Raw genomic sequence first — 54,491 nt, forward strand, 5'->3', positions numbered from 1 at the left:
CACGGTCGTCCTGATCGCGGTGCTGCTGTTCGTCGTGTACCGCTCGGTGATCACGTCGGCGATCCCGCTGCTGACCGTCGGCCTGGGACTCGGGGTCGCGCGGGGCGTCGTGGCGTCCCTGGGGGAGCGGGACCTGATCGAGGTGTCGATCTTCTCGGTATCGCTGCTGGCGGCGATGGTGCTCGGGGCGGCAACGGATTACGGCATCTTCCTGTTGGGCCGCTATCACGAGCAGCGCCGCGCGGGCGTCGATCACGAGGACGCGCTGGTGATCGCGAACCGCAGTGTCGCGCCGGTGATCGCCGCGTCGGGCCTGACCATCGCGGCTGCGCTGTCGTGCCTGCTGTTCGCTCAGGTCGGCATGCTACGTAGTGCCGGATTGCCCTGCGCTATCGGCATTCTCACCGGGATGTTCGCATCGCTGACGTTGTTGCCGGCGTTCATCGGGCTGGCCGGCCGACATGGTCTGGCACAGCCCCGCCGTCGCGCCGCGGTGAAGGTGCCCGGCCGGAGCTGGCGCCGGGTCGGGACCGTCGTCGCCCGGTGGCCTGGGCCGGTACTGGTGGCGTCGTCGCTGGTTCTGGTGGTCTGTGCCATCCCGGTGGCCGGCATCCGTCTGGGTTTCGACGAGCTTGCCGCGCAACCGGATTCCACGCATGCCAACCGGGGCTACCAGGCCATGGACCGGCACTTCCCGCCCAACAGGCTGTTGCCCGAAATCGTCTCCATCGAGACCGACCACGACCTGCGCAACCCGGCAGGCGTCATCGCGGTCGAACGGGTGACGCGGAAGATCATGGAGATTCCCGGGATTCGCATGGTGCAGTCGGCATCGCGGCCGGCGGGTTCGCTGCCCGAGCAGGCGGCACTGACCGATCAGGCCGGCACCATCGCCGACCAGCTCGACGACGGGGTGGCCCAGCTGAGCAAGCGGCTCGGCGCGGTCAACCAGCTGTCCGCGACGCTGGACCAGTTCTCCTCGGCGATAACGCAATTGCAGAACGGGCTGGGCGGCAGCGTGCGTGGCCTCGGGCAGTTGGGCTCGGGGATCGACGCCATGCACGGCGGCATGCAGCAGTTGCGGGACAACGTCACATCGGTGTCGCAGTACATGGATCCGTTGCGCGGCTTCACCAATGCCAACCCGAATTGCGCGAATGACGGCATCTGCTCGCTGGTGCTCAAGGTCGTCGAGCCCATGGATTCCGTGGTGGCGGCCACGAGCACGCTGACCGACAGCACCCGGCAGTTCGGCGCCGGGACCACGGACATGGCCCGGTCGCTGACCGGCGCGCAGGCCTCGGTGCGCTCGATGCGCGCCGCTGTCGACCAACTCGGAGCAGTCACAACACAATTGACCAAGACCGTCGGCGAGACCCGCGGCATGTTCTCCGGGCTGACGGACTATCTGCGCGGAGTGCGGGCGGACTTCCAGGACAGTGGGGCCGGCGGCTTCTACCTGCCGCAGCGCGCGTGGCAGGACCCGCGCTTCCAGCGCGCGGCCGGGCTGTACTTCGCGCCCGACGGCCGGTCGACGCGGCTGCTCGTCTACGGCGACGGCAAGGTGTTCGGCACGGACGGGGCGCTGCGCTCGCCCGAGATCCTGGCCGCGGTCCAGGAGTCCACGAAAGAGGGCACGCTGGTCCGAAACAGCGTGTATGTCACTGGTTTCGGCACCGGCACCGCGGAGCTCCGTGGCTATGTGTCGGACGACTTCCTGTTGCTCGCGGGCGTCGCGCTGGCGCTCGTGTTCCTGATCATCCTCATCATGTTGCGCAGCCCGGTGGCGGCCGCGGTGGTGATCGGCACCGTCGTGGTGTCCTATGTTTCTGCCGTCGGCGTCAGTACGTTCATCTGGCAGGACCTCGTGGGCAAAGACCTGCACTGGGCGGTGCCGTCGATCGCGCTGATCGCGTTGGTGGCCGTCGGCGCCGACTACAACCTGCTGCTGACGATGCGGCTGCGCGAAGAGGTGACCCGGTCCGACTCGGGGTTGAAGACCGGCATGATCCGGACGTTCGGCGGTACCGGCGGCGTGGTGACCACCGCCGGAATCGTCTTCGGCATCACCATGTTCGCGATGCTGTCCAGCGACGTGCTGAGCATCGAGCAGGTCGGCACCACCATCGGCGTCGGCCTGCTCATCGACACCTTGATCGTGCGGACCTTCGTCGTACCGGGCATCGCGGGGTTGCTCGGCCGGTGGTTCTGGTGGTCACCGGTGCCGCTGGTGCGCGGCGTGGTGTCGCGGACGTTCACGCGTCGGCCGTCGCGGCCGCGGCGGGACCTGCCGTTGATTGCCGGCACGGCGCCGGGCCGAGAAGTGTTGCAGGGCGCCGCGGGCTGAGCTCAGCTGCTCACCTTCGCGGTCAACGTGATCAGTTGGTCCAACAGCCCGGCCAGTTCTCCGGCACGCCGTTCCAGCGGGGTGAAGCCGTCGGCGCCGAACTCGGTGAACAGCGACAACGACACCTGAGCGCGGACGTCGAGCATCTGGAAGTTGGCGACGATCTGCCGCCACTGTTCCACGGCACGCACCCCGCCGTCGGCACCGTAGGACACGAAACCCACTGTCTTGCCGAACCATTCAGAACCGAGGCTGTCCACCGCGTTCTTGAGTGCGCCAGGGACACCGTGGTTGTACTCGGGGGTGACGAAGATGAACCCGTCGCAGGCGTCGATCGCCGCGCTCCACCGCTGCACGTTCTCCGATTCGTACTGCTTCTTGGCCGCGGCGGGGACCGTCGCGGAGGTCAGCAGCGGCACGTCGAAGGTTTTCAGGTCGATGAGCTCGAACTGGGCGTCGGCGCGCCCGGCCGCCTGTTCGGCCACCCAGGTGCCGACAGCGGCACCGCTACGGCCCTCCCGAATCGATCCCACGATGATGCCGATTCTCATGAAGTGCTCCTCTTCTGCGTCGTGACCCGATGGCGGCTCCTGACAGCCTGCCCAAATCGGGGTACCCGCGCGGAAGAATGACAAGCACTCACATGATCAATGCCCGGCGTCGAACTCGACCGGCAGTATCTGCGGCCCGCTGACCGCCATCAACGGCTTCCACGGCGCCGGACCCGTACGGCGAATGTTCGGCATCCGCTGCGTCAGCACCGTGAGCGCACGGACCAGTTCCAGGCGCGCGAGATGTGAGCCCAGGCAGTAGTGCACACCGCCGCCGAACGTGAGCATCGGCGGTGCCTCATGCCGCGTGATGTCGAACTGATCGGGGTTGTCGTACACCTGCGGATCGCGGTTCGCCGCAGCGGTATTGGCGACCACGAGCGAGTCCCGCGGAAAGAAGAACCCCGACAGCTCCACATCTTCGGTGACATACCGTGGCACGTTCAGGACGATGGGCGCGAACCGCATCACCTCGTCGACCGCCTGGGGCACCAACTCGGGATGTGTTGCCAGGAGCGCCCATTGGTCCGGGTGATCGCAGAAGGTGTCGACGGCGGCGGCGAGTTGGTTGCGCGTGGTGTCGGTCCCGGCCGCGAGGATCCCCATGGACAGCATGAGCAATTCGGAATGGCTGAGCCGGTCGCCGTCGTCCTCCGCCCGGATGAGACCCGACAGCAGGTCGTCCGTCAGCGCGGTGCGGCGCTCGGTGATCATCGCATCGATGTAGTCGTCGAATTTCTGCCAGGCCGTGAGGATTTCGGATTCGTGGGCAGCCACATCCCACCAGAACATCTTGAAGATGTCGTCGGTCCAATCCGAGATCATCCGCCAGTCGGTTCGGGGCGCGCCGAACAGCGCGCAGATCACCGGGATGGGATAGGGCTGGGCGATGTCGGCGACGATATCGCAATGCCCCGCGGCCGCAACGGGATCGACCAACTCGGCCAGGATCGAGTCGATCAGCGCATCGAGCCGGCCGACGGCCTTGCCGGTGAACGCCTTGCACACCAGCTTCCGCAGCCGGGTGTGCTCATCGCCGTCGAGGCTGAGCAGCGCACTGCCGATGCGATCCCATAACGGACCTCCGGTGACTCCGCGCGGTATCAGACCACGCACGCCGGGCTGATGGAAGCGCGAGTCGCGCAGGACGGTACGGACCAACTCGTAGCTGAGCACCTCGGGTGCGTGCGGCCCGATGGCCACGGGCGAGTACCGGCGGACCTCCTTGATCATCCGGTGCGCGGTAGCCGGGTCGTCGACGGCTTCGTAGTCGATGACGGGCAGGTTCGCGTCTGTGACGTTGACGGCGTGGCCGGCGGCGATGGTCATCGATGTCTCCCTCGGTTCCGATAGAAGTCACTATCGGGCCCGAGGCGGACGCAACACATCAGCCGAACGGCGTAATTGACTACCTAGTCGAGCTGAACCGTCAGCTCGGCGCCGGTCGCCGCGATGACATCGTCGACGCTCACGCCGGGGGCGGTCTCGCGCAGGATCAGCGTGCCGTCGCCGGGCACGTCGATGACGGCCAGGTTGGTGATGATCCGGTCGACCACACCCTGACCGGTCAGCGGCAGCGTGCAGACCGGGACGATCTTGGGGTTACCGGCCTTGTCGGTGTGCTCCATGAGCACGATGACCCGCGACGCGCCGTGCACCAGGTCCATGGCCCCGCCCATGCCCTTGACCATCTTGCCGGGCACCATCCAGTTGGCCAGGTCGCCGGTGCGCGACACCTCCATACCGCCGAGTACCGCGGTATCGATGTGGCCGCCGCGGATCATCCCGAACGACAGCGACGAATCGAAGTACGCCGCACCGGGATTCACAGTCACGGTTTCCTTGCCGGCGTTGATCAAGTCGGGGTCGACGTTGTCGTCGGTGGGGTAGGGGCCCGTCCCCAGGATGCCGTTCTCCGAGTGCAGGGTGACGTGGACGTCGCCCGTCAGAAAGCCCGGGATCAGGGTGGGCAGGCCGATGCCGAGGTTGACGTACTCGCCGTCGATCATGTCGGCCGCGGCGCGGGCAGCCATCTGGTCACGGTTCCAGCCGGTCACTTGGAATCCTCTCGCACGGTGCGCTTCTCGATCTGCTTGTCCTGCGGCCCGGTGTGCACGATGCGCTGCACGAAAACGCCCGCGAGGTGAACGTCGTCGGGGTCGATCTCACCCGGCTGCACCAGTTCCTCGACCTGGACGATGGTGATCCGTCCGGCCATCGCGGCCAGCGGGTTGAAGTTGCGCGCGGTCTTGTTGAAGACCAGGTTGCCCGCGGTGTCGGCGCGCAGCGCGTGCACGAGTGCGAAGTCGGCGTTGATCGACTCCTCGAGCACGTAGCGCTTGCCGTCGAACTCGCGAATCTCCTTGGGCGGCGAGGCAACAGCGACGGAACCGTCGGCGGCGTAGCGCCACGGCAGGCCGCCGTCGGAGACCGGGGTACCGACGCCGGCCGGGGTGTAGAACGCCGGGATGCCGGCGCCGCCGGCGCGCATCCGCTCGGCCAGGGTGCCCTGCGGGGTGAGTTCCACCTCGAGCTCGCCGGACAGGTACTGACGGGCGAACTCCTTGTTCTCCCCGACATACGAGGCGGTGACCCGGCGCACCTTGCCGAGGCCGAGCAGCACACCGAGTCCGACGCCGTCGACGCCGCAGTTGTTCGAGAACACCTCGAGGTCGGTGGCACTCGACGCGGCGATGGCATCGATGAGTTGGTCGGGGATGCCGCACAAACCGAATCCGCCGACGGCCAGCGTGGCGCCGTCACCGATGTCGGCGACCGCTTCGGCGGCCGAGGCGTACACCTTCGAGGTCATGGCACTCCGTTCATCCAGTAAACGCGGGAACCACTTTTCCCGGCATGCCGCTGACATGGCAAGTCTCTGTTGGAAGCCGGTCAAAAGTGTTCGCAGAATGAGCATTGCCGCTATGTGCGTTCATTCAGTGAACGCATACGATGTGGTGATGACTGGCCCGAATGTCGTCGCGCGCGTGGGGGCGATGCTGCGGGCCGTCGCCACGACCGAACCCGACGGGGCGTCCACCACCGAGCTCGGAAAGTTGGCCGGCCTGGCTCGGCCGACGGCGCACCGACTGCTCACCGCGTTGGCCGACGAACATCTGGTCAGCCGGGATCAGAAAACCGGCCGCTGGTCACTCGGACCCGAGCTGTATCTGCTCGGTGTCGGTGCGGCTCAGCACCACGACGTGACCGATCAGGCGCGCGCGGTCGTGACGCGGCTGGCCCGCGAGACCGGCGAGAGTGCGTTCTTCTCGGCCCGCCGCGGTGATCAGACCGTGTGCGTGCTCAGCGAGGAGGGCAGCTTCCCGTTGCGCTCGCACGTCCTGCAGGTCGGCATCCGGTTCCCGCTAGGGGTGGCCAGCGCCGGGCTGGCCATCCTCAGCCATCTACCGGCCGCCGAGGTCGACGACTACTTCTCCCGCGAGCAGCCCGAAACCAAATGGGGGCCAACGCATTCCGAGGCCGCCATTCGTAAACGCATCGAGCAGACCCGGCGCGCCGGCTACGCCGTCAATCCCGCGCTGCTGGTCGAAGGCAGCTGGGGCATGGCGGCAGCGGTGTTCGACCGGCGCGGTCTGCCGGGCTGGGCGTTGAGTCTCACCGGCGTCGAGACCCGGTTCCGCGCGGGCCGTCGACGCGAACTGGGGCGCCTGCTTCTCGAGCAGGCCCACGAGTTGTCGGGCCGGCTGCAGGGGTGACCCCCGCGTCGCGGCGCGGCCGGCGGTAGGCGATGGTGGAGTGGTGACTGAACGCGCGCGCATCGACTTTCCGTCCCGCATCGGCGTCTGGTGGGCCAGCGACAGCTGGGCCATGCCGGCCGCGCAAGCGGTGGCCCGCGACATCGAAGCCATGGGCTACGGCTCGCTGTTCCTGCCCGAGACCGTCGGCAAGGAGTGTCTCACCGAGTCGGCAGCATTCCTCGCGGCGACCGACCGGCTGGTGGTCGGCACGGGCATCGCCAACATCCACGTGCGCCTGCCGTCGGCCGCCGAGGCCGGTGCCCGCACGCTGACCGCGCTGTACCCGGGCCGGTTCGTGCTTGGCCTCGGCGTCAGTCACGGGCCGCTGGTCGAGCGCGGGATGGGCGGCACCTACGAAAAGCCGCTCGCCACCATGCGCAGCTATCTGGAGCGCATGGCCGCCGTGCCGGACGCCATCGAACCCGGCGTGGGCCGACCCCCGCGACTGCTCGCGGCGTTGGGCCCCAAGATGATCGAGCTGTCGGGAAGCGGCGCCGACGGTGCGCATCCGTACCTGGTCCTGCCGTCCGCCACCGCGACGACCCGCGAAATCCTCGGGCCGGACAAGTGGATCGTCTCCGAACAGGCCGTGGCGATCGGTGGCGATGACGCCGACCAGCTGCGCCGCGCCCACGATCACCTCAACGTCTACAGCGGCCTGCCCAACTACCGGAACTCGTGGCTGCGCCAGGGCTTCGACGACAGCGATCTGGTCCGCGGTGGATCCGAGCGACTGGCCCGCGCCCTGGTCGGCATGGGCAGCGTCGACGACGCCGCGGCCAAGGTGAAGGCACACCTCGACGCCGGCGCCGACCACGTCGTGGTGCAGGTGCTCGCGGAGCATCCGACCGCCGACCCGCGGCCGAGCCTTCGTGAACTGGCGGGTGCGCTGGGCCTGTAGGCCGGCCGGCAGCGCGGCGCGGCGAGGCGTCGTGGATGAACGGCGCCGTTGTGCGCCGGGTCAGCTTGTGGGACTGTCTGTTTCACCGTCGTCACTATCTCCGCTCTCGGCCGGGTAGCGGGTGGGGTGGTGATACTGATTCGTCCTAGGTTGGCCGACATCCAGTAGTGGTGGTGGGGTCCAGTGGGTTCTGCCGTCGGGGCCCATGGTGGTGTGCCAGCCGCCGGTGTCGGCCAGGCGGTTATCGCGGCCGCAGGCCAGGGTCATGGTGTCGATGTTGGTCAGGCCGTCATCGCGCCAGTTGGTGAGGTGATGGGCCTGCGAGCGCGAGGCGGGTGCGGTGCAGTTCGGGCGGGTGCACCCCAAATCCCGCCCGAACAGCGCGAGGCGCTGCGCGGTGCTGGCCGTTCTGGCCGCCCGACCCAGATACAAGGGTTGGCCGGTGTGCTCATCGAACACCGCGAGGTAGTTGTCCGACCCTTGGGCGGCCATCCGGATCAGGTCTTTGATAGGGAGTTTGGTCCCGGTGTGGGTGAGCGCCGTCCCGGCACGTTTTTCCAACTCGGCCACCGTGCAGGTGGCGACCACCGCGACGGGGAAGCCGTTGTGCACCCCGGAGGAGGAGGCCAGCATCATCCGGCCCACGAATTTGAAGGCGTCGTACTGGCGCTGCGCGAGGGTGCGGGTGTCGTTGTCGATCTGTTCCTGCGTCGGGATCCCGGCGTAGCAGGGGTGTGGGTCGGCGGGGTTGCACATGCCGGGGGCGGCGTATTTGTCGAACAGCACTTGCCAGTAGGCCCGGCCTTCGGGGTCGAGTTGGGCGGTGACGTCAGTGCGGCCGTCGGGCCGCTGCTTGCCCATGACGAACGAGCGTTTCGGGTCGGGCTCGCCGTCGTCGGGTTCGGGGCCGTCCTGATCCAACCGGTACAACAAATCCGCCGCGGCTTTGCGTAGGTCCTCGGGGGTCTTGACCCTCGCGTCGGCCACCAGATCCGTCTCGCACTGCGCCAGCGTGATGGGGTCGGCCGCCCATAACGGCAGCTTCTGGAAGAACCAGGTGATCACCGCGATGTGCTCGGCGTTGATCGCCCCCTCGGCCAGCGCGGCGGCGACCAGTTCCCACACCGGGCCCAACGCCTCCCCGGTGATGGCCGCGCGGGGGCCCAGGTTGTCGCAGTCGCGCACCCGCCGACGGGCTTCTTCGCGGCTGATGCGGTGCCGCACATGCAACACCTCAGGCCAGTCTTTTGCGCCGATGTCTTTGGCGGTGGCTTGGGTTTGGGCTGCGGCCAGGATCTGGTGATCGACCGCTTCGGCGGCGCACCTCAGGGTTTCGCGGCGCGACTGCACCTCCAACAATGTCCGCACATCCAGACCGCTGTAGTCCAGGGCCGCGAGCCGAGCCTGCGCGGCTTCGTAGGCGGCGTACGCCGCCTCGACAGCGGCCGGATCGGTCAATCCCATACATCGAACATTAGTTCGAAGCACCGACAAGAAGCCGCGGGAAATGTGACGCTAGTTGCCCACTGTTACCAGCGCAAACAAAGTGACCAAAGTTTTTCGAACCCGTTTGCCGAGGCGGCTCAGCCTTGCGAGGCGGCGGCCTTGCGGCGCTGGTACCAGTGCCAGATCATCGGCGTCACCGACGCGACGACGATGACGATGAAGATCGGCTCGATGAGCTTCTGAATGATGGCGAACTGGCCCAGCCAGTAGCCGAGCAGTGTCAGCCCGACGCCCCACACCACAGCACCGAGAACGGTGTAAATGGTGAACACGGCGAAGTTCATCTTTGCCGCTCCGGCCGTCAGCGGTGCCAGCGTGCGCACGATCGGCACGAACCGGGCGATGACGATCGCGAAGGGGCCGCGCCGCTCGAAGAAAGCGTGCGCCTCGTCGAGATACTTCTGCTTGAGGAACCGCGCATCCGGCTTGAACATCTCGACGCCGATGAACCGGCCGACGAAATAGCCGACGAGGCCACCGAGGACTGCCGCGATCGGGATGAACACGAGCAGCTGCCAGAGCTGGAAGTTGGCCTCCTGCATCTTGTCATCGGCGGTGCCGGCGGCCAGTTTGGCGGCGAACAGGCCGGCGACGAAGAGCAGTGAGTCGCCGGGCAGCACCGGGAACAGCACGCCGGACTCGATGAAGATGACCACCAGCAACCCGACCAGCGCCCATGTCCCGAAGTAGCCGATCAGCGTCATCGGGTCCAGGAAACCCGGCATGGCGGAGATGGTGGTCGTCATGGGGCCCAAAGATACCGGTGTCTGCAGGTGGTTCCGTCAACCGCACATCCCTCGTAGGGTCGGCGCATGGCCACTCACAGGGCAGTTCACGTTGCGCAGGCCGACGGTCCGCTCGCACTTGCTGACGTCGACACCGTCTCGCCGCCGCGCGACCACGTCCGCATCGCGGTCGCCGCGTGCGGGGTGTGCGGCACCGACCGGGAGTTCCACGCGGGCCACTTTCCTGGGCTGTCGTGGCCGATCACCCTCGGCCACGAGATCGCGGGCACCGTCGCCGAACTGGGCGACGGCGTCGAGGATTTCGCCGTCGGTGATCGCGTCGCGGTGGGCTGGTTCGGTGGCAACTGCAACCGCTGCGTGCCGTGCCGCCAGGGTCATTTCATGCAGTGCGTGCGCATGGAGGTGCCGAGCTGGCACTATCCCGGTGGCTACGCCGAGTCGGTCACAGTGCCCGCGACCGCACTGGCCCGCATCCCGGACGGATTCTCGTTCGCCGAGGCGGCCCCGATGGGCTGTGCGGGCGTGACGACGTTCAACGGGTTGCGCAAGACGCGCGCCAAAGCCGGTGACCTGGTCGCGGTGATCGGCATCGGTGGCCTGGGCCACCTGGGCGTGCAGTTCTCCCGGGCCATGGGCTTCGAGACCGTCGCGATCGCCCGCGGTCCCGAGCGCGAGGCCGCGGCCAAGGAACTCGGCGCCCAGCACTACATCGATTCGACCGCCGCGGACGTCGCCGCCGAACTGCAGCGTCTCGGTGGGGCAGTTGTGGTGCTCGCGACTGCCGCGAGCGCGACGGCGATGGCCGCGACCGTTGCTGGTCTCGCACCTGAGGGGCAACTCGTGACGGTCGGCGTCACCCCCGAGCCACTGCCGATCAGCCCGCTCGATCTCATCAACGGCGGCTTCTCGGTGATCGGGCATCCGTCGGGCACCGCGCGCGATATCGAGGAGACCTTGCACTTCGCCGCGCTGACGGGCGTGCGGGCCGTCGTCGAGGAACGGCCGCTCGCGCAGGCCGCCGAGGCTTTCGAGCGGATGAACAGCGGGCACGCGCGTTACCGGATGGTCTTGACCGTCTGACCGGGTGTCCCCGGGTGCCGCACTTCAGCTTCACGTGGCTGACATACTGGCCCAGACTGCAGGTTCGCCGAGAGGAAAAACATGCCCATCGCCACGCCCGAGGTCTACGCGGAGATGCTGGCCCGCGCCAAGGAGCACTCCTTCGCGTTCCCGGCCATCAACTGCACGTCGTCGGAAACCATCAACGCGGCGATCAAAGGTTTCGCCGACGCGGGTAGCGACGGCATCATCCAATTCTCCACGGGCGGTGCCGAATTCGGCTCCGGTCTCGGTATCAAGGACATGGTGACCGGCTCGGTCGCGCTGGCCGAGTTCGCCCACGTCGTCGCCGCCAAGTACGACATCACCGTCGCGCTGCACACCGACCACTGCCCCAAGGACAAGCTCGACGGCTTCGTCCGGCCGCTGCTGGCCATCTCGGCCGAGCGCGTCGCCCGCGGCGAGAACCCGCTCTTCCAGTCGCACATGTGGGACGGCTCCGCGGTGCCGATCGACGAGAACCTGCAGATCGCGCAGGAACTGCTGAAGCTGACGGCGGCCGCGAACATCATCCTCGAGGTCGAGATCGGCGTCGTCGGCGGTGAAGAGGACGGCGTCGAGGCCGAGATCAACGAGAAGCTGTACACCAGCTCCGAAGACTTCGAGAAGACCATCGACGCGCTGGGCTCCGGTGAGAACGGCAAGTACCTGCTGGCCGCCACCTTCGGCAACGTGCACGGGGTCTACAAGCCTGGCAACGTCAAGCTCAAGCCCGAGGTGCTGGCCGAGGGGCAGAAGGTGGCCGCCGCCAAGCTCGGTCTGCCGGCCGGCTCCAAGCCGTTCGACTTCGTGTTCCACGGCGGTTCGGGCTCGCTGAAGTCGGAGATCGAGGACTCGCTGCGCTACGGCGTCGTCAAGATGAACGTCGACACCGACACCCAGTACGCGTTCACCCGCCCGGTCGCGGCGCACATGTTCACCAACTACGACGGCGTCCTGAAGATCGACGGCGAGGTCGGTAACAAGAAGGTCTACGACCCGCGCAGCTACCTGAAGAAGGCCGAGGCGTCCATGACGCAGCGAGTCATCGAAGCGTGCAACGACCTGCACAGCACGGGCCGCAGCGTCTCGGCGGGGCTGGGCAAGTAGCCAGCACCGCTCACTGGCCGGTCATGCCGCAGGATTCGCGAAATCCTGCGTCGTGACCGGCCATTCGGCGTTCATGGCCGAATGGCCGCGGGTGAGCAGCACCGTGCCCAGCACCGCGACGGCGGCGATGGCCGCGATCACCAGCACCAGTGCGATGACCCAGCCCCAGCTGCGCCGGTCCTTCTGCGTCTTGCCGGTGCCGGGGATCACCTGCGGCGCGGCCGGGGGCATCATCTCGGTTTCCGGGTCCGGCAGCGGGGCGATGATCTGCGTCTTGCCGTCGAAGCCCGACGGCGCGGTGAAGCGCCGCACCGGGATGGTCGGGTCGGTCGCCGGGTCCGCGGGCTCGAAGATCTCGGTTGCCGCCGCCGCATCGTCGCCTGTCGAGGCAGCGCGCTGATCGGCATCGCGACGGTCGTCCGGTCCCGTCGGGTTCGACATGGCGGCTGGGTTCGACATGGGGGTGACTGTCCTCCCGAGATCAGATCGCGCACTTGGGCCTACGCGTCCTGGAGCAGGCCGCGACGTCCTACCAGGAGCTTAATCTCCCGCCTGCGGGATCTGAGCGAGCGGCCGCACGGCACAATGGCGGCCATGACGCGAATGGGTGATCTGCTGGGTCCGGATCCGGTGTTGCTGCCTGCCAACTTCGAGGCCGAGGACGCTCTCGCCGCCGGTAAATCTGCGACCGACGTTGCTGCGGCGCACCCGACGGCCTCTGTCGCGTGGGCCGCCCTGGCCGAGGCCGCGCTGGCCGACGGTCAGACGATCACCGCCTACGCCTACGCCCGGACCGGTTACCACCGCGGGCTGGATCAGTTGCGCCGCAACGGCTGGAAGGGCTTCGGCCCGGTGCCGTTCGCACACGAACCGAACCAGGGCTTCCTGCGGTGCGTGGCGGTGCTGGCGAAGGCGGCGGAATCGATCGGCGAGCAGGACGAGTACCTGCGCTGCCTGGACCTGCTGGACGACTGCGATCCGGCGGCCCGTGGCGAGCTGGGTCTCTAACTAGTCCGCTTCGCAGTGGCAGCCGTCGGCCTCCGGCGGCTCCACCTGGACGGTGGCGTGGTCGAGTCCGCGAGCGGACAGCACGGCGCGCGCCGATTCCAGCACGCGGGCGGAGTCCGCGCTGGACGTCAGATGCGCGGTGGCCATGTCCTTGCCGGGCACCAGGGTCCACACGTGCAGGTCGTGCACATCGGTGACGCCGTCGACGGCGGCCAGCGCTTCGCGCAGCTCGTCGACGTCGATGTGGCTGGGGGAGGACTCGGACAGGATGCGCAGCGCGGCGCGGGCCAGCGCGATGGCGCGTGGCAGCACCCAAAGCGCGACCAGCACGGCGACGACGACGTCGGCGTAGGGCCAGCCGGTCGTGACGTTCACGATGCCCGCGATCAGTACGCCGACGCTGCCGACGGTGTCGGCGACGACCTCCATGTAGGCGCCCTTGACGGCGAGGCTGCTGTCGGCGTCGGAGCGCAGTAGCAGGACCACGACGAGGTTCGCGAGCAGTCCCGCGAGGGCGACGACGATCATCGGCACACCGGGAATCTCCGGCGCGTTGCCGATGCGCTCGACGGCCTCGTAGAGGATGAACGCCGCGACGCCCATCAGTAGGACGGCATTGGCGACCGCGGTGAAGACCTCGGCGCGGTGCCAGCCGTAGGTGCGGGCGGCGGACGTCGACCCGCGGCGGGCCAGCAGGACGGCGCCGAGGCCCATGAACATCGCGACCAGGTCGGTCAGCATGTGGCCGGCGTCGGCCAACAGCGCGATCGAGTTGATCAACAGCGCCGTGGTCAGCTCGATGACGAAAAAGACGCTGAGCACGGCCGCGGCGATGATCATGCGGCTGGCGCGCGCGTTCGGGCCATGGCTGTGATCGTGTCCGGCACCCATGCCAGCAATATATGCAGAACTACGCATATGTCGCAAGGCGCCCCGGGATTTGTGCACGATCATCCGTGGTGACCGCGGAAAATCGTGCACAAATCCCTACCAGGCGGACCAGAAGCGGGTCAGGGCGCTGCCGATCATCGCGAGCCGCGGCGGCACGCCGGTCAGGCTGACGGCGGAGTAGACGACGTTGAAGAACATCCGGTTCAGTTCGGGGACGATCAGCAGCAGCATCAGGATCAGGAAGCCCCACTGCCGGGCGGGCAGCAGGGCGCGCTGCGTGTCGGCGCTCAGGTGCGGTTCCAGTGCGCCGTAGCCGTCCAGGCCGGGGATGGGCAGCATGTTCAGAAACAGTGCCGTCACCTGCAGGAATCCGAGAAAGGCCAGCCCCGCCCAGAACACCGGATGCTCGTTGTCGAACAGCACCGCGGTCGCGACCAGCAGGATGACGGCGAGCACCAGGTTGGCGAACGGTCCGGCCAGGCTGACCAGGGTGCGCTGCCGCGGCGTCATGTACTCGGTGCGCACGTACACCGCGCCGCCGGGCAGGCCGATGCCGCCGAGGGCGATGAACAGTGCCGGCAGGCCCAGCGACAGCAGCGGGCTGGCGTACTTCGCGGGGTTCAGCGTCAGATAGCCACGCAGCTCGACGTCGCGGTCACCGAAGCGCCAGGCGGTGTAGGCGTGGCCGAATTCGTGCAGACACAGCGAGACGGTCCAGCCGGCGATGACGAACACGAAGACGCCGGCATAGGCCAGCGGCCGCACCTCGGCGCCGCAGAACCAGGCCACGGCGCCGCCGGCGGCGGTCAGGGCCACGATCGCCCAGAAGACGGGGCTGGGACGGACTGCGCGCCGGACAGGCATGGTCATGACTGCAAACTAGCCGACCCGCAGCCATCCCTGGATATGGCGGTAGAACGCCGACCGGCGCGCCGGACGGGCGGCCGCCACGCCGTCGCGCTCAACCAAAACTCCGGTGCTCCCGAGCTGCGCCGCGCGGCCGGCAACCCAGCCCCGCCCCGGCCCCGAACGTCCGGCCCCGAGGGCCCGCGCCCGCAGTCCCGGCATGCCGGGCAGTGGCTCGATCACGACGCCCTTCGACTCGCCGTCGAACAGCACCGTGTCGTCGACGACGGCCTCTCCGGTGATGGCGTCGGCGGCCGACGGCAGCCAGCGCGCGGACCGCACGATCACCGCGCCGGTCTCGTCCCGGATCAGTGGAACACGTTGGGCGACACCGCCTCTGGCGCGACGTGCGGCACCCCAGCCACCTCGGGACAGAGGTGGGACGAAGCCGACCTCGACGTCGAGCCGGTCGTCGCGCAGCAGCCGGGCCAGGGTGGCCGACAGGTCGGCATGATCGCCGACGACGATCACCCGGACGGCGTCGTCGGGGATCGTCGGAGCGCTCGCCGACGGCACTGTGACGGCCGTCAGATCCGCCAGCGCACGGGGGATCCTGCGGTCGCCGAAGACCAGCGCCACGACATCGCCGGAGGCCTCTCTGGCGGTCAAGGCCTCTCCTCTCGTCCTGCTGGGATAAGGTTGCTCACCGGCTGCCACTGTATTCAGGCAGGTGATGCGGGAGGCAAAACGATGCCGGCAATCGTGCTCATCGGGGCCCAATGGGGTGACGAGGGCAAAGGTAAGGCCACCGATCTACTCGGTGGACGTGTGCAATGGGTGGTTCGCTACCAAGGCGGCAACAACGCCGGGCACACGGTGGTACTGCCCACGGGGGAGAACTTCGCTCTTCACCTCATCCCGTCGGGCATCCTGACACCCGGGGTCACCAACGTCATCGGCAACGGTGTCGTGGTGGATCCGGGCGTGCTGCTCAGCGAGCTGTCGGGGCTCGAGGACCGCGGTGTGGACACCTCGAAGCTCATGATCTCGGCTGACGCGCACTTGCTGATGCCGTACCACGTGGCGATCGACAAGGTCACCGAGCGGTACGCGGGCAGCAAGAAGATCGGCACCACCGGTCGCGGCATCGGTCCCTGTTACCAGGACAAGATCGCGCGCATCGGCATCCGGGTGGCCGACGTCCTCGATGAGGAGCAGCTCGTCAACAAGGTCGAGGCCGCTCTCGAGTTCAAGAACCAGGTGCTGGTCAAGATCTACAACCGCAAGGCGCTCGACCCGGCTGAGGTCGTCGAGAGCCTGCTGGAGCAGGCCGAGGGCTTCAAGCACCGCATCGCGGACGCCCGGTTGCTGCTCAACGAGGCGCTGGAGCGCGGCGAGACGGTTCTGCTGGAGGGCTCGCAGGGCACCCTGCTGGACGTCGACCACGGCACCTACCCGTTCGTGACGTCGTCCAACCCGACTGCGGGTGGCGCGGCGGTCGGCTCGGGCATCGGCCCGACCCGGATCACCACGGTGCTGGGCATCCTGAAGGCGTACACCACGCGTGTGGGCTCGGGCCCGTTCCCGACGGAGCTGTTCGACGAGTACGGCGCCTACCTGTCCAAGACGGGCGGCGAGGTCGGCGTGACCACCGGCCGGGCCCGGCGCTGCGGCTGGTTCGACGCCGTGATCGCCCGGTACGCGACCCGGGTCAACGGCATCACCGACTACTTCCTGACCAAGCTGGACGTGCTGTCCAGCCTGGAGACGGTGCCGATCTGCGTCGGCTACACCGTCGACGGCAAGCGCACCGACGAGATGCCGATGACGCAGGCCGACATCGCCCGCGCCGAGCCGATCTACGAGGAACTGCCGGGCTGGTGGGAGGATATCTCCGGGGCCCGCGAGTTCTCGGATCTGCCCGCCAAGGCCCAGGACTACGTGCTGCGGCTGGAGGAACTCGCCGGAGCACATGTGTCGTGCATCGGCGTCGGTCCCGGCCGGGACCAGACGATCGTGCGCCGGGACATCCTCGGGTGACCGAAGGATTCATCGACCAGCACGGCGGGTTCCCACGATTCGAGGTTGCCGACCCCGGCCCGGGGTTCGGTCGCTTCCTCGAGGGCATGCGGCGGCTGCAGGATTTGGCGGTCTCGGCCAATCCGGACAGCGACACCTGGGACGACGCCGCCGACCACGTCGAGGAACTGGTCAAGCTGCTGGCGCCGTTCCAGGCAGCTGAAGGCGTCGGCCCGGCCATCCGGGTGCCGTCGCTGCCGGGTGCCGGCAGTCTGCTGATGCCGCCGTGGACGGTCACGAAGTTCTCGCCCGAGGGCGTCGAAATGCAGGTCGAGTTCAGTCGCTACCACGTGGGCGGCAACTACGCCGTGCACGGCGGGGTGCTGCCGCTGCTGTTCGACCAGGCTTTCGGCATGCTGATCCACGCGGTCAGTCGGCCGATGAGCCGCACGGCGTACCTGCATGTCGACTACCGCAAGGTCACCCCGATCGACACGGTGCTGACCGCCAAGGCACGCGTCACCGAGGTCGACGGCCGCAAGACGTTCGTCGCTGCCGAACTGTTCGACCCTGAGGGCAATCTGCTGGCCGAGGCCAATGGCCTGATGGTCAGCCTGCTGCCCGGCCAGCCTTAGCGGTCGGCGCGTAGCCCGGGCCACCAGATGCGGGGGCCGATCAGGGTGAACAGCGCCGGGATGATGACGGTGCGCACCACGAAGGTGTCCAGCAGGATGCCCAGGCCGACGATGATGCCCAGCTGGGTCAGCACGATCAGCGGCAGCACGCCCAGCACGCAGAACACCGCGGCCAGCACGATGCCTGCGCTGGTGATCACCGCGCCCGTCGCCGAGACCGCCCGCACGATGCCCTGCCGGTTGCCGAATTCCGGGGTCTCTTCCTTGGCCCGGGTCACCAGGAAAATGGTGTAGTCGACGCCGAGTGCGACCAGGAACAGGAACGCGAACAGCGGGGTTCCGTTGTCCAGTGCGGGGAATCCGAACAGGTGCACGCTGGCCCAGCCGCCGACTCCGAGCGCGGCCAGCGCGCTGAGCACCGTCACCGCCACCAGGATCAGCGGTGCCAGGGCCGAGCGCAGCAAGACGTAGAGGACGGCGAGCACCACCAACAGGATCGCCGGGATGACGATCCGCCGGTCGTGCTGCGCTGCCGCCGCGGCGTCACGGGCCTGCGCGTCGGGGCCGCCGACCACGGCGTAGGCGTCGATTTGGTGCACCGAATTACGAAGGGCGTCAACGGTTTTGAACGCCTCTGGGGACGCGGGCGCGGCAGCCAGCACCACCGACCACTGATTCAGGCCCGACGCCGAGTGCCCCGCTGGTCTCGCCGACACCACGCCGGGCGTGCGGGTGATGGCCTCGGCGACCTCGGGGGCAGCCGCGATGACGGTGGTCGGGTTGGTCAGGCCGCTGGGGAAATGCGCGGCGAGGGTGTCGTAGCCGGCGACGGACTCGGCCTCGACCCGGAACTGCTGGGTCTGTGACAGGCCGACGGGCAGATTCACCAGCCCGGCGCACAGCACTACCAAGCCGGCCAGCGCCACTGTGGCGACGCGGCCGGGCCGGTGGGAAACCCCCGCGGCGATGCGGTGCCAGACTCCGCTTTCGGTGAGCGGCATGGCGTGTGAACCGGTTTCGGGGATGAAGGGCCAGAACAGCCGGCGGCCGAACAATCCAAGCAGCGGCGGCAGTACCAGCAAGACGAACACGGCGGCGACCACCAGGCCGGCCGCGGCCTGCACGCCGAGGCTGCGATTGGTCGGCGCCGAGGCGAGCAACAGCGTCAGCAGCGCCAGCACCACGGTGGCGTTGCTGGCCAGGATCGCCGGGGCCGCGGCGCGCCATGCCACCCGTAGGGCATCCCGATGGTCACGGCGCAGCGACAGCTCCTCGCGGTAGCGCGAAATCAGTAGCAGCGCATAGTTGGTGCCCGCTCCGAACACCAGCACGCTGGTGATGCCCGCAGTCGACCCGTCGGGATTCAGTCCCGTCGCGGCGGCCACCGCGGTACCGACGACGGCGCCCACCTGATCGGCGAAGCCGATCACCAACAGCGGGATCAGCCAGAGCACGGGGGAGCGGTACGTGACGATCAGCAGCAGCGCCACCACTGCGGCGGTCACCGCCAACAGCGTGAAGTTCGCTCCGGCAAAGGAATTGGCGATGTCGGCGCCGAACGCCGGCCCGCCGGTGACCTGTGCCCGCAGTCCGTCGGGCAGCGACCGCGACACCTGAGACCGCAGGTCGTGGACCGCGTCGCGGAGGTCGAAGCCGGACAGGTCCGTCGCCAGTGGCGCGACTCGCAACGCCGCCTTGCCGTCGGTCGATACCTGCGCGCCCGGACCTGCCGCGGCGACATCGGCCGGGGTCAAGGGTGCGTCATCGGTGCGGGTCACCACGATGATCGCCGGCGCGGTCTCGCCGCCCGGGAATTGGGCGCGCAACGCGTCGGCGCGGGCGGACTCGGCACTGGCCGGCACGGCCACGGGCGACTTCGACGATGACTCCCCGCTGCCGAGCAGGGCCATCGCCAGACCGGAGAGCACCAGGACGATCAGGGCTGATGCCCATGCGATACGTGTGGACACCCGGAAAATATTTCAGATACTTAACTATTAATCAAATGAACTTCATGGACGCTATGCTCTCCGCGTGCCAACGCCGCCGGACCGCTCCGACCTGGAAGCGCAGATCTCGGCCGACGTGCGGGCGCTGACGGCCGAATCCGACCAGATCGGCCGGGCCTTCGCTGTCCAGAACGAACTGGGCGCCAATGACTTTCGGGCATTGCTGCACATCATGGTCGCCGAATCCGCGGGCACGCCGTTGACGGCGGGCGAGCTGCGCAAGCTGATGGGCACCTCAGGTGCGGCCATCACCTACCTGGTGGAGCGGATGATCGGCTCGGGACACCTGCGCCGCGACGCCGATCCCGCCGACCGGCGCAAGGTCATCCTGCGGAACGCCGACAAGGGCCTCGCCACCGGCCGGGAGTTCTTCAGCCCGCTGGCTCAGCTCAACACCCAGGCCCTGGCCGACCTGCCCGATGCAGACCTGGCGGCGGCACACCGGGTCTTCGGGGCGCTCACCGGAGCGATGCGGGCATTCCGTGCCGACACCGCCCCCGGTGAGCCGTGATCACACCGCGGACGAGGCCTTGAGAGCGTCCACGTCGGCTCTGAGCGCGGCCAGCGCGTCCACCACGGTGAGGTTCTGGCCGGCCGCGTTATGACCGAGCTGCGGCCAGCCTTTCAGGTTCGGGCCGCGGAGCTGGGTCTGGATGTCCTGCACGATGGCCAGGATCTGGTTGAGGGTTGCGGTGGTGGGGTCGGGCTGGGTCACGGTTCCTCCTTGCAGGAGTGAGATGAGTTGATCGAGGGTGCCCTGGAATGCGTTGCAGTCCACCGACAGATTCCCGATCCGGGCGGCGTCGGTGAACTGCAGGATCTGTGGGGTGGTGCCGCCGTACGGGAACCAGTAACGCTGATTGTCGTTGCCGGGATAGAGGTTTGACGCATAGCCGGTGCCGCTGACGTAGTTCGACGCGATCAGTCCGGGCACCCTGGAAAGATCGGGGGAGCCGATCTGTTGCCAGTACCAGTGCGGGATGTACGACAGCGAGATGGTCACCCCGACGTCGTTGAAGGCGTTGACCACCGCCCAGAAGTTGTTGATGTCGCCGGAATTCGCCTCGAAGTCGAGCATCGCGTACTCGCCGCCGTGATTGCTGAGCCACGTCTGGGCCTGCGCGGCCGGGCTGTTGGTGGTGACGTAGTGATAGCCGATGTGCGGAAAGTGGTTGTCCCGGCACCACTGTGCGATCACCGGCCAGTACGGGTCCCGGTAGTAACTGCCTTCGGACACCTTCTGCTCGATCCAGGAAAAGCCCTGGCCGGGCAGCGCAGAGACGAAGGCGATGGCGTCGCCGGCCGAACGAAAGTTGTTGTTCGACGTGTCCGGTCCGTACAGGGTCATGACGTCGGCCCCTGATCCACCGGTGTCCAGCTCGTCGTGCTCGCCAAAGCTTTTGTGTCGGCGGTGGATCCGTCGCTCAGCTGCACCGTCCATTGCAGCAAGCCGTCGGGATCATGCGTTGACGTGGCGATCGCGCCCGCTTGTTCGTATACCTCGCCCAGGGCTTCGGGTTTGCCCGCGGTGTTGATGGCGAATCCTCGCATTCTGCCGTGGAAGCATTGTCCCGCTTCGATTCTCGTTAACGCTCAGGGTCGAAGGGCACTTTCCACGATAGCGCGATCTCCGCTGCCGGGTTCGGTCAGGCGTTCTCCAACTCGGCGATCACGATCTTCTTCTGCCGCATCATCGTCTGGATCTGTGCGGGCCGGCCCAACAGTTGATCCATGTTCGACGGGATGATCTGCCAGCTGATCCCGAAGCGGTCCTTGCACCACCCGCATTGCTCGGACTCGGGTACGTGCGAGAGCCTCGACGGGCCATGTCGTGGCATCGGCGGTCGTGGTCCTATCGGTACTTCGGTGGCTTCTTCTGTTGAATAACGGGCTTGTCAACGATGCGGAGGGTCGGTCGTCTCGATGATGGGCCGGATCCCGCTCTTCTCGCGATCCGGAATCGATTCCGGGAAGTATTGTGGTGCAACGATTTTGCGGTCAGATTGCCCGGGTTGGTAGTAGTCGTGACTGTGCTGTCTGTTGGTGGCCGGCTTGGATGCTGCTCGGTCCGCTCGACAGTGAAGTGGTTGGCTGGATCGGCGGTGGTGTCCAGGTCGACGCCGCGGCGCCAGAGTTTGGTCGTGTAGATGGTGTGCCTGCCGAGTAGGCGGGCGGTGCCGGCTGCCATGGCGACGGCGGTCATGAGCGGCAGGATGATGGCGTATTGGCCGGTGAGTTCGAACAACGTGACCACTGCGGTGATGGGTGCGCCGGTGGCGCCGCCGAGGAGGGCGCCCATGCCGATCAGGCCGCAGGCGCCGGCTGCGATGGCCAGGCTGGGATAGAGATGGTGTGCTGCTACCCCGAAGGCGCTGCCGGCCATGGCCCCGATGAACAGGGTGGGCGCAAATACCCCGCCCGAGCCGCCGATGCCGATGGTGAGGCTGGTGGCGAAGATCTTGCCGACCATGAGCAGCAGGAGCATCGCTGCCGCGTAGCGGCCGTCGATGGCGTTCTGCAGGACGGGATAGCCGACGCCATACATCTGCGGCAGTGCGATCAGTAAGGCGCCCAGGGCAATTCCCCCGAGGGCCGGCCGGGCCCACTGTGGCCCCCGCCAGAGCCAATCGCAGGCGTCCTCGACCCAGTACAAGACTCGCGAGAACACCGTTCCCACGACGCCCGCGCCCACCCCGAGTGCGGCATATAGCGCGTATTCGACTGGGCGATGCACGGTGAATCCGGGAAGAGACAGGAACGGGTGATCGCCCATCAGGGCGCGCCCTACGACGGCGGCGGCCACGCTGGACAACACCACGACGCCGGCTGATTCGGCAGCGAATTCGCGCAGGATCAATTCGAGGGCGAAGAACACCCCGGCCAGTGGAGCGTTGAAGGTAGCCGAGATACCGCCGGCCGCTCCGCATGCGACCAGTAGACAAATCCGGTCGGTGTCCAAACGCAGCCATTGCCCCAGCGCGGAGCCGGTGGCCGAGCCGATCTGTACGATCGGCCCTTCACGTCCGACTGATCCGCCGCCCCCGATACACAACGCCGAAGCCACGGCTTTGACGATGGTGACTTGCGGTTTGATCCTTCCCTTGTTGCGGGCCACGGCGAACATCACTTCGGGCACACCATGGCCGCGCGCTTCCGGTGCGAAATGGTGTACGAGCGGGCCGTAGACCGCACCGGCGATCACGGGGGCGGCCAGCAGAAACCACCAGCCCAGCGCCGGCCAGTGCGCGCTGGGGACCCGGCCCAACGCCGAGTAGTCGGCATAGCCGGTGAACATCCGAGTGAAAAACTCGACGAGCCAACGAAACGCGACCGCGCCCAGCCCCGTGAGTGCGCCGACCATCACCGCCAATGGCACTAGCATCACCCTGCTGTGCAAAGCCCCGTGCACACGCCCAGGTCTGGGAGCGGTAGCGGCACGCCACCAATCGATGCTGCGTTTGATCACTATTGCAGTATGCAACAATAGCGCTACGTACGATAATCGGCTACCCGATTCGGCTGCGACGACGTCCCTGGGTGCAGTTGTTCAAGTGGCAATCGGACCGGGTCCGGCACTGGGCGGCCGACACCAGCTGGGTCGGCGTGCGACACGCTCTGAGGTGTGGGGTCTGGTCGGCTATCTGTCGAGGTGCAGACTAAAGTTGCATGGGAGGAGGGTCCGGTGAACGCACAGACCAAGACAACAACCGCCCAATCGGTCGATGCCATTACCGATGCCTTGATCACCGCGTCCCGGCTGTTGGTCAGCATCTCGGCACGCTCTATTGCCGAGGTGGACGACACGATCACTATTCCCCAGTTCCGGGTGCTGGTGATCTTGTCCTCGCGCGGCACGACGAACTTGGCGACCCTGGCGAGTCTGCTCGACGTGCAGCCCTCAACGATCGGCCGGATGGCGGAACGATTGGTTGCGGCGGGTCTGATCGACCGTCGCCCGCATCCCAACTCGCGCCGTGAACTGGTGGTCGAGCTGACCCCGCGCGGCCGCAAAGTTGTGCGCACGGTTACCGCTCGCCGACGGGCCGAAATCGTACGGGTCGTGGAGGCGATGCCGGCGCGGCAGCGTGAGGGCATGGTAGGTGCGCTCACGGCGTTCACCGAGGCCGGTGGCGAGCCTCCGGCCGAGATCGATTTCTAGCCTGAGGGTTTTGTGCGGCGATTCTGCGCGGCAGTCTGCGTATTGTGCGTTGTCGGGTGGCCTGGGTGGTCGATTCCGCGGCGCTAATGCGGTCGTTGCGGTGTCGTCCTCTCCGAAGCCGCGGGCGGACCGACCGTGCCCTCGGGGCGGGCGCGGTTGTGGGGTGGGCCCGCCCGCGGCGGTCTGCGGAACATCGGTTGCTGCTGCTTTGGCAGCAACGTCGCCTCGGAGCGCCTCTGCGGCATATCGCGATCGGTCACCCATGGCCGGATCGCCCGCCTCGACACTGGCATCACACTAGCATAGTGCCACAGTAGCAATAAGCACGTCTTCGGGGGCGGCCATCCGGCGGCGCCGCCCCGCCGTGTGTTTGAGGTTGCCCCCCTGGGGAATTCGCCTATGCATCAGGCGCCTGGGCTCTCGACCGCGGTCCTTGGTTTTGGCCGAGTGTCGTCGGCCGAGAGTGACACTCGACTGCCGTGGCGCTCGTGACCCGGTGCTAGTCATGGACGTTGCCGTCAATCGCGATAAGAGATTCTCTTCGAAGGTCAGAAGTGGGAGCTGGACGAAAACTATTGCAGCCGTCCAGAACTCGATTTGTATAACGATTCAATAACGGGGGCGCGCGCCTTGGGCGCGATGGAACGGTAGTGAAAACCGCTGATCAGACGGCCGTTTGTCGGAGTGCTGAGCGGTTCACCGCAACAATGAGCGGCCTTGATCCGCTGGTGGCTGTGTGTCTACTGTCAGCAAACCCGATGACTTGAACTGACGATGATCGATGACCGTTCGGTGGTGACTTTTATCCGTGATGCCCGATGTCAACTGCGCGCCCCGACGTGCCGAAACTGCCTTGCTGCGGACCCCTCGTGGCATGGATGCAATCGTGATCCGCAACATCGCTGCCGCCACCGGTGTGCTCGATGTGAACTCCACATACGCTTATCTACTGCTGGCCACCGATTTCGCGGCGAGTTCGATCGTCGCGGAAAAGGCGGGTGAAATCTGTGGATTCATCGTCGGCTACCATCCGCCGCAGCGGCCAGACGTGTTGTTCGTCTGGCAGGTCGCGGTGTCGCCGCACGCGCAAGGCCAGGGACTGGCGGGCGCCATGCTCGACGGGCTGGTACATCGCATTCGAACCGAACGCGGGGGCCATCCGGTCACCGTGGAAGCGACCGTGGCACCCGGTAATGCGGCCTCTCGCAGGTTCTTCGGAGCATTCGCCCGCCGTCATGGCGTGCCATTGACCGAACGTCAACATTTTGCCGCCGAGCTGCTCGATGCCGACGGTGGGCACGAAGACGAGCCGATGCTGCGGATCGGCCCACTCGTTGCGCCGCTGTCGAACTGATGACACCCGGCCCCCGGGACAGGCCCTGCGCTAAATGCGCTGTCCCACTGAAGTTTCTGTTATCGACTGAAAGGATCCTATCGTGCTTCTCGCCGACGCGGCACACCTGACCGAGAGTGGCCTCCCGGGCATCTTCGATGCAGTTGAGTCGGAGGTCCGCAGCTATTGCCGTGGCTGGCCCACCGTCATGGACACCGCCAGTGGTTCTTGGATTACGGACCATGAGGGGCGGCGCTATATCGATTTCTTCGCAGGCGCAGGGGCTTTGAACTACGGTCACAACAATCCAGCGCTCAAGCAGGCGCTGCTCGAATACCTCGGATCAGACGGGATCGTGCATTCGCTGGACATGGCGACATCAGCCAAACAGCGCTTTCTGGAGACGTTCCAACAGCTCATCTTGCGGCCGCGAGATTTGGATTTCAAGGTGCAGTTCCCCGGGCCGACGGGCACCAACGCGGTCGAGTCGGCGCTCAAACTCGCGCGCAAAGTCACCGGACGCGAATCGATCATCAGCTTTACCAACGCATTTCACGGCATGACGCTGGGTTCGCTGTCGGTTACCGGAAACTCCATGAAGCGTGCCGGCGCCGGCGTGCCGTTGGTCCACGCAACCCCGATGCCCTATGACAACTATTTCGGTGGTGTCACCGAGGACTTCCACTGGTTCGAACGAGTCCTCGACGATTCCGGTAGCGGCCTGAACCGGCCAGCCGCGGTGATCGTGGAAACCGTTCAAGGCGAAGGCGGTTTGAACATCGCCCGCGAAGAGTGGCTACGTGCGCTGGCGGAATTGTGCCGCACCCGCGATATCTTGCTGATCATCGACGACGTGCAGATGGGCTGCGGTCGCACCGGTCCCTTCTTCAGCTTCGAAGCCGCCGGGATTGTGCCGGACATCGTGACGCTATCGAAATCGATCAGCGGCTACGGGCTACCGATGGCATTGACTCTGTTTCGTCGCGAGCTCGACGTCTGGGCGCCGGGCGAGCACAACGGTACCTTCCGCGGCCACAATCCAGCGTTCGTCACGGCCACTGTGGCGCTCGAAACATACTGGAAAGAACCGCAGTTCAGTATCGATACCGCAGTGAAAGGTGAGCTGATCAGGTCGCGGCTCGAGGACATCGCAGCCCGCTACGAGGGCATCGCGGCCCGTGGCCGCGGCATGGCGCAGGGGCTGAGATTCGCGGACGCCCCACGCGCCGGCGAAGTATGCCGGAATGCGTTCGAACGGGGAGCACTGATGGAAACCAGCGGTCCGTCCGACGAAGTGGTCAAACTACTTCCGCCGCTCACCACGTCAGCCGACGATCTGCTGACCGGTCTGGACATCCTGGCCGAGTCCGTCGCGGCGACCCACGCGTGATCCGACTACCGCAGACTTAGACGAAACGAGTTCTTCACCCATGATTGTTCGCACCACGGCAGAGATCACCGGAACTGACCGCGACGTGTCAGCCGGAACGTGGCGGTCCAAACGCATCATCCTGGCCGACGACGGGGTCGGATTCTCCTTCCACGAGACCACGATCGAAGGCGGCTCGGTCAGCGAGTTCCACTACCAGCACCACGTCGAGGCAGTGTGGATCACCGAAGGCCACGGCACGTTGACCAACCTCGACACCGGGGAGCGCCATGCCCTGGGACCGGGCACCATGTATCTACTCAACGGCCATGAACGACACCAGATCCGCTGCGCCGAGCAACTGCGCATGCTCTGCGTCTTCAACCCTCCGGTCACGGGGCGAGAGGTACACGACGCCAACGGTGCTTACCCACCCCCGCAGTCGGTCGCATGAGCGCGCCCGGCGCCGCGACCGCGATCGTCGAAGATCGCTACCCGACCCGCCTCGGCCATGCCGTCGAGCCCATTCCCCGCAGCGAACCAGTGGTGTGGGGCGGGAATGCCGACGGCCCGTTGCCGCCGCGCGAACTGGCGCGCTTCGCTGAGCTCGGTTATCTCGTCCGCCCGGGCACTCTCGCTGATGACCTGATTGGACCGCTGCGCGGCGAAACAGACCGAATCGCAGTAGGTCTCGAGCCGGACGACCCACGGATCATTCGGGAACCACGCGGGTCCATCCGCTCGATCTTCGAACCGCATCTGCTCAGCGCGCTGGTCGCGCAAGTGGTCGATCTGGACACGGTGATGCCTATCGCGCGCCAACTGCTCGGTAGCGACGTCTACATCCACCAGGCCCGGATCAATCTGATGCCCGGCTTCACGGGCACCGGCTTTTACTGGCATTCGGACTTCGAGACCTGGCACGCCGAGGACGGCATGGCGGACATCCGCGCGGTGTCCTGCTCGATCGCCTTGACGCGCAACTATCCGTACAACGGATCACTGATGGTGATTCCCGGGTCGCACCACACGTTCTACCCCTGCGTCGGGGCAACCCCGGATAACCACCATGGCACCTCGCTGGTGGCGCAGCAGGTCGGCACGCCCGATGAGACCACCTTGTGCAAGGCGGTCGATCACCACGGTATCGACCAGTTCACCGGCTCGCCCGGGACGGCACTGTGGTTCGACGCGAACCTGCTGCATGGTTCGGGATCGAACATCACACCGCTGCCGCGGTCGAATGTGTTTCTTGTATTCAATTCGGTTGACAACCGACTCGGTGAACCGTTCGCCGCACCGCGGCCGCGGCCCCGATACCTCGCAGCCAGATAACTGCAGCAAGGACGCAACGTAGGCCTGATGCCCGTTACACCATAGTCCCCAGCCGGAAGTCAGGCTCAGGGCGATGGCGTAACTCGACACTCCGAAACGTCGTGGGCTACGCGGCACCGTCGCGCGTCGGGCGTAGATGCAACGTTCCGTCGGTGCCGCGGACCAGGTCTCCTGGTGCGCCACAGGCCAATCTCTCGGCACGGCAACGACATTGGGGCGTTGTCCGCGGGGCGGGAGACAGCCTCATGGAAGGGGCATGTTCTGCGAGCCGGGTGCCTGGGTCTGGTGGTGCCACCGGTCCAGCAGAACGGGGATTTCGGCCAGGAGAAATGTATAGAAGTCGTGCATCTGGGTCAGTCGCTGCCGTGCTGGGCTGGTGCTGTCGGTGACGGCGATGCCGGCGTTGGCCGCTGCCAGCATGGCCGCGATCGTTTCATTTTGCGAGGTGAACAGGATCGCCCAGGCATTGTCACGCAGCCGATAGTGGTCGCGGCGGCTGCCCGGTGCGGCGACCCGTTCGGCCAGCCCGACGGAGGTGAGCATTTTCAGGGCACCAGAGATGGCCCCAGCACTGGCATTGAGGGTTGTGGCCAGTTCGCCCATCGTGACGTTGGGCTGTTCGGTGAACAACAACGTGGCCAGCACCCGCGCGGTCATCCGCTGCAATCCATGGCTGGTCAACACCACAGCGAGCTGCTCGGCCGCATCTTGCAGACCTGAGGACATATCCACGACGAATCCTCCTCACCTCAAACATCCTTCACTATTTTCTGAAAGGTTAGTACAGTCGATTCCGGTGTTCCGGGAAGTCTGGTCGGAGATGTTGCAGCCCTGTGTCTGAGGTGGCTGCACCGATCCGAAAGGCACCCGATGTACAGAACACCACGCGAAAATGCAGCACCGCCGGCGAACACCGACATCATCAGTGTCGAGGGGCTGACGTTCACCTACCCGAATGCGGCCCAGCCCGCGGTGCGCGGCATGGACTTCGCTGTCGCACGCGGCGAGATATTCGGTTTCCTCGGCCCCAGCGGTGCGGGGAAATCGACGACCCAGAAGCTGCTCATCGGACTGCTGCGGGGCCATGACGGTCAAGCTGCCGTGTGGGGGCGTGAACCGCAGGCGTGGGGCCCGGACTATTACCAGCGCGTCGGGGTGTCCTTCGAACTGCCCAACCACTACCAGAAGCTCAGTGGCGCCGAGAATCTGCGCTTTTTCGCCTCGCTGTATGACGGGCCAACCGCGGACCCGATGCAGTTGTTGGATTCGGTCGGTCTGGCCGACGTCGCGAATACGCGAGTCGCCAAGTATTCCAAGGGAATGCAGATGCGGCTGACCTTCGCGCGGTCGCTCATCAACTATCCCGAGTTGTTATTTCTCGACGAGCCGACCTCGGGTCTGGACCCCGTCAACGCTCGCAAGGTCAAAGACATCATCTTGCGCCTCAAAGCCGAGGGCCGCACCATCTTCTTGACCACACACGACATGTCGACCGCCGACGAATTGTGTGATCGCGTGGCGTTTGTCGTCGACGGCGCCATCGTTGCCCTCGACACCCCGGCCGAGTTGAAGATCGCTCGTAGTCAACGGCGGGTTCGGGTCCAATACCGCACCGACACCGCGACTTTGGGCACTGCTGAGTTTGCGATGGACGGTCTGGCCGACGATCCGGCGTTTGACGCGGTGCTACGCAACCATCACGTCGAGACCATCCATAGTCGTGAAGCCAGCCTCGATGACGTGTTCGTCGAGGTGACCGGAAGGCAGCTGACATGACCCGACTGGCCACCGCCACGCGTTTGGAATTCACCTTGCAGGTTCGGCAGAAGTTCCTGCACGCCGGCATCTTCTCTGGGCTCATCTGGTTGGCTGTGCTGTTGCCGATGCCGCGCGACCTGCGTCCGGTCTCCGAGCCCTATGTGCTGGTCGGCGATATCGCGATCATCGGGTTCTTCTTCATCGGCGCCGCAGTGTTCTTCGAGAAACAAGAACGCACCCTCGGTGCCGTCATCTCCACGCCCTTGCGGTTCTGGGAGTACCTGGCCGCCAAGCTTCTTGTGTTGGTGTCGATCTCATTGTTCGTCGCGATCATCGTGTCCACGGTCGCCGACGGTTTCACCTACCACCCGCTGCCCTTGGTCGTCGGAGTCGTTGTGGGTACCCTGTTGATGTTGGTCGTCGGTTTCATCACGTCGTTGCCGTTCGCCTCGGTGACCGACTGGTTTCTGGCCGCGACCATCCCGTTGGCGATCATGCTCGTGCCTCCGTTGATCTTCTATTCCGGGCTGTGGCCCAACCCCGTGCTGTATGTCATCCCCATCCAGGGTCCGCTACTGCTGCTCGGCGCGGCCTTCGGTCAAGTGGCCTTGAGCACCGGCCAGGTGCTCTACTGCGTGGTTTATCCGCTGCTGTGTCTGGTGGGCTTGTGCCGGGCCGCCAAAGTGTTGTTCGACCGCTACGTCATCGAACGCTCAGGCGCGTGATGACCAACGTGCTGGGATTGCGCTCGACCAAAGCGCTGGCGGCGTTCGGCCGCAACGATATTCGCGGGACCTACCGTGATCCGCTGCTGGTCATGCTCGTCGTGGCACCGGTGATCTGGACCACCGGCGTTGCGGTACTCACTCCGATGGTCACCCACCTGCTGGCCCAACGCTACCAATTCGACCTGGTGCCGTACTACCCGTTGGTGCTCACCGCATTCCTGTTGCTGACCAGCATTATCATCGTCGGCGGGTTGGCGGCTTTCCTCGTGCTCGATGAGCTCGACGCCGGCACCCTGACCGCCTTGCGGGTCACCCCGGTGCCCATGTCGACGTTCTTCGGGTACCGCGCCGCCACTGTCATGGTCGTGACCACCGTCTACGTGACCGCCACCATGTCCTTCAGTGGAATCCTGGAACCGGGGCTGATGCCGGCGCTGATCCCGATCGGGATCCTCGCGGGCCTGTCCGCGGTGACGACGCTGCTGCTGATCGTGGCATTGGCCAACAACAAGATTCAAGGCATCGCCATGGTGCGTGCGCTCGGCATGTTGATCGCCGGCCTGCCGTGCCTGCCGTGGTTCATCGATTCGCCCTGGAACCTGGCTTTCGCTGTCCTGCCACCCTATTGGGCAGCCAAAGCTTTCTGGGTGGCGTCTGCGGGCGGCACCTGGTGGCCGTATCTGCTCGGCGGCGCGGCCTACAACGTGGCCATCGTCTGGCCGCTCTTTCGCCGGTTCGTCGCCAAGTGCACGTGAAGCAATTGCGATCCGTTCTTCGGGAGCGCGACTTCTGCGCTCCACGGTGAAAAGTGTTTGACAGCAACCTATTTCGGTGGCGGTTCTCGGTCGCCTTGTGTTTCGAGCTTTCGCAGTGAGTGCGCCGTGGTCACCGCTGGCAGGTTTCGTAGTGGTGGATGAGCGCCTGTTCTCCGGCGGTCGGCTGATAGACGACCAGGTCGCGTCGGGTGCATCCGCCGATGGTGACCGCGACCGGGCCCCGCGCGACCCCGTAACCGCCGATGTGGCCGGAAAGTTGGCTACTGGCGGTGTAGAGGACCGGGGCGGGCAATGTCGCGGCCAGGGGCAGGTGTCGGGTGGCTAAGGCTAGGGCGACATCGACGGCATCGGTGCCTGTCGCTTCGGAAAGCCACACCGGTGGGGTGACGGGTCCGTTGATCTGCATGCTGTCCGTATGGGCGATGGTTTGGTCGATGGTCAATTGGCGCCAGAGGTCGAGTTCGGCAGCCGTCGGGAAGCGCCCGGTATACGCGATCTGATCTTGCGCCCGCGCCGCGCTGACCCTCCAGTTCAACACCGCCAGATAGGGGAAGCGGGCCGAGAGGGTGCTCACAGCGCCGGCGATGTCCGCGCTGTGGGTGCCTTCGGGAAGCTCGATGTCCGCCCGGTTCGAACTGCCAATCTCCCTCGGACTCAAGTGCGCCAATGGGTGACTGATCGTGGACCGCAGGGCGACGGTGGCCCCCGGCAGTGCGGTGCGCAGGGCAATCCAGTCACGGGCCTGGTCGAGGATTTGCGCCGTGTTGGCGATCGGCCGGTCGCTGCTGTCGACGGCGAAGACGCTCCACCCGTGACGGACCTCGAGTTCGGTGTGGTAGTCGCGGTATCGGCCTGACGCGACATTCTGGAGGTAGGTTTCCACAATCGAGGTCAGCTCGTCGGCGGTGAGGCCGTCGGCGGCGTCGACGTGGATGGCGAACATCACCGCACCCGCGGCCCAGTGGTTGGCGTAGTCGGCGTGAGTGGCCTGCACCCCGGACATCGAACCCAGCTGCGCGCTGAGCCGTTCGACATCGTCGCGGCGGTCGGGCACCCGCGCATCGCAGCCGGACAGTGACACCAGTGCCGTCATCAAGGCCACGCAGAGCACGGCACTACGTCGGCGCATTCTTCCGCTCGCACAGTAGCGAGCACTCCAGGGCACGATGCCACGGCGCGGACGGAGGTCGTCGGCGCCTCGCCGTCGTGCCGACCGGCGCCAACCTCCGATGATCGCGAACGGCAACTGTTGCATTATGCGATAATAGGTAATGCGCTGAGGTGGCGGCGTCGCCGGGCGCGATCAACGCGAGGAGGCCGCATGCACAACCCGGGCGCTCGTGGGATTCCACGCCGCGGTGTGGGCCGGCGGGTCAACCCATGAAGATCGCCATCGTCGGCGCTGGGATCGCCGGGACCACGGCAGCATTCTGGCTGCACCGCAGCGGTTTCGATGTCACCTTGTTCGAGACGGCGCCGCAGCTTCGTGATGGCGGCTACATCGTCGACTTCTGGGGCGTCGGGTACGAAGTCGCCGAGAAGATGGGACTCACCGCGGAACTGCGCGCGGCCGGCTACGACGTGGAACAGCTTCGCCTGGTCGGCCAGGACGGCAGCCGCGTTGGTGGCTTCAGTACAGGCGCGCTGCGCCGCATGGCAAACGGACGATTCACCAGTGTGGCGCGCGGCGATCTGGCACGCATCATCTTCAACACCGTCGACGGCCAGGTGTCCACCAGATTCGGGGAACGTGTGGTCGACATCGAACAATCCGACGTCGATGTGAAAGTGCGCTCGCGCAGCGGGCAATCGCAATCCTTCGATCTGGTCATTGGAGCTGACGGGACGCACTCGGCGGTGCGCCGGGCGGTGTTCGGCCCCGACGATCGATTCGAATCCGACCTGGGTTATCAGGTGGCGGCGTTCGAAGTCGCCGGCTATCGACCACGCGACGAATCGGTCTATCTCGCCCACAGCGATCCGGGACGCATGATCAGCCGTTTCGCGATGCGCGGTGATCGCACCATGTTTCTCACGGTGTTCACCGACGATCGGCTACCCGGCTCCACCCCACGCACGACCAACGACATCAAACATGCCCTACGGCAGGTCCTCGGAACGGGGGGCTGGGAGTGTCCGCAGATTCTCGCGGCGCTTGAGCGCAGTGAGGACGTGTATTTCGACCGTATGAGCCAGATCGTCATGGACCGGTGGTCCAGCGGGCGGGTCGCGCTGATCGGCGATGCTGCCAGCGCGGTATCGCTGTTAGCCGGGGAAGGCACCGGCTTGGCGATGGCACAGGCGTATGTGCTCGCTGGTGAACTCAACCGTGCCGACACCGATTATCGTCGCGCGTTTGCGCGCCAGGAGCGTCTACTGCGCGGATTCATCGAAGGAAAACAAGCCTCCGCTCGCCGCTTTGCCGCAGTGTTCGCCCCGACCACCCCAGTGGGGGTGTGGGCGCGCAATCAAGCCACCAAACTGCTCGCGATGCCCTGGCTGGGTCAACGGATCTGGCGCCGCGAAATCAGTGACGCGCTAGTGCTGCCGCAGTACGGCATGTAACCAAGGCCTCTTGGCTGCGGTAGAACGCCGACTCAGACGTGATTGATGTTGCGGCGATAGGGATTTCGCCGTGCCTCGGGTCGCCGCGAACTCAGAATGCGCCGGGGGTCGCGCGGTCAGCTTCATGGATTTACAATCTGACCATCTCCGCATTCGGGACGGTCCCGGGGGTTGTGATAGGGCCGTCCACCGGCAGGTATCCGCCGGGCTGGCCCTGACTACCGCATGTGGTCGAGCACCAGATCGGCAAGCCGCCGCGGCTGGTCGAACTGAACGTAAGTGCGGGCATTGTCGATGACCTCCAGCCGCGCACGGGGCAAGGTTTGGGTGAGCCGCGCCGCGTCTGACAGTGGGAAGAAGCGGTCGCGTGCGCCCCAGGCGATCAGCGCGGGCCGAGGGAAATGTGCTAGTTGTTCAGCGGCTTCTACGGTGTGCCTGGCCGAAATCCCTTGCAGCACAGTCTGTAGGGCTGCACGGATGCGGCTGTTTCGAAGGGGTGCGAACCACGCCGCGAGCACATCGTCGGGTAGCGGCCGGATCGTCACCGGGACGGCCGTCAGCGCCGCACGCCGAAACCACGGCATGCGCAACAGCAGGTCAAGGCCGGCGATGAGCCCGGGAACGGATGCCCCGGCCGCCTCGATGGGGCGAAAAACCGCGGGCGGAAAATGCTCGAATGCATCGCAATTGGTCAGCACCAGTCGGTCGACAACATCGGGATGATGCGCACACAGAATCTGGCACAAGGCGCCGCCAGTGTCGTTTCCGACCACGGTGACATCGGTCAACTGCAACCGCTCGATGAATTCGGCGAGCATTGCGGCCAGCGCTGGCGGGGATAGGTCGGCACCGTTCATCGGTAACGTATGCGCCCCCAGCGGCAGGTCCGGTATGACACACCGCACGTGTCCTTCGAGCAGACGAACCAGCGGCTCCCACACGGTGCCGTTGACGAACAATCCATGGACCAGCAAGACACACGAGCCGCTACCGCGGTCGTGATAGCGCATTCGGCCCGCACCCAGCCCGACTTCGGGAATAGCGCACCTCCCACAAGCAAGGCGGACGTCCGTCGAACAGTTTTCGCGCAGCGCACATCCAAACCTGGGGACATGGGTACACAGCAACTGTTGTTATATGCAATACTATACAGCAAGGGCCGGCGTGGAACCGGGCAGTGACGTGCGGGAATCACCTGGCTATCGACGCGGCAAGGGAAGTGCGCCATGGAGCCGTCGCAGCGCGAACGTCAGATTCTTGAACAAATCTCGGACGAGTTGGAGTTGCACGCGCCACGACTGACCCGTCAGTTCGATGAAATGACATCCGCGCCCCGGATTCGGCGTCGCCGGCGAACTGTTGCAGCGCTGGTGTTCCTTCTTGGTGCGGCGATGATGGGCAGCGCCGTTTTCGTGGCTCCCGGTATGGCCGGCGCTGTGTACGTCGTTGCGGCCTGCGGTTACGCAATGATGTTCGGCGCCGCAGTCGGCTGGGTCGCCGTGCCACCAAAAGTGGCGTTGCGCCGCCCCCAGTAGCCCGCCGAAGCGCGAAATCCGCCGCGCCTCGGAGGCCCGATCAATTGGTCGGCAGCGCCCGCTGTGTGGATGCCGCATGTATCCAGCCAACACGGCCATTGCACCGACGGTGCTAGGCGTCCCGGCTGCGCGGCGGTTGCTCAAACCATGTTGCTGTGAGCGTCTGCCTCCATGGCTTAGGCCCTGCTGTTGCAGTGCGTCACTGCAACTGTTGCATGACGCAAACCTCACAACGCGGCCCGCGGCGAAGTGCGTGCCAGTTATTCATCGCGAAACTCGGTGAGCCGGTTGCCGTAATGGCGCTCTCCTACCTTCGGAACCCGACCGCAGCAAATATGCGCAGGCACACCGGACGCCGGAGTTCGTGACGTTGTCGCGAAATCTGTTGCGCGGGTTCGCCGCACCGGAAGGAATCCGACATGACCGCAACGATGGCCGACGACCCGCAAGAGAAGGCGACAATGTTTCGATACCAGCGTCGGGGCCGGTGGCTGGACCATTGGGAGCCAGAAGATCCAACGTTCTGGGAGTCCGGGGGTAAGAAAACCGCGTGGAAGAACCTGGCATTCTCGGTCGTATCCGAGCACCTCGGCTTCAACGTGTGGGTGATATGGACCATCGTCGTCACCAACATGGGAAGTGCCGGGTTTGCCTTTATGGAGGGCGTCGGGGGTAAGAATCCGCACGCAGTGAGCAACGCGCTGCTCCTGACGTCAATACCGGTGCTGGTGGGATCGGCCCTGCGGGTGCCCTACACTTTCGCCATCCCGCGGTTCGGTGGGCGCGCCTTCACCGCATTCAGCGCCTCCATGCTGCTCCTACCATGCCTGGGGCTGGCGTTTTTCATCAACCGCCCGGACACGCCGATGTGGGTGTTTCTCATTCTTGCCGCGCTCGCCGGCTTCGGCGGCGGCAACTTCTCCTCCTCGATGGCCAACATTTCCTTCTTTTTCCCGCAGGGAAAGAAAGGCCTCGCGCTGGGCATCAACGCTGCCGGCGGCAATCTCGGCGTGGCGGTTACCCAGCTGGTGATTCCGCTGGTGATCACCCTCGGTACGTCTGTTGTTGCTAAATCCCCGGCGGGTTACCGGTTCGGGCTGACCCTGGCTGCATTGGTGTGGTTGCCCTTCATCGTCATCGCCGCGGTCTCGGCCTTGCTGTTCATGGACAGCATCACCAGCGCCAAACCCGACCGGTCCTCCTACAAGCTGGCGATGACCAACCGCAACACCTGGGTGATGGCCTTCCTGTACATCGGTACGTTCGGCTCGTTCATCGGCTTCTCGTTCGCGTTCCCCACGCTGATCAAGGTGAACTTTCCCGAATTGAGCCACGTCGCGATCCTGGCGGCCCTCGGCAACCTCGCGTTCCTGGGCGCCCTGGTTGGTTCCTTCACCCGGCCACTCGGCGGATGGCTGTCCGACCGCACCGGCGGCGCGAAAATCACCCTCCTGGTGTTCGTCGGCATGGCCGGCGGAATCGCGTTGATCATGGCCGCACTCAGACTCCACAGTTTTCCCCTGTACCTGGCCGCGTTCCTGGCGGTGTTCGTGCTGACCGGTATCGGTAACGGGTCGACCTATCGGATGATCCCGACAATTTTCGGCGCCGTAGCGAACAAATGGCCGCCGAGTCGGGCCAGGACCCCGCCGAGGCGACGGCTTCAGCGAAACGACAAGCGGGTGCGGCGCTGGGCGTTGTCGGCGCTGTTGGCGCGTTCGGAGGATTTCTGCTTCAACAGGCGCTGCGACTGTCGACGATCCACTTCGGCAGCATGGCACCGGCCTTCTGGGCCTATGCAGCGCTGTTCCTGCTCATGGGCGCTGTGACGTGGTGGTGCTACCTACGTTCGGAATTCGTTGTGCACCGGATGCCCTCGTTGGCCTACGCGAATGTGTAAGTCGTTCATCCGGTCGTACGCCACCTTGACCAGCGCGGCCGACAACAGCGACGACGTCATCACCTACTTCGGTGTGACCAAGTCCGTCTAGCGCAAGCCTTTTCGTCCCAACTTTGATCTGAGTTTCCCGAGAGGTGTTGTATCCCATGTTGAACCGCGTTTTCGCTTTGACCGCCGCGGCAGGCGTGCTGCTGTCGGCAACTGCTCCGCGTCTCGCGCTGGCGGAACCTGAGGGCCCGCCGGTGGACACCGGCATCGTGGCTTCCGACGAACCGGCGACAGTGACCTCACCGGACGGCTGGGTCCTGACGGTCGTGGCCAAGAACGAGACCGAGCTGCCCGTCGCCCCGCTGACCACTGCCGTCAGTTCGCGTGAGTACTTGGTGGGCGGGACATTCAGCGGCACGGTGACGGGCAACGGCAAGACCAAGCTGGCCGGTGGCACGCTGGAGGCGGGCTACCAGATCGGTTGCGGTATCGAGCTCGGCCAGGTCAAACTGATCGGTCAGATCGGTATCAGCACTTCCGGTTCCACCCTGGCCGGCCTGATCCCCACCGGTATCAGCGTCCCGATGTCGGGAACCCTGGAAATCCACCCGAAGCCCGGCACGGTCACCCAGGTGCCGGTCGACAAGAAGACCTTCAAGTCGGCACCGGTGCGCGTCACCCTCAAGGACACCCACATCAAGATCGACGGCTGCGTCGGCCAGTCCTTCCTGCGGTCCTATGCGGTGCTGACCAGCTCCACCACCGACACCGACGACATCGTGGCCTACTACGGCATCACCAAATCGGTCTGACTACCGCACCGGGCGGCGCTGGCGCACGCGCGGGGGTGCGCTTTGGCGGCCCCGACGAGTGCCCGCGCCTCACCCGTCTCGTGTCAACGACAAGCGTTGTGGTGCAGCCATGTTCACAGCAGTTCCGTGCCCCCGGGGGGAGTGCGGTCGGCGTCCAAGGTAAGCCCGAGTACGTCCGCGACGTCAGCTGGGCGGACGGTGGCAGTCAATGAGCTCGCCCCATTGTCTGGTGGCGGCGGCCGAGGCGACTGGATCGCTACCAGAATTGTCGCTGCCGTCGACCAACTCAACGAGCGCGGTGGCAATTGTGAAGACGGGCACATGCTGGCGGCGAGCCGCCTCGAGTAATTCGTCGAAGGCGTCGTCGCAACTGCAGCGCCGTAGGGCCATCAATACCCCCTCGGCACGGTCGAGTGCCCGCACACCCGGACGTAGGCGAACGGTGGTGAGCTGCTGGCGGCTCATGATGGTGTCCATCAGCGCGGCCCGATCGCAGTTTCGGCCGTGGTGGGGTTGGTCATGGTTGCTCCTGTCGGATCATCTTGTGGTGTGGGGCTTTTCAGATCGGTGGGTGGTCAGCTGCGGTGCATGTCGAGGCGTGTGCTCCGGCGGTGCACCGGGGCGGTGAGGCCCGACGAATAGCAGGGAAATGGCCAGCACCACAACCGCAGCCAAGAGAACTGCGGTCACGAACGCGTGCGCTGCGAAGTGGGAGGCACCGCAGTGAGGCGGTTGTGGTGTCCTGCGGTGTGTCGCGGCATCGCCGGTTCCCGCCACGTCCCCGTCGGGTCCGGTTGCGGTTTGCCTCATCTGCTTAGCCGGCAAAGACATTATTCCGGGCGGTCAGTCGGTGTCGCAGCAGGCAGCTGATGGTTTGACGAACGTGGTCGGCGAGGTCAAACACCACCATCGGGTCCTCGACGTCCGGACAGCTCGATGTCGTTATCGGCGTACCGAATTCGATGGACCACTTCGATGGCAGGGGCATCAGGCCAAGGGGGCCAGCTAGCGGGAACGTGGGTGTGATCGGGAAATACGGCAGGCCCAGCAGTCGGGCCAGAGGCCACGCGTTGGTCACCATTGGATAGATCTCTTCGGATCCCACGATCGCGCACGGAATGATCGGTGCGCCAGCGCGCAGCGCCGCCGCCGCGAAACCGCCGCGGCCGAACCGCGCCAGCCGGTACCGGTCGCGGAAGCGCTTGCCGAGCCCTTTGTAACCTTCGGGGAAAACAGCTGCGAGTTCGCCGTTGGTCAGGAGGCGGTGCGCGTCCGGCGTACAGGCCAAGGTGTGACCGGCTTTTCGTGTGATGGGAGCGAGCACGGGTAGTGCGAATGCCAGGTCTGCGGCCAAGATCCGCAGCGCGCGGTGCGCGGGGTGGTGGTCATGAACCGCGACCGATGTCATCAGCGCATCTAGCGGCAACACCCCCGCATGGTTGGCGACGATCAATGCGGGACCGTCAGAGGGAATATTGTTCATACCAACAACTTCAACCCGAAACCAGGCGTTGAACAGGGGCCGCAACACCGGCAGCACTACCTGTTCGGCGAACTCGGCGTCGTAGCCGAACTCGTCCACCTGATAGTCGCCTATGAGGCGCCGGCAGATGAACGAGGTCATCGCGGCCATGTCGCCCACAAAGCCGGTCCGGGGCCGATAGCCAGCCGGCTTTTCAGCCCCTGGAGGGGGCATGCGCTCGGTCGTGACGTCGCCGAGTGCAGTTTTGGCTTTCCTGAGCGGGACCGTCTCGGCGGCCTTCCGGCCATCGGCGGAACGCTGGATCGATGCGTTCCGTCGGGTGTGCGAACCTCGCCTGTCGAGCTCAATAACGTTCGCAGCATGGGTACTGGCCATCGCGTACTCCTATATTCGCGTCCCGGCGCGGCTGATGAGTGATTCCCGCCCGCCTCGCTTCGTCGCGAAGTCAATCCATTACCGCACCTAGCAACTATTGCAATATGCTACCGAAACTTTCATGACGTGATCCGTGCCTGCGTCGTGATCACGGTGGCATCAGTGCGGCAAGGGGTCGGTGACCGGCTCACGAATACTGCAGCGGTATAGGCATATTCGTGCCTTGAACTGGTCTTACCGCCGTGGAGGATGAGGCCGTTGACGACCGTTTGGACTCACTCCGCTCAGGGGTTGTCCAGGCAATTCCTCTCGACCGCGAAGCAACTCCTCGTGTGCGTCGTGACGCTGAACCCCGGCGGGCCGGGGGTTCAGCGGACTTCGCGACACAGCGCCAATACGGGGGCATAGGCGATAATCGCTGATGCTCCGGCGGCGACACTGATCGCGCTAGTCAGGACGAAATCGACGATCAGGGCACCGGTTGGCAGGAATGCCCAACCTTCGCCGAAGGCCTCGCCGGTCGCTGCTGACGCTCCGCCACCACGCGGATACCGGGCAATCAGCTGCTGATAGCTCACTACCACCAAGGCAAGCGTGGCAAGACTTCCGAGTCCGGACTGCACGGCGTGAGGCTGCCGTCAGCTGGGCTGGACGCCGCTTGACGCAGAGACGACGCTGAAGCCGATCGACTACGCCGAACGCGGGATGAATCGGACGAATGGCATATGTCGCCCTGCCTCGCGGAAGTCGGCTTCCGAACCATCGACCTCAAACCCCATCACCCCCGGAAGAACGAACGTTGCCACCAGGCGGTGGCGCGTTGCGTAGCGGGCAAAGATGTCCGCACCTTCATCGGCGTCAAGCGCTACCGCGGTCACGGGCACGGTGCGCCACCCCACGTCAATGACGACGTCCGGGGCGTGCATGACATTCTGGTACCAGGCAGCAGTTGGCCCCCACCCCGAAGCGACGACAAAGCTATCGTCGGCCCGATCGTGCTCGACGACCTCCAGCACCGCCTGACGTGGCTCACCAGACACTCGACCTAGGTGATGAAGCCGCATCATGCGCTCCCCGCACACCCAACCGAGCTGAGCGCGGAACGCATACAGGGGCAGCCGATACAGCAGCCGGCTCAATCCCGCTGGAGGGCTTACGTGTTTGACGATCTTCACAGCTGTCACCCTTTCCGCACCCGTGGATGCGCCTCATGGGCACGTGCCACGTCGTGCGGAATACCACCCGACCGATGTACCCGTCATATGCGATGCTACTGCAACTATTGCATAGCGCAATTGATTGCGTCGCGGCTGCCCATGGCGGATCAGGATTTCGAAGTACGCCGCCACGGGTCAACGTTTGCAGCCCGGCGTGGGCCGCTGGTCAGCTGCAAAACTGCAGGTAGTCGCGCAGACACCCGCCAATTTTTCAAAAATGGGTGCTGATAAGAAGGGCCTGGTCGTTGAACCAGAGACACGGCTGGATGGCCGTCGGCATGTCGTTTCCTTCCAGTGGTTTTCGGTGGATCAGGACAGCAGTGCGTCGATCTGGCCGAGCGCGCCGGTCATGCCTTCGACCATGCCCATCGCGGTCACCTTCTCGAGCTGTTCGATGTCGGTGAACCGAGTCAGGATCGTCATCCGGGTGCCGGTGTCGATGGCGTCGAACGACACCTCCAGGCTCATGGTCGGCATCTCGGGGTCGGGCTCTCCGTCCGGCTGCGAGAAGCCGTCCTCGATGAGTAATCGGTTCGGTGCGTCGACTTCGAGCGTGGTCCACCAGCCCGGCGCGATCTCGCCCTCGGGGCCGGTCATGTGGTACCGCGACTGACCGCTCGGCGTGAGGGCGTGCCGGGTGAAGGTGGCCGGCCAGGTCGGCGGACCCCACCAGCGTTCCAGCTGACGCGGGTCTTCCCACACCTGCCAGACACGTGCCGGCGGGGCGGCGAACTCGGCCACGAACGTCATGGTGAGGGCCTGCGGGTCGGTGGCGCTGCTGAGCACCGTCATCGGTGGTCCTTTCGTTTTGTGCTGCTTGATGTTTGGTGGGGCGGGTAACCGTCTTCGGCCAGGATCGCCTCGATGGTCGCGGCGCGGTCGTGCCAGAGCGCCGCGTAACGCTCCAGGAGCACGCCCGCTCGGTGCAGGGTTTCGGGCACCGCACGGACGAGTTGTTCCCGGCCGCGGCGCTCTTTATGCACCAACGCCGCGGAGGCCAGTACGGCAACGTGTTTCTGCACCGCGGCGAAGCTCATGTCATAGCCGCGCGCGAGTGCGCTCACCGACTGGTCGCTGCGCATCGTCCGGGCGACGATGTCGCGGCGCGTGGCGTCCGCCAATGCGTGGAAGATCCGGTCGATCTCCGCATCGGTGAATGCCTCAGGAAACGTATCTACAACCATTTGGTTGTAGGTTAGGACGCTTGGGTGGCGGCGTCAAGGGCTGGTGCGAAAACGCGTTCACCCGGAATCCTTGGCTCACTTGTGCGAGTGGCTTGCGCCCTCATTTCCGACTCAACCCGGATCGGCGGCCCGACGCCGTTGACTCTGAACTGAGGGCGTAAAAGTTCGAGTAGCGGGGTGCGTAGACGCAAAGTCAACGGCCACAACGCTTTTGCTAGTCAAGTGCCCAGCGCCGAGTCTGGCTGGGTGGCGCGAAACCTCGGGAAATCGCCGTGTGCTCAGGTTCGCCGAGCGAGCTTCGGCGCACTGCCCACGCCAAGCGAGCGTCACTCGCGGTTCAGCGCAGCCTCTTCGAGGTCCAGCCCGTGCAGCACTGACCGCAGGACTTCGTCGTCGATGTTGCCGGCGTCGCGTTCGGCGATGAACGTCGCGCGCTCGGCCGCCAGCATCTCCAACCGCAGGCGCCGCATGGCCGACGCCGGGCTTTCGCCGATGTCGTCGTCGCTGCGGCCCAGTCGCTCCCAGACCGCGTTGCGACGCCGGTCGTTCCAGCTCTGCAGTACCTCGCCGACGTGCTGTTGGGCACTGGAATCGCTACTGCGGGCCAGCAATTCGTCGAGCCGGTCGGCGGCCGCCGCGGCCGCGCGACTCGACGCTGCGGCCTGTTCCAAAGCGTCCTGATGAGCCTCGGCTTCGCTTTGGACGTCGAGCATCCGGATCAGCCACGGCAGCGTCAGACCGTGCAACAGCAGCGTGCCGATCACTACGACGAAGGTCAGGAACACCAGCTGCGCGCGCCCCGGGAAGGGTTCGCCGCTCATGGTCACCAGTGGCACACCGAACGCCGCGGCCAGTGAGACCACACCGCGCATCCCCGCCCAGGCCACGATGAAAACCTGCGACGCCGTCGGTCTGGGTTCCCGTTCCCGGATGCCGCGGAACAGGACGCGCGGCGTGTAGGCCATGACGTACACCCAGACGATGCGGACCCCGATCACCGTGGCCAGTACCGCGGCCGACGCCACGGCCAGGGTGACGGCGCGGATACCGGTCAGCTCGTCGACGACGGTCGGCAGCTGCAGGCCGATCATCAGGAATGCGAAGGACTCCAGCACCAGCTGGATCGACTTCCACACCGCGTCGTCCTGCAGCCGGGTGGCGTAGGAAGCCCGCGTGGCGCGCTGTCCGAGCAGCAGCGCGGCGACCACCACCGCGATCACCCCGGAGCCGTGCACCTCCTCGGCCACCCAGTAGATGAAATACGGCGCGACGAGCCCGATGGCGCTCTCCACCAGTGGATCGTCGAGCCAGGTCCGAATGAACTCGATCAGCCAGCCGATCAGTCCGCCGATCACGACACCGCCCACCGCGGCCAGCGCGAAGGTGCCCAGCGCGCCCTGCCACGTCGCCGCTGCGCCGATGGCAGCTGCCAGCGCGACCTTGTACGCGGTGAGCGCCGTCGCGTCGTTGAGCAGGCTCTCGCCGCCGAGCAGCGTCATGATCTGGCGCGGCAGCCCCAGTCGGCGGCCGATGGCCGCGGCGGACACCGCGTCGGGCGGCGCGACGATCGCGCCCAGGGTGAGAGCTGCCGCGACCGTCAGCTCCGGAACGGTGTGGAAAGCGACGAACCCGACCACCAATGTGGTGGCCAGCGGCAGGCCGACCGCGAGCAGCCCGATGGCGCGGACGTTCTTGCGCAGGGCCAGGTAGCTGCTCTCCAGCCCGGCCGACCACAGCAGCGGCGGCAGCACCACGAACATGACCAATTGCGGCTGCATCTCGATCGCCGGCACGCCCGGAATCAGCCCGACCGCGAGTCCGGCGACGACGAGTCCCAACGGTGCCGAGACGTCATATCGGCGGGCCAGCGCGGCCAACAACACCGAGGCCACCAGCACTGCCAGCAGTGGGGCACCCATGTCCTCAAACCTCCTCGGTCAGCCAGCCCTATCCTTGTTCAACATGCTGGGGAAATGGATGCAGTCACGGGCAACACGTCCGCGCGAAGAAAATTCCCCGACCACCTGCGCGCACCTCGCCGACGCGGTCGGTCAAGCTGAACCGGAGCCGCAGACGCCTGGACGCTGTGGTGACTGTGCGGCACTTGGGGAGGATACGTGGGCACACCTGAGGATGTGTCTGACCTGCGGACAGGTCGGCTGTTGCGATTCCAGTCCGCACCAACACGCCAATGAGCATTACCGCCGCACCGGTCATTCGGTGATGCGGTCGGTCGAGCCGGGGGAGAGCTGGCGATGGTGCTACGTCGACATCAGATTGGGTTGACGCGGCGAGCGAAGCGACGGGGAGATTGGCTGATGAGTTGGTAGACCGGACAACGGTTCTGGTACTCGGCACCGGTGAGTTGAGCAGTGAGCTGGTGCTGTCCTTCCAGCGGCTGGGGACGCGGGCGACCGCGGTGGCCGCGCCCGCCGGGGCGGCAGCACTGCGGGCCCTGATCGACAGGCACACGCCGCAGTTGGTGGTGGTCCAGTCCGCGGTGGCGGACCTGGCGGCCGACGTCGTGGCGGGGTTGGCCGGGCTCGACGAGGTCGCCGTGTTCCCGACGCCGACTGCTCTGCGGCTCGCGTCCGATCGCGAGGCGCTGCGCACCTTGGCGGCCAACGAGCTGGGGCTGCCGACGGCGCCGTTCTGGTTCGCCGGATCGGTCGACGAGCTCACCGCGGTGGCCGAGCACGCCGGGCTGCCGCTCACGGTGTCACCGGCCGCGAACACCGAAGGTGCGGGCCGCTCGGTGCTGTCCCGCCCCGAAGACGTCGACGTCGCCTGGCACCGAGCGGTGGCTGCGGGCAGTGACCGGGTGATGGCCGAGACGGCCGTCGACGTGGCCGCCGAGTTCACCATGCTGACGGTGCGGACCCAGGGCCCGGCCGGCCCGGTGGTGCAGTTCTGCGAGCCGATCGGTCACCGCCGCGACAACGGCGGTCCGCTGGAGCTGTGGCAGCCGCAGCTGCTGTCGGAGTCGGCGCTGGACGCGGCCCGCTCGATCGCGGCCCGGATCGTCAACAAACTCGGTGGCACGGGGCTGTTCACCGTCGACCTGCTGCTCGGCACCGACGCGGAATCGGGGGCCGAGGAGGTGTACTTCGCGACGGTCCATCCGATGCTCACCGGCGCCGGGTTCGTGACGACGCGGTCGCAGCGGCTGTCGCAGTTCGATCTGCACGCGCGGGCGGTCCTCGGCCTGCCGGTCGACACCATCATGATCTCGCCGGCGGCCGGTGAGGTCAGCCGCCCGTCGTCGGACAAGGCGGCGGTCGCGCGCGCACTGCCCGACGCGCTGGCTGTCGCCGAGAGCGATGTACGCCTCTCCGGCGAGGTGTGCGTGGCTTTGGCGACGGCGCCGGACGTGGTGCGGGCGCGTGACCGTGCGCATCAGGTGGCCGCTGTGCTCAACCAAGCAGCGGCGATCAACCAGACAGGGAAGTGACATGACCGAATCGGAATCGCACCCGCGCCAGACCCTGGGGCCGTTCCTGGCCGCGCTGGCGCTCATTGTGGTCCTCGTGGTCATAATCGCTGTGCTGAACGCGATCGGGGTGTTCGGTCGGAATGATCCGACGCCGGAGCAGCTGGTGCGCACCGCGGTCGTCGGCCAGAACGACGGGCTGCAGCGCAAGGACTATGCGCGCTTCCAGACGTACACCTGCAAGGCGCAGGCCGGCACCGAGGCGGATGTGCTTGCCCAGCAACAGGATTCGGCGGCCAAGAACGGGCAGCGCTACGTCGACGAAGTGACGGACATCAAGTTCGACGGCCAGCAGGCCACCGCGGTGCTGATGTACCACTTCGACAAGACGCCGGACCAGAAGCCCACGGCGCCCGTGGTGCTGGTGAACGAGGACGGCGCATGGAAGGTGTGCTCGCCGGTCCCGAGCTAGTTTGTGACAGACTCGCATCCGTGAGCTACGCGGGAGATATCACGCCGCAGCAGGCCTGGGACCTGCTCAGTGACAACCCCGAGGCGGTGCTTGTCGACTGCCGGACCGACGCCGAATGGCGTTGGGTGGGCGTGCCTGACATCTCCAGCCTCGGTCGTGACGTTGTGTACATCGAGTGGGTGTCCGGCGACGGCAGGCGCAACGACGGATTCGTCGACGACCTGCTGGCCGCCGGCGTGACACCCGGCGAGCGGCCGGTGGTGTTCCTCTGTCGCTCAGGTAACCGTTCCATCGGTGCCGCCGAGGCCGCGACCGCGGCGGGCATCGGCCCGTCGTACAACGTGCTCGACGGCTTCGAGGGCAACCTCGACGGACAGCGGCATCGCGGTGGCAGCGGTTGGCGCGCCATCGGACTGCCGTGGGTTCAGTCGTGAGGGGCCTCAACGCCGACGGTGTGCCCTCGGTCCGGGTCCCGGCGCCGCTACCGGACGGCGTCAGCCAGGCGACCATCGGCGTGCGCGGCGGGCTGCTGCGGTCCGAGTTCGAGGAGACCGCCGAGGCGATGTACCTCACCTCGGGGTACGTCTACGAGTCGGCGGCTGCCGCGGAGCAGGCGTTCACCGGCGAGATCGACCGCTACGTCTACTCGCGCTACGGCAACCCGACCATCCAGATGTTCGAGGAACGGCTGCGGCTCATCGAAGGCGCGCCCGCTGCTTTTGCGACAGCGACCGGCATGGCCGCGGTGTTCACCGCACTCGGTGCGCTGCTCGCCTCCGGTGACCGGTTGGTCGCGGCGCGCAGCCTGTTCGGGTCGTGCTTCGTGGTCTGCAACGAGATCCTGCCGCGCTGGGGTGTGGAGACCGTCTTCGTCGACGGTGACGACCTGTCGCAGTGGGAGGAAGCACTGTCGGTGCCGACGACCGCGGTGTTCTTCGAGACGCCGTCCAACCCGATGCAGTCGCTGGTGGACATCGCCGCGGTCTCGGAGCTGGCGCATGCGGCCGGCGCGAAGGTGGTGCTGGACAACGTCTTCGCGACGCCGCTGCTGCAGCAGGGCTTGCAGCTCGGTGCCGACATCGTCGTGTACTCGGGGACCAAGCACATCGACGGCCAGGGCCGGGTGCTCGGCGGCGCCATCTTGGGCGACAAGGAGTACATCAACGGACCGGTGCAGCAGCTGATGCGGCACACGGGTCCGGCGATGAGCGCGTTCAACGCCTGGACAATGCTGAAAGGTCTTGAGACGCTGGCCATTCGGGTCGACTACTCGAACCGGTCCGCGCAGCGGGTGGCCGAGTTCCTGGAAGGCGTGCGCGGCGTGAACTGGGTGAAATACCCGTTCCTGCAGTCACATCCGCAGCACGACCTGGCCAAGCGGCAGATGAGCGGTGGCGGCACCGTCGTCACGTTCGAACTTGACGGCGGCAAGGACCGGGCGTTCGAGGTGCTCGACAAGCTGCAGGTCATCGACATCTCGAACAACCTCGGTGACTCCAAGACGCTGATCACCCACCCGGCCACCACCACGCACCGAGCGATGGGGCCGGAGGGTCGGGCCGCGATCGGTCTGGGCGACGGTGTGGTGCGGATTTCCGTCGGGCTCGAAGGCACCGAGGATCTGATCGCCGACCTGGACCAGGCGCTGAGCTAGGGGGATTCGGATGTCCAAGCAGTCCGCAACCAAGAAGGCCCGTCGGAAGAAGCGGCAGACCACGCGGAACGCCAACTGGCTGCCTGACGAGGTGCATGCCGAGGTCGAGGCCGTCGGGCGGATCGCGGGCGAAATCCTGCCGCGCGGTTGGGTATTCGATTCCGACTACTCCAACGACGAATACCTGATCTGGTACTACCCGCCGTCGGGCTTCGAATCCACCGAGGACGATCCGCGCGAGTTGGTGACCAGGATCTGGGTCTCCGATCCGGACCAGCCACAGCTGATCCTCGTCGGCACCGAAGAGGACGGCGCGATCTACAGCTTCACCGTCGAGCAGTTGATGGCGAACCTGGACGTCATCGAGGGCTACCGCGTCGGGGATCCCGCGCCGCAGTTCTGATTCGTCAGGTGACGGGCGAAACCTGGTAGTGCGCGATCTGCCAGCCCGCATCGCCTTGCGTGGCAAGGACACTCAGGTTGAGGCTGGTGACTTTCCCGTCGGGCAGGGTGAAATCTGCCCGGGTGTAGGCCAGCACGACACCGTCGGCGGGTTCCCGGATCTCGTTGATGCGGTAGTCCACCGTCAGCCCGACGGGCTGGGAGTCGTAGTAGTCGCAGACGCCTTGGCGCCCGACGCTGTAGGGCCGAAGTCCTTGGAATATAGCGTCTTCGGTGAACACCGCGGCGACCTGGTCCGGCCGGTGGGCGGCGATGCCCGCCTGCCACCGGTCGAGAACGCTGCGTACCGTCGCGGCTGCTTCAGCTCTTTCAGTGCCCGGCACTTTGACCACCATCCACATGCAGAATCTCGCCGGTGACGAACTTGGCGTGCTCCAGATATAGCACGCCGTCGACGACGTCGGACATGTCGCCCATGTGACCGACCGGGTGCAGCGCAGACAGGAACTCGTGGGTCTCCGGCGCATGCATCGGGGTCCGGATGGTGCCCAAAGCGACTGCGTTGGCGCGGATTCCGCGGGTTGCGTACTCGACGGCCAGTGCTTTCGTCGCGGCGTTGAGGCCGCCCTTGGTCAGGGACGCCAACGCCGACGGCACCTGCGAGTTGGCCTGGTCCACGAGGCTGGTGGAAATGGTGACGACGTGGCCGCCGTCGCCCTGGCCTGCCATCGCCCTGATGGCGGCATGGGTCAGTTCGAAGAATCCGCGTGAATTCACCCCGGTGATGGCCTCGTAGTCCTCGTCGGTGTACTCGGTGAACGGCTTGGCGATGAAGATGCCCGCGTTGTTGACCACGGTGTCGACGCGGCCGAACTGCTCGACCGCTGCGTCGACGAGCTGCTGGCCGACACCGGGCCGGCCGATGTCACCCGCGACCGCGTGCACCATGGGGTCGTCGCTCGGCGCGATGGTGCGGGAGTTGGCGACGACGGCGTAGCCCAGCTTGCGGTATCCGTCGACCAGGGCTTCGCCGATGCCCTGGGATGCGCCGGTGATGATCGCGACGCGGGGCGTTGTGCTCATGGGGTGGTTCCTTTCGGTTGATGTTGATGTCCTCCACAACCGCGGCCGGGGCCGGGCCGATGCCCGCGTCACGGGACGCATTGGCTCTTTACTGGTAGGTGCTGCCTACTACGCTGTGGCCATGGAACTGCGGCAACTTCGGTACTTCGTCGCCGTTGCCGATGAGCTGAATTTTGGTCGTGCTGCCGAGCGGCTGCGGATCGCCGGGCCGTCGCTGTCCCAGCAGATCAAGGCGCTCGAACGCGACCTCAAGGTGGAACTGTTCGATCGCGATCGCCGGTCGGTGCGCCTCACAGCCGCGGGCGCGTCGCTGTTGCCCCACGCCCGGTCGCTGGTGGCCCAGGCCGATGAATTCCGGAGGCGGGCAATCGGTTTGTCGAACTCGGAGCCCATTCGCATCGGCTACGTCAACTGGTGCCCGACCGATCTCGCGGAACGAGCGGCGGGCGTCGCGCAGTTGCGCGTCGACACCTGGGTGATGCCGTCACACACGCAGGCGACCCGGGTGGCGGACGGTGTCCTCGACCTGGCCATCTGCTGGGTGCAGAACGCCGACCTGGAAGCGTTGTCGCTGGAGGCGCGACTGATGGGGGTGGACCGGCTGTTCGCGTTGTGCGTCGGCACGGACGAGTCGCCGGTGGCGGCGAAAGACACTCTGGTGCTGGTGGATTCGGACACGGCGAGTTGGGAGTCGTGGAACCGCTACGGCGAGCAGTTCGCCGCGGATACCGGCGCGCGGGTGATGCGCACCGACGACGGCGGCGTCACGGGTCCGACGTTCTTCGAGCACGTCCGGCAACTGGGCAGGCCGGTGCTCAACAACCCCCGGGGCCAGACGGATGCGCTGCCGCGAGACCTGGTGCGCCGTCCGGTGATTCAACCGACACCGCTGTGGACCTGGTCACTGGTGTGGCGGCGGGGAGAAGACAACCCTGCCGTGCACGCTGTCGTCGACGCGCTCACGCGTGACGCCAGCGCCCTGGGCATCGATGCCGCGGCGTGGCTGCCGGCCACTGACCCACATCAGCAGCGCGGCCAGGGCGGCCAGTAACACGACGGCCGCGGCGGCGAGCAGCGCCTGCTGAAATCCGTTGTGCAGCAGGGGTGCCACTGCGACCGGTCCGACGATCTGGCCCACCGAGTAGCCCGTCGTCAGCAGCGCGACGGCACCCGGGAACTGCAGCGCGCGGCCCGCGACCAGAGCCAAGGTGCTGATGCCGATGAAGGTGCCGCCGAACAGGACCGCCCCGACGAGCGCGGCGGCGCCGTTACCTGTTCCCGCCCAGGCGATTCCGGCGGCCTGCAGCACCAACGCGGCGACGAGCAACGCCGCGTACGAGAAGCGGCCGGTGAAGCGTGCCCAGAGCGCTGCTGACGGTGCTGCGGCCAGGCCGACCAGCAGCCACACCGCGCTGCCGAGCCCGCCCGGTGACTGCTGCGTGACGGCGGCGACCAGGAACGTGCCCGCGATGATGTAGCCGACGCCTTCGAGGGAATAGCTGGCCATCAGCAGGACCAGTGGACCGCGGGCGCCCGCTTCGCGTTCCGCGGGAGCTGTCGCTGTCTCGCCGGATGTGCCGGGGTGCATGTGCCAGGCGCAAGCACTGAGCAGTGCGGCCAATGCGGTCGCCGCCCACCACGCGCCCTGCCAGTCTTTGGTGGCCGGCAGGGCAGCGGACAGGGCGATACCGATTCCGACGCCACTGAATGCCCAGCCGGCGTGGTGGGCCGGATGGCCGTGATCCATGAGCGTGTTGACGGCGATCACGAACACCAGCGCGCTGGCGATCCCGGCGACCAGGCGCAGGGCGCTCCATTCGATGACGTTGGTACTCAATGGCATTGCCGCCAGCGTCGCGACCAGGGCCACGAGAGACGCCCGGCAGGCGGCCACGGAACGGGCGAGCCGGGGCGAGGCAGCGGCACCCACCGCGCCGATCAGGTAGCCGACGTAGTTGGCGGTGGCCAGCTGTCCCGCGGCCTGCGCCGTGAGGTCGGCGTGGGCCGTCATCAACGGCAGGATCGGCGTATAGGCGAACCGGCCGATGCCCATCGCCGCGGCCAGCGCCGCCGCGGCGCGGGCGATCGAGAGCCAGGCTGAGCTGCGCATGGCCCCATGGTGCGTGCCGGGGCCGTCCCCGGCCACGACCTATCTCCTTGCAGCTGAAAGGAATCGCCTCGTAGTCGAACCGGAATTCCCGGTCCGGCTGCGGCGCTCCCACCTTTGCCGTACGAAGGCGGCACAGCGAAATACCTGGAACGAAGGAGCTTCACCATGGACATGAAATTCGAGATCGCGGTATTGCCCGTATCCGATGTCGACCGCGCCAAGGACTTCTACGAGTCATTGGGGTGGCGGTTGGACGCCGACGTCGCGACCACCGCGGACTTCCGGGTCATCCAGTTGACCCCGCCTGGCTCTGCCGCGTCGGTGATATTCGGTGCCGGTGTCTCAGCTGCTGCGCCCGGGTCCGTCCAGGGCCTGTACTTGATTGTCGACGACGTTGTCGCGGCGCGTGCAGAACTGGTCAGCCGGGGCATCGAGGTGAGCGAGGTCTTTCACGACGAGGATGGCGTATTCCACCGCGCCGGCACCGCCGGACGCGTCGACGGTCCCGATCCGGAGCGCCGCAGTTATGCGTCATTCGCCTCGTTCGAGGACCCGGACGGCAACGGCTGGGTGCTGCAGGAGATCACCACGCGCCTGCCGGGGCGGTAGCGGGTGGGTCAGTTCGGATCTTTTTCCACGACGCCCAACGCTGCCTGCGCGCGGTCGGTGTAGCTCTGTCGTTTGGCGGCGTCGAAGGTCATGAACACGGTGTCGAGTCCGAGCACCTTGTTCATCCAGCGGCGGCCCCGCGGGCCGAGCAGCTGTGCGCCCTGGGCGGTGAATCGGAGCGCTGCGGGCACCGAGACGTGGGTCTTGGGCTTGTTCAGCGTCTTGACGATCGCCTCGGCGATGGCTTCCGGTTCGACGGGCTTGATGGCCATGGTTTCCGATGTGCCCGAGATCAATTCGGTGCGGGTGAACGGTGGCATGACCACCGACACCTCGACTCCGTGCGGCGCGACCTCGTCGGCCAGGGCGGTGGTCAACCCCACCACGCCGAACTTCGTGGCGTTGTAGACGACCTGGCCGGGCAGCGGAATCAGGCCGGACAGTGACGCGATGTTGATGATGTGGCCGCGGCGACGGGCGATCATCTCGGGCAGTGCCAGCTGGCAGCCGGTGAGGACCCCGTACAGGTTGACCTCCATCGCCGAGCGGATGGACTTTTCCGACTCGTCCAGGAACGGGCCGATGGGCATGACGCCGGCGTTGTTGATCAGCACGTCGAGGTGGCCGGCGCCGTCGCTGCGGGCCTTGTCCAGGAACACCTCGAAAGATTCGCGGTCGGTGACGTCCAGCGGGTACCCGGTGGCCTGGCCGAGTTTGACCAGGTCGGAGACCGCCGATTCGAGCACCGCGACGTCGCGGTCACCGATGACGACCCGCGCGCCACGGGCGAGCAGGGCCTTGGCGGTGGCATAGCCGATACCTCGCGCGGCTCCGGTGATCGCGATGGTCTTGCCGCTGATGTTGTCCATGGCCGCAAACTTTACACGTGTCAAGTTTTGAAATGAAGCCCGTATTTGGCCGCCCCGGCGGGCTACTGTCAGGGCATGACGCGCACCCTGCGGACTCAGGTTTGTGTAGCCGGTGGTGGACCTGCGGGTCTGGTGCATGCACTGCTGTTGGCCCGCGCCGGGATCGATGTCGTCGTGCTGGAGAAGCACAACGACTTTCTGCGGGACTTTCGCGGCGACACCGTCCACCCCACCACGTTGCGCATCATGCACGAGCTGGGGTTCGTCGACGAGTTCCTGAAGCTGCCGCACACCAAGATCAACCGGATCTGCATGGACGCCGACGGCACCCTGCGGACCTTCGGCAGTTTCGGGGCCTTGAGGGCGCTGCGCTTCCCCGAGCCCTACATCGCGCTCATGCCGCAGTGGGACTTCCTGGACTTCCTCGCGGAAAAGGCCTCCGCCTACCCGGAATTCACCCTGATCCGCAACGCCGAAGTGACCGACCTGATCATCGAGAGTGGTCAGGTGGTCGGCGTGCGCACACCCGAGTTGGAGGTGCGCGCCGACCTGGTGGTGGCCGCCGACGGCCGTAAGTCCGCGGTGCGCGAGGCGTCCGGGCTCGAGATGGCGAGCGCACACAGCCCGATGGACGTGCTGTGGTTCCGGCTCGGCTGGCGCGAAGGCGATCCGCAGGAGCTGTTCGGGATCATCCGCAAGGGTCTGCTGATGGCGATGATCTATCGCGGCGACTACTGGCAGGTCGCGTACCTCATGCCGAAAGGCACCAATCCACAGGCTGGATCGCTCGACGACTTCAAGGCCCGGCTGGTGTCGGTGCGGCCGCAGCTCCGCGAGCATGTCGAGGATCTGCGCTCCTGGGACGACACCAGCCACCTCGATGTGCGCGTGGACCGGCTCAAGACCTGGTGGCGGCCCGGGCTGCTGTGCATCGGCGACGCCGCGCACGCGATGTCGCCGGCCGGCGGGGTCGGCATCAACCTGGCGGTGGCCGACGCGGTCGCCGCCGCCAACATCCTGTGCGGCCCCCTGCGCAACGGCCTGCTCGCAGACGCCGACCTGGCGAAGGTGCAGCGCCGCCGGGAGTTGCCGACCCGCATCATCCAGGCCGGCCAGGTACTGGCCCAGAACCGCGTGATCGAGCCCAATCTGGCCGGCGACCTGTCACCGATCTCGGTGCCGTCATTCGTGGGAAAGGGTCCGCTGCAATACATTCCGCCGCTGCTCGTCGGCCGCGGTTTCCGTCCCGAGCACGTGCGGACCCCGGACGTCCACTAGTCGTGACGACCGGCCGAACTGACGCCGCCGAATTCTCCACCGACGTCAGCAACCTCACCGCGGGCCGAATCCCCGCATAGAGGCTGCAGAATTCGGGTCGCCCAAGCGATCCGGTGGATACGCTGGTGCGTGCTCTCCGGGTGGTCGGTCGCGTGGTTGCTGATGGCCAGCGCGGTGCTGGTGTTCGGAGTGGGATTGGCGGTGCGGTTGTACGCCACGAAGACGCCCGCCGAACACCCGTTCCGCCGGGCAGCTCGTGCGGTGCGATGCTCTGGTTTCGGACGGCTGATATACGGTCCGCTTGATCGTGATGCCCAAGGCGACAACATCTTTGACGATGAAGAGCTCCACCACATGGTCTTGATGCCCACTGCGACGGTGGCCTGCGGCCTGATGTTCACCGGGGTGTTCCTGCTGCTGATTCAGCTGGTCAAGCACTGAGGCGGGCGGCTCGGCTCAGCGCCGCAAGGCCAGCTCGGTGGCCTCCCGGACCGGACCACGCCACGCCGGGCCATGGCCGGGCAGCAGCACCTGGGTGTCCAGCAGGCCGAGCGCCGACAGGCTGCGTTCGCACGCCGCCTGGTCGTGATTGAAGATGTGCGGCAGCAGCTGGGGGCCGCCCTTGGTGATCAGCGGGTGACC

59 protein-coding genes and 2 pseudogenes (2 of these 61 running past the window's edge) are annotated in these 54,491 nt (G+C 66.3%); 32 read left to right on the top strand and 29 right to left on the bottom strand.

Translation table 11 applies throughout. The features are described from left to right. On the top strand, positions 1–2,347 hold the 3' portion of the coding sequence (locus A7G45_RS10400) for an MMPL/RND family transporter (protein ID WP_260936580.1). It extends 572 nt beyond the left edge of the window; only the last 2,347 of its 2,919 coding nucleotides appear in the window; its start codon lies off the left edge, out of view; the stop codon is at positions 2,345–2,347. 2 nt (positions 2,348–2,349) lie between these two features. Here the strand turns inward: A7G45_RS10400 and A7G45_RS10405 are convergent, their stop codons facing one another. The 4 genes from A7G45_RS10405 to A7G45_RS10420 all read right to left on the bottom strand — a co-directional run bounded on the left by A7G45_RS10405 (position 2,350) and on the right by A7G45_RS10420 (position 5,710). Beyond that, complete coding sequence (locus A7G45_RS10405) at positions 2,350–2,898, bottom strand: NADPH-dependent FMN reductase (RefSeq protein ID WP_260936582.1); 549 nt, start codon at positions 2,896–2,898, stop codon at positions 2,350–2,352. Positions 2,899–2,994: 96 nt separating this feature from the next. Further along, the gene (locus A7G45_RS10410; protein ID WP_260936584.1) at positions 2,995–4,227 is read right to left on the bottom strand and encodes a cytochrome P450; all 1,233 of its coding nucleotides are present in this window, start codon (positions 4,225–4,227) and stop codon (positions 2,995–2,997) included. An 83-nt stretch (positions 4,228–4,310) separates the two neighbouring features. Further along, positions 4,311–4,955 (bottom strand): 3-oxoacid CoA-transferase subunit B, encoded by a 645-nt coding sequence (locus tag A7G45_RS10415; protein ID WP_260936586.1) that lies wholly within the window; start codon positions 4,953–4,955, stop codon positions 4,311–4,313. Continuing rightward, positions 4,952–5,710, bottom strand: coding sequence for a CoA transferase subunit A (locus tag A7G45_RS10420; RefSeq protein WP_260936587.1), 759 nt, complete (start codon positions 5,708–5,710; stop codon positions 4,952–4,954). Before A7G45_RS10420 ends, A7G45_RS10415 begins: the two co-directional genes overlap by 4 nt. A gap of 148 nt (positions 5,711–5,858) precedes the next feature. Between A7G45_RS10420 and A7G45_RS10425 the strand changes: the two genes are divergently transcribed. Together A7G45_RS10425 and A7G45_RS10430 are read left to right on the top strand one after the other, a co-directional pair. Next, complete coding sequence (locus A7G45_RS10425; RefSeq protein WP_061005869.1) at positions 5,859–6,614, top strand: IclR family transcriptional regulator; 756 nt, start codon at positions 5,859–5,861, stop codon at positions 6,612–6,614. 43 nt (positions 6,615–6,657) lie between these two features. Next, complete coding sequence (locus tag A7G45_RS10430; protein ID WP_260936590.1) at positions 6,658–7,557, top strand: LLM class F420-dependent oxidoreductase; 900 nt, start codon at positions 6,658–6,660, stop codon at positions 7,555–7,557. Between the two features lie 60 nt (positions 7,558–7,617). Here A7G45_RS10430 and A7G45_RS10435 read toward each other — a convergent pair whose 3' ends face one another. Both A7G45_RS10435 and A7G45_RS10440 read right to left on the bottom strand, forming a co-directional pair. Beyond that, the gene (locus A7G45_RS10435; RefSeq protein ID WP_260936592.1) at positions 7,618–9,021 is read right to left on the bottom strand and encodes an HNH endonuclease signature motif containing protein; all 1,404 of its coding nucleotides are present in this window, start codon (positions 9,019–9,021) and stop codon (positions 7,618–7,620) included. A gap of 119 nt (positions 9,022–9,140) precedes the next feature. Continuing rightward, positions 9,141–9,809, bottom strand: coding sequence for a DedA family protein (locus A7G45_RS10440; protein ID WP_053855402.1), 669 nt, complete (start codon positions 9,807–9,809; stop codon positions 9,141–9,143). A 66-nt stretch (positions 9,810–9,875) separates the two neighbouring features. On the opposite strand from A7G45_RS10440, the gene A7G45_RS10445 reads away from it, so the two are divergent. Both A7G45_RS10445 and fbaA read left to right on the top strand, forming a co-directional pair. Continuing rightward, positions 9,876–10,889, top strand: coding sequence for an alcohol dehydrogenase catalytic domain-containing protein (locus tag A7G45_RS10445; protein WP_260936596.1), 1,014 nt, complete (start codon positions 9,876–9,878; stop codon positions 10,887–10,889). An 81-nt stretch (positions 10,890–10,970) separates the two neighbouring features. Beyond that, positions 10,971–12,017: a class II fructose-bisphosphate aldolase gene (fbaA, locus tag A7G45_RS10450; protein WP_260936598.1), complete on the top strand. Its 1,047-nt coding sequence runs from the start codon at positions 10,971–10,973 to the stop codon at positions 12,015–12,017. Positions 12,018–12,038: 21 nt separating this feature from the next. Here fbaA and A7G45_RS32685 read toward each other — a convergent pair whose 3' ends face one another. Then, positions 12,039–12,476, bottom strand: coding sequence for a hypothetical protein (locus A7G45_RS32685; RefSeq protein ID WP_061003950.1), 438 nt, complete (start codon positions 12,474–12,476; stop codon positions 12,039–12,041). A gap of 135 nt (positions 12,477–12,611) precedes the next feature. Between A7G45_RS32685 and A7G45_RS10460 the strand changes: the two genes are divergently transcribed. Further along, positions 12,612–13,025 carry a DUF3151 domain-containing protein gene (locus A7G45_RS10460; protein ID WP_064857299.1) on the top strand — a complete coding sequence of 138 codons (414 nt, stop codon included), beginning with the start codon at positions 12,612–12,614 and terminating at the stop codon, positions 13,023–13,025. On the opposite strand, the gene A7G45_RS10465 is transcribed toward A7G45_RS10460, so the two are convergent. The 3 genes from A7G45_RS10465 to A7G45_RS10475 form a co-directional block, all read right to left on the bottom strand. Beyond that, complete coding sequence (locus A7G45_RS10465; RefSeq protein ID WP_260936603.1) at positions 13,026–13,916, bottom strand: cation diffusion facilitator family transporter; 891 nt, start codon at positions 13,914–13,916, stop codon at positions 13,026–13,028. Between the two features lie 96 nt (positions 13,917–14,012). After that, positions 14,013–14,786 (bottom strand): site-2 protease family protein, encoded by a 774-nt coding sequence (locus A7G45_RS10470; RefSeq protein ID WP_260936605.1) that lies wholly within the window; start codon positions 14,784–14,786, stop codon positions 14,013–14,015. A 9-nt stretch (positions 14,787–14,795) separates the two neighbouring features. Beyond that, entirely contained in the window at positions 14,796–15,431 is a 636-nt protein-coding gene (locus A7G45_RS10475; protein ID WP_377042042.1) for a peptidase M50, read from the bottom strand. Positions 15,432–15,512: 81 nt separating this feature from the next. Here A7G45_RS10475 and A7G45_RS10480 point away from each other — a divergent pair, with 81 nt between their 5' ends. Both A7G45_RS10480 and A7G45_RS10485 read left to right on the top strand, forming a co-directional pair. Next, a complete protein-coding gene (locus tag A7G45_RS10480; protein WP_260936606.1) occupies positions 15,513–16,802 on the top strand; it encodes an adenylosuccinate synthase in 1,290 nt (429 codons plus the stop codon). Then, complete coding sequence (locus tag A7G45_RS10485; protein WP_260936608.1) at positions 16,799–17,416, top strand: PaaI family thioesterase; 618 nt, start codon at positions 16,799–16,801, stop codon at positions 17,414–17,416. The genes A7G45_RS10480 and A7G45_RS10485 overlap by 4 nt, the downstream gene beginning before the upstream one ends. On the opposite strand, the gene A7G45_RS10490 is transcribed toward A7G45_RS10485, so the two are convergent. Further along, positions 17,413–19,386 (bottom strand): MMPL family transporter, encoded by a 1,974-nt coding sequence (locus tag A7G45_RS10490; protein WP_260936610.1) that lies wholly within the window; start codon positions 19,384–19,386, stop codon positions 17,413–17,415. The genes A7G45_RS10485 and A7G45_RS10490 overlap by 4 nt on opposite strands. Positions 19,387–19,450: 64 nt before the next feature. On the opposite strand from A7G45_RS10490, the gene A7G45_RS10495 reads away from it, so the two are divergent. After that, positions 19,451–19,936, top strand: a complete 486-nt coding sequence (locus A7G45_RS10495) for a MarR family winged helix-turn-helix transcriptional regulator (RefSeq protein ID WP_260936612.1) — start codon at positions 19,451–19,453, stop codon at positions 19,934–19,936. Here A7G45_RS10495 and A7G45_RS10500 read toward each other — a convergent pair whose 3' ends face one another. The 3 genes from A7G45_RS10500 to A7G45_RS10510 form a co-directional block, all read right to left on the bottom strand. Beyond that, entirely contained in the window at positions 19,937–20,866 is a 930-nt protein-coding gene (locus A7G45_RS10500) for a GH25 family lysozyme (RefSeq protein WP_260936613.1), read from the bottom strand. A gap of 205 nt (positions 20,867–21,071) precedes the next feature. Beyond that, a complete protein-coding gene (locus A7G45_RS10505; protein WP_260936615.1) occupies positions 21,072–21,263 on the bottom strand; it encodes a VOC family protein in 192 nt (63 codons plus the stop codon). Positions 21,264–21,277: 14 nt separating this feature from the next. After that, positions 21,278–22,807: a chloride channel protein gene (locus A7G45_RS10510; RefSeq protein WP_260936617.1), complete on the bottom strand. Its 1,530-nt coding sequence runs from the start codon at positions 22,805–22,807 to the stop codon at positions 21,278–21,280. Between the two features lie 300 nt (positions 22,808–23,107). Here A7G45_RS10510 and A7G45_RS10515 point away from each other — a divergent pair, with 300 nt between their 5' ends. The 5 genes from A7G45_RS10515 (at position 23,108) to thpD (ending at position 27,621) form a co-directional block, all read left to right on the top strand. Beyond that, positions 23,108–23,584 carry a MarR family winged helix-turn-helix transcriptional regulator gene (locus A7G45_RS10515; RefSeq protein WP_260936619.1) on the top strand — a complete coding sequence of 159 codons (477 nt, stop codon included), beginning with the start codon at positions 23,108–23,110 and terminating at the stop codon, positions 23,582–23,584. Positions 23,585–24,395: 811 nt separating this feature from the next. Next, positions 24,396–24,938, top strand: coding sequence for a diaminobutyrate acetyltransferase (ectA, locus tag A7G45_RS10520; RefSeq protein WP_260936621.1), 543 nt, complete (start codon positions 24,396–24,398; stop codon positions 24,936–24,938). 79 nt (positions 24,939–25,017) lie between these two features. After that, positions 25,018–26,307 (top strand): diaminobutyrate--2-oxoglutarate transaminase, encoded by a 1,290-nt coding sequence (ectB, locus tag A7G45_RS10525; protein WP_377042057.1) that lies wholly within the window; start codon positions 25,018–25,020, stop codon positions 26,305–26,307. 40 nt (positions 26,308–26,347) lie between these two features. Next, entirely contained in the window at positions 26,348–26,740 is a 393-nt protein-coding gene (locus A7G45_RS10530; protein ID WP_260936624.1) for an ectoine synthase, read from the top strand. Further along, a complete protein-coding gene (gene thpD, locus A7G45_RS10535) occupies positions 26,737–27,621 on the top strand; it encodes an ectoine hydroxylase (protein ID WP_260936626.1) in 885 nt (294 codons plus the stop codon). Before A7G45_RS10530 ends, thpD begins: the two co-directional genes overlap by 4 nt. Positions 27,622–27,864: 243 nt before the next feature. Here thpD and A7G45_RS10540 read toward each other — a convergent pair whose 3' ends face one another. After that, positions 27,865–28,335 (bottom strand): GbsR/MarR family transcriptional regulator, encoded by a 471-nt coding sequence (locus A7G45_RS10540; protein WP_260938096.1) that lies wholly within the window; start codon positions 28,333–28,335, stop codon positions 27,865–27,867. Positions 28,336–28,491: 156 nt separating this feature from the next. Here A7G45_RS10540 and A7G45_RS10545 point away from each other — a divergent pair, with 156 nt between their 5' ends. Genes A7G45_RS10545 through A7G45_RS10555 form a run of 3 tightly spaced genes read left to right on the top strand, consistent with a single transcriptional unit; the run spans position 28,492 to position 30,862 of the window. Continuing rightward, the gene (locus A7G45_RS10545) at positions 28,492–29,397 is read left to right on the top strand and encodes an ABC transporter ATP-binding protein (RefSeq protein ID WP_260936629.1); all 906 of its coding nucleotides are present in this window, start codon (positions 28,492–28,494) and stop codon (positions 29,395–29,397) included. Next, positions 29,394–30,104: a fluoroquinolone export ABC transporter permease subunit gene (locus A7G45_RS10550; protein ID WP_260936631.1), complete on the top strand. Its 711-nt coding sequence runs from the start codon at positions 29,394–29,396 to the stop codon at positions 30,102–30,104. Before A7G45_RS10545 ends, A7G45_RS10550 begins: the two co-directional genes overlap by 4 nt. Next, positions 30,104–30,862, top strand: coding sequence for an Rv2686c family ABC transporter permease subunit (locus tag A7G45_RS10555; RefSeq protein WP_260938098.1), 759 nt, complete (start codon positions 30,104–30,106; stop codon positions 30,860–30,862). The genes A7G45_RS10550 and A7G45_RS10555 overlap by 1 nt, the downstream gene beginning before the upstream one ends. A 130-nt stretch (positions 30,863–30,992) precedes the next feature. Here the strand turns inward: A7G45_RS10555 and A7G45_RS10560 are convergent, their stop codons facing one another. Next, positions 30,993–31,985 (bottom strand): hypothetical protein, encoded by a 993-nt coding sequence (locus A7G45_RS10560; protein ID WP_260936633.1) that lies wholly within the window; start codon positions 31,983–31,985, stop codon positions 30,993–30,995. Positions 31,986–32,263: 278 nt separating this feature from the next. Between A7G45_RS10560 and A7G45_RS10565 the strand changes: the two genes are divergently transcribed. Next, positions 32,264–33,448 (top strand): FAD-binding domain, encoded by a 1,185-nt coding sequence (locus A7G45_RS10565; protein WP_260936635.1) that lies wholly within the window; start codon positions 32,264–32,266, stop codon positions 33,446–33,448. A gap of 218 nt (positions 33,449–33,666) precedes the next feature. Here the strand turns inward: A7G45_RS10565 and A7G45_RS10570 are convergent, their stop codons facing one another. Beyond that, the gene (locus A7G45_RS10570) at positions 33,667–34,458 is read right to left on the bottom strand and encodes an alpha/beta fold hydrolase (RefSeq protein WP_260936637.1); all 792 of its coding nucleotides are present in this window, start codon (positions 34,456–34,458) and stop codon (positions 33,667–33,669) included. 216 nt (positions 34,459–34,674) lie between these two features. Here A7G45_RS10570 and A7G45_RS10575 point away from each other — a divergent pair, with 216 nt between their 5' ends. The 4 genes and pseudogenes from A7G45_RS10575 (at position 34,675) to A7G45_RS10590 (ending at position 37,683) form a co-directional block, all read left to right on the top strand. Next, positions 34,675–34,983: a DUF3040 domain-containing protein gene (locus A7G45_RS10575; RefSeq protein ID WP_260936639.1), complete on the top strand. Its 309-nt coding sequence runs from the start codon at positions 34,675–34,677 to the stop codon at positions 34,981–34,983. Positions 34,984–35,414: 431 nt separating this feature from the next. After that, positions 35,415–36,812 (top strand): MFS transporter, encoded by a 1,398-nt coding sequence (locus tag A7G45_RS10580; protein WP_260936641.1) that lies wholly within the window; start codon positions 35,415–35,417, stop codon positions 36,810–36,812. 69 nt (positions 36,813–36,881) lie between these two features. Then, positions 36,882–36,974, top strand: a pseudogene (locus tag A7G45_RS10585) (MspA family porin); the annotation flags it as partial. Positions 36,975–37,029: 55 nt separating this feature from the next. Further along, the gene (locus A7G45_RS10590; protein ID WP_260936644.1) at positions 37,030–37,683 is read left to right on the top strand and encodes an MspA family porin; all 654 of its coding nucleotides are present in this window, start codon (positions 37,030–37,032) and stop codon (positions 37,681–37,683) included. A 183-nt stretch (positions 37,684–37,866) separates the two neighbouring features. Here the strand turns inward: A7G45_RS10590 and A7G45_RS10595 are convergent, their stop codons facing one another. The 7 genes from A7G45_RS10595 to A7G45_RS10625 all read right to left on the bottom strand — a co-directional run bounded on the left by A7G45_RS10595 (position 37,867) and on the right by A7G45_RS10625 (position 43,861). Further along, positions 37,867–38,148, bottom strand: a complete 282-nt coding sequence (locus tag A7G45_RS10595) for an ANTAR domain-containing protein (protein ID WP_260936646.1) — start codon at positions 38,146–38,148, stop codon at positions 37,867–37,869. A gap of 349 nt (positions 38,149–38,497) precedes the next feature. Further along, the gene (locus A7G45_RS10600) at positions 38,498–39,541 is read right to left on the bottom strand and encodes a 1-acyl-sn-glycerol-3-phosphate acyltransferase (RefSeq protein WP_260936648.1); all 1,044 of its coding nucleotides are present in this window, start codon (positions 39,539–39,541) and stop codon (positions 38,498–38,500) included. A gap of 368 nt (positions 39,542–39,909) precedes the next feature. Beyond that, on the bottom strand, positions 39,910–40,164 hold the full coding sequence (locus tag A7G45_RS10605; RefSeq protein ID WP_260936649.1) for a hypothetical protein: 255 nt from the start codon (positions 40,162–40,164) through the stop codon (positions 39,910–39,912). Between the two features lie 66 nt (positions 40,165–40,230). Continuing rightward, on the bottom strand, positions 40,231–40,716 hold the full coding sequence (locus tag A7G45_RS10610) for a nitroreductase family deazaflavin-dependent oxidoreductase (protein WP_260936650.1): 486 nt from the start codon (positions 40,714–40,716) through the stop codon (positions 40,231–40,233). Between the two features lie 351 nt (positions 40,717–41,067). After that, positions 41,068–41,550, bottom strand: coding sequence for an SRPBCC family protein (locus A7G45_RS10615; protein WP_260936651.1), 483 nt, complete (start codon positions 41,548–41,550; stop codon positions 41,068–41,070). Continuing rightward, positions 41,547–41,942 carry an ArsR/SmtB family transcription factor gene (locus A7G45_RS10620; protein WP_260936654.1) on the bottom strand — a complete coding sequence of 132 codons (396 nt, stop codon included), beginning with the start codon at positions 41,940–41,942 and terminating at the stop codon, positions 41,547–41,549. The genes A7G45_RS10615 and A7G45_RS10620 overlap by 4 nt, the downstream gene beginning before the upstream one ends. Positions 41,943–42,268: 326 nt before the next feature. Beyond that, complete coding sequence (locus tag A7G45_RS10625; protein ID WP_260936655.1) at positions 42,269–43,861, bottom strand: Na+/H+ antiporter; 1,593 nt, start codon at positions 43,859–43,861, stop codon at positions 42,269–42,271. Positions 43,862–43,919: 58 nt separating this feature from the next. Here A7G45_RS10625 and A7G45_RS10630 point away from each other — a divergent pair, with 58 nt between their 5' ends. Genes A7G45_RS10630 through A7G45_RS10655 form a run of 6 tightly spaced genes read left to right on the top strand, consistent with a single transcriptional unit; the run spans position 43,920 to position 47,901 of the window. Continuing rightward, complete coding sequence (locus tag A7G45_RS10630; RefSeq protein ID WP_260938100.1) at positions 43,920–44,228, top strand: UBP-type zinc finger domain-containing protein; 309 nt, start codon at positions 43,920–43,922, stop codon at positions 44,226–44,228. A 37-nt stretch (positions 44,229–44,265) separates the two neighbouring features. After that, positions 44,266–45,393: an ATP-grasp domain-containing protein gene (locus A7G45_RS10635; protein ID WP_260936657.1), complete on the top strand. Its 1,128-nt coding sequence runs from the start codon at positions 44,266–44,268 to the stop codon at positions 45,391–45,393. Between the two features lies 1 nt (position 45,394). Continuing rightward, complete coding sequence (locus A7G45_RS10640; RefSeq protein ID WP_260936659.1) at positions 45,395–45,844, top strand: Rv0361 family membrane protein; 450 nt, start codon at positions 45,395–45,397, stop codon at positions 45,842–45,844. A 20-nt stretch (positions 45,845–45,864) separates the two neighbouring features. Then, positions 45,865–46,278, top strand: coding sequence for a rhodanese-like domain-containing protein (locus tag A7G45_RS10645; RefSeq protein WP_043398286.1), 414 nt, complete (start codon positions 45,865–45,867; stop codon positions 46,276–46,278). After that, positions 46,275–47,498 (top strand): O-succinylhomoserine sulfhydrylase, encoded by a 1,224-nt coding sequence (locus A7G45_RS10650; RefSeq protein ID WP_260936662.1) that lies wholly within the window; start codon positions 46,275–46,277, stop codon positions 47,496–47,498. Before A7G45_RS10645 ends, A7G45_RS10650 begins: the two co-directional genes overlap by 4 nt. Before the next feature lie 10 nt (positions 47,499–47,508). Continuing rightward, positions 47,509–47,901, top strand: a complete 393-nt coding sequence (locus tag A7G45_RS10655) for a hypothetical protein (protein WP_260936664.1) — start codon at positions 47,509–47,511, stop codon at positions 47,899–47,901. Between the two features lie 4 nt (positions 47,902–47,905). Here A7G45_RS10655 and A7G45_RS10660 read toward each other — a convergent pair whose 3' ends face one another. Together A7G45_RS10660 and A7G45_RS10665 are read right to left on the bottom strand one after the other, a co-directional pair. Further along, positions 47,906–48,283, bottom strand: a complete 378-nt coding sequence (locus A7G45_RS10660) for a YybH family protein (RefSeq protein ID WP_308204064.1) — start codon at positions 48,281–48,283, stop codon at positions 47,906–47,908. Next, the gene (locus A7G45_RS10665) at positions 48,270–48,983 is read right to left on the bottom strand and encodes an SDR family NAD(P)-dependent oxidoreductase (protein ID WP_260936669.1); all 714 of its coding nucleotides are present in this window, start codon (positions 48,981–48,983) and stop codon (positions 48,270–48,272) included. Before A7G45_RS10665 ends, A7G45_RS10660 begins: the two co-directional genes overlap by 14 nt. A gap of 121 nt (positions 48,984–49,104) precedes the next feature. On the opposite strand from A7G45_RS10665, the gene A7G45_RS32505 reads away from it, so the two are divergent. After that, complete coding sequence (locus A7G45_RS32505) at positions 49,105–50,034, top strand: LysR family transcriptional regulator (protein ID WP_260936671.1); 930 nt, start codon at positions 49,105–49,107, stop codon at positions 50,032–50,034. Positions 50,035–50,073: 39 nt separating this feature from the next. Here A7G45_RS32505 and A7G45_RS10675 read toward each other — a convergent pair. Further along, positions 50,074–51,093, bottom strand: a pseudogene (locus A7G45_RS10675) (YbfB/YjiJ family MFS transporter); the annotation flags it as partial. A gap of 165 nt (positions 51,094–51,258) precedes the next feature. On the opposite strand from A7G45_RS10675, the gene A7G45_RS10680 reads away from it, so the two are divergent. Further along, positions 51,259–51,702 carry a VOC family protein gene (locus A7G45_RS10680; RefSeq protein ID WP_260936673.1) on the top strand — a complete coding sequence of 148 codons (444 nt, stop codon included), beginning with the start codon at positions 51,259–51,261 and terminating at the stop codon, positions 51,700–51,702. An 8-nt stretch (positions 51,703–51,710) separates the two neighbouring features. Here the strand turns inward: A7G45_RS10680 and A7G45_RS10685 are convergent, their stop codons facing one another. Further along, positions 51,711–52,571, bottom strand: a complete 861-nt coding sequence (locus tag A7G45_RS10685; protein ID WP_260936675.1) for an SDR family oxidoreductase — start codon at positions 52,569–52,571, stop codon at positions 51,711–51,713. 75 nt (positions 52,572–52,646) lie between these two features. On the opposite strand from A7G45_RS10685, the gene A7G45_RS10690 reads away from it, so the two are divergent. Then, the gene (locus tag A7G45_RS10690; protein ID WP_260936677.1) at positions 52,647–53,849 is read left to right on the top strand and encodes an FAD-dependent oxidoreductase; all 1,203 of its coding nucleotides are present in this window, start codon (positions 52,647–52,649) and stop codon (positions 53,847–53,849) included. A gap of 162 nt (positions 53,850–54,011) precedes the next feature. After that, positions 54,012–54,290 (top strand): hypothetical protein, encoded by a 279-nt coding sequence (locus A7G45_RS10695; RefSeq protein WP_260936680.1) that lies wholly within the window; start codon positions 54,012–54,014, stop codon positions 54,288–54,290. A gap of 15 nt (positions 54,291–54,305) precedes the next feature. Here the strand turns inward: A7G45_RS10695 and A7G45_RS10700 are convergent, their stop codons facing one another. Next, a protein-coding gene (locus tag A7G45_RS10700) for an MBL fold metallo-hydrolase (protein WP_260936681.1) crosses the window boundary here: on the bottom strand, positions 54,306–54,491 show its end. It continues 549 nt past the right edge of the window; 186 of the gene's 735 nt are visible here — the last part of the coding sequence; its start codon lies beyond the right edge, outside the window; it ends in the stop codon at positions 54,306–54,308.

This window comes from Mycolicibacterium llatzerense (assembly GCF_025331195.1).
Taxonomy (GTDB): domain Bacteria; phylum Actinomycetota; class Actinomycetes; order Mycobacteriales; family Mycobacteriaceae; genus Mycobacterium; species Mycobacterium llatzerense.

What these genes read in the sequence shown, in the direction of transcription:
- A7G45_RS10640 (WP_260936659.1), top strand. Translation starts at nt 45,395, where the DNA reads ATGACCGAATCGGAATCGCACCCGCGCCAGACCCTGGGGCCGTTCCTG.
- A7G45_RS10465 (WP_260936603.1), bottom strand. Translation starts at nt 13,916, where the DNA reads ATGGGTGCCGGACACGATCACAGCCATGGCCCGAACGCGCGCGCCAGC.
- A7G45_RS10615 (WP_260936651.1), bottom strand. Translation starts at nt 41,550, where the DNA reads ATGACGGTGCTCAGCAGCGCCACCGACCCGCAGGCCCTCACCATGACG.
- A7G45_RS10440 (WP_053855402.1), bottom strand. Translation starts at nt 9,809, where the DNA reads ATGACGACCACCATCTCCGCCATGCCGGGTTTCCTGGACCCGATGACG.
- A7G45_RS10600 (WP_260936648.1), bottom strand. Translation starts at nt 39,541, where the DNA reads ATGGCCAGTACCCATGCTGCGAACGTTATTGAGCTCGACAGGCGAGGT.
- A7G45_RS10410 (WP_260936584.1), bottom strand. Translation starts at nt 4,227, where the DNA reads ATGACCATCGCCGCCGGCCACGCCGTCAACGTCACAGACGCGAACCTG.
- A7G45_RS10460 (WP_064857299.1), top strand. Translation starts at nt 12,612, where the DNA reads ATGACGCGAATGGGTGATCTGCTGGGTCCGGATCCGGTGTTGCTGCCT.
- A7G45_RS10665 (WP_260936669.1), bottom strand. Translation starts at nt 48,983, where the DNA reads ATGAGCACAACGCCCCGCGTCGCGATCATCACCGGCGCATCCCAGGGC.
- A7G45_RS10470 (WP_260936605.1), bottom strand. Translation starts at nt 14,786, where the DNA reads ATGACCATGCCTGTCCGGCGCGCAGTCCGTCCCAGCCCCGTCTTCTGG.
- A7G45_RS10590 (WP_260936644.1), top strand. Translation starts at nt 37,030, where the DNA reads ATGTTGAACCGCGTTTTCGCTTTGACCGCCGCGGCAGGCGTGCTGCTG.
- A7G45_RS10630 (WP_260938100.1), top strand. Translation starts at nt 43,920, where the DNA reads ATGCAGTCACGGGCAACACGTCCGCGCGAAGAAAATTCCCCGACCACC.
- A7G45_RS10625 (WP_260936655.1), bottom strand. Translation starts at nt 43,861, where the DNA reads ATGGGTGCCCCACTGCTGGCAGTGCTGGTGGCCTCGGTGTTGTTGGCC.
- A7G45_RS10685 (WP_260936675.1), bottom strand. Translation starts at nt 52,571, where the DNA reads ATGGACAACATCAGCGGCAAGACCATCGCGATCACCGGAGCCGCGCGA.
- A7G45_RS10530 (WP_260936624.1), top strand. Translation starts at nt 26,348, where the DNA reads ATGATTGTTCGCACCACGGCAGAGATCACCGGAACTGACCGCGACGTG.
- fbaA (WP_260936598.1), top strand. Translation starts at nt 10,971, where the DNA reads ATGCCCATCGCCACGCCCGAGGTCTACGCGGAGATGCTGGCCCGCGCC.
- A7G45_RS10680 (WP_260936673.1), top strand. Translation starts at nt 51,259, where the DNA reads ATGGACATGAAATTCGAGATCGCGGTATTGCCCGTATCCGATGTCGAC.
- A7G45_RS10510 (WP_260936617.1), bottom strand. Translation starts at nt 22,807, where the DNA reads ATGCTAGTGCCATTGGCGGTGATGGTCGGCGCACTCACGGGGCTGGGC.
- A7G45_RS10545 (WP_260936629.1), top strand. Translation starts at nt 28,492, where the DNA reads ATGTACAGAACACCACGCGAAAATGCAGCACCGCCGGCGAACACCGAC.
- A7G45_RS10505 (WP_260936615.1), bottom strand. Translation starts at nt 21,263, where the DNA reads ATGCCACGACATGGCCCGTCGAGGCTCTCGCACGTACCCGAGTCCGAG.
- A7G45_RS10550 (WP_260936631.1), top strand. Translation starts at nt 29,394, where the DNA reads ATGACCCGACTGGCCACCGCCACGCGTTTGGAATTCACCTTGCAGGTT.
- A7G45_RS10425 (WP_061005869.1), top strand. Translation starts at nt 5,859, where the DNA reads ATGACTGGCCCGAATGTCGTCGCGCGCGTGGGGGCGATGCTGCGGGCC.
- A7G45_RS10500 (WP_260936613.1), bottom strand. Translation starts at nt 20,866, where the DNA reads ATGGACGGTGCAGCTGAGCGACGGATCCACCGCCGACACAAAAGCTTT.
- A7G45_RS10555 (WP_260938098.1), top strand. Translation starts at nt 30,104, where the DNA reads ATGACCAACGTGCTGGGATTGCGCTCGACCAAAGCGCTGGCGGCGTTC.
- thpD (WP_260936626.1), top strand. Translation starts at nt 26,737, where the DNA reads ATGAGCGCGCCCGGCGCCGCGACCGCGATCGTCGAAGATCGCTACCCG.
- A7G45_RS10690 (WP_260936677.1), top strand. Translation starts at nt 52,647, where the DNA reads ATGACGCGCACCCTGCGGACTCAGGTTTGTGTAGCCGGTGGTGGACCT.
- A7G45_RS10405 (WP_260936582.1), bottom strand. Translation starts at nt 2,898, where the DNA reads ATGAGAATCGGCATCATCGTGGGATCGATTCGGGAGGGCCGTAGCGGT.
- ectA (WP_260936621.1), top strand. Translation starts at nt 24,396, where the DNA reads ATGCCCGATGTCAACTGCGCGCCCCGACGTGCCGAAACTGCCTTGCTG.
- A7G45_RS32505 (WP_260936671.1), top strand. Translation starts at nt 49,105, where the DNA reads ATGGAACTGCGGCAACTTCGGTACTTCGTCGCCGTTGCCGATGAGCTG.
- A7G45_RS32685 (WP_061003950.1), bottom strand. Translation starts at nt 12,476, where the DNA reads ATGTCGAACCCAGCCGCCATGTCGAACCCGACGGGACCGGACGACCGT.
- A7G45_RS10595 (WP_260936646.1), bottom strand. Translation starts at nt 38,148, where the DNA reads ATGAGCCGCCAGCAGCTCACCACCGTTCGCCTACGTCCGGGTGTGCGG.
- A7G45_RS10580 (WP_260936641.1), top strand. Translation starts at nt 35,415, where the DNA reads ATGGCCGACGACCCGCAAGAGAAGGCGACAATGTTTCGATACCAGCGT.
- A7G45_RS10420 (WP_260936587.1), bottom strand. Translation starts at nt 5,710, where the DNA reads ATGACCTCGAAGGTGTACGCCTCGGCCGCCGAAGCGGTCGCCGACATC.
- A7G45_RS10570 (WP_260936637.1), bottom strand. Translation starts at nt 34,458, where the DNA reads ATGCGCTATCACGACCGCGGTAGCGGCTCGTGTGTCTTGCTGGTCCAT.
- A7G45_RS10695 (WP_260936680.1), top strand. Translation starts at nt 54,012, where the DNA reads ATGGCCAGCGCGGTGCTGGTGTTCGGAGTGGGATTGGCGGTGCGGTTG.
- A7G45_RS10575 (WP_260936639.1), top strand. Translation starts at nt 34,675, where the DNA reads ATGGAGCCGTCGCAGCGCGAACGTCAGATTCTTGAACAAATCTCGGAC.
- A7G45_RS10620 (WP_260936654.1), bottom strand. Translation starts at nt 41,942, where the DNA reads ATGGTTGTAGATACGTTTCCTGAGGCATTCACCGATGCGGAGATCGAC.
- A7G45_RS10480 (WP_260936606.1), top strand. Translation starts at nt 15,513, where the DNA reads ATGCCGGCAATCGTGCTCATCGGGGCCCAATGGGGTGACGAGGGCAAA.
- A7G45_RS10445 (WP_260936596.1), top strand. Translation starts at nt 9,876, where the DNA reads ATGGCCACTCACAGGGCAGTTCACGTTGCGCAGGCCGACGGTCCGCTC.
- A7G45_RS10565 (WP_260936635.1), top strand. Translation starts at nt 32,264, where the DNA reads ATGAAGATCGCCATCGTCGGCGCTGGGATCGCCGGGACCACGGCAGCA.
- A7G45_RS10435 (WP_260936592.1), bottom strand. Translation starts at nt 9,021, where the DNA reads ATGGGATTGACCGATCCGGCCGCTGTCGAGGCGGCGTACGCCGCCTAC.
- A7G45_RS10655 (WP_260936664.1), top strand. Translation starts at nt 47,509, where the DNA reads ATGTCCAAGCAGTCCGCAACCAAGAAGGCCCGTCGGAAGAAGCGGCAG.